The organism is Falsibacillus albus (genome assembly GCF_003668575.1).
Taxonomy (GTDB): Bacteria; Bacillota; Bacilli; order Bacillales; family DSM-25281; genus Falsibacillus; species Falsibacillus albus.
This window is the reverse complement of the sequence record NZ_RCVZ01000011.1, coordinates 115,344-173,014: the sequence shown is the minus strand read 5'-3', so window position 1 is coordinate 173,014 and position 57,671 is coordinate 115,344. Positions and strand designations below refer to the sequence as shown.

The 57,671-nt window shown below is 44.9% G+C and carries 50 protein-coding genes (1 of these 50 only partly in view); 18 read left to right on the top strand and 32 right to left on the bottom strand.

Annotated features, from left to right (window positions below):
- Positions 1-19: 19 nt before the first annotated feature.
- The 6 genes from D9X91_RS15800 to D9X91_RS15775 form a co-directional block, all read right to left on the bottom strand.
- A complete protein-coding gene (locus D9X91_RS15800; RefSeq protein WP_121681609.1) occupies positions 20-1,270 on the bottom strand; it encodes a sensor histidine kinase in 1,251 nt (416 codons plus the stop codon).
- A complete protein-coding gene (locus D9X91_RS15795; RefSeq protein ID WP_121681608.1) occupies positions 1,263-1,943 on the bottom strand; it encodes a response regulator transcription factor in 681 nt (226 codons plus the stop codon). The genes D9X91_RS15800 and D9X91_RS15795 overlap by 8 nt, the downstream gene beginning before the upstream one ends.
- 478 nt (positions 1,944-2,421) lie before the next feature.
- A complete protein-coding gene (locus tag D9X91_RS15790; RefSeq protein WP_121681607.1) occupies positions 2,422-3,843 on the bottom strand; it encodes a Na+/H+ antiporter NhaC family protein in 1,422 nt (473 codons plus the stop codon).
- 146 nt (positions 3,844-3,989) lie between these two features.
- Positions 3,990-5,678, bottom strand: a complete 1,689-nt coding sequence (locus D9X91_RS15785) for an acyl-CoA dehydrogenase family protein (RefSeq protein ID WP_121681606.1) — start codon at positions 5,676-5,678, stop codon at positions 3,990-3,992.
- Between the two features lie 97 nt (positions 5,679-5,775).
- Positions 5,776-6,147 carry a MerR family transcriptional regulator gene (locus tag D9X91_RS15780; protein WP_121681605.1) on the bottom strand — a complete coding sequence of 124 codons (372 nt, stop codon included), beginning with the start codon at positions 6,145-6,147 and terminating at the stop codon, positions 5,776-5,778.
- 234 nt (positions 6,148-6,381) lie between these two features.
- Positions 6,382-7,968, bottom strand: a complete 1,587-nt coding sequence (locus tag D9X91_RS15775) for a bifunctional metallophosphatase/5'-nucleotidase (protein ID WP_121681604.1) — start codon at positions 7,966-7,968, stop codon at positions 6,382-6,384.
- Positions 7,969-8,123: 155 nt separating this feature from the next.
- Between D9X91_RS15775 and D9X91_RS15770 the strand changes: the two genes are divergently transcribed.
- Positions 8,124-9,053, top strand: coding sequence for a phosphate/phosphite/phosphonate ABC transporter substrate-binding protein (locus tag D9X91_RS15770; protein WP_121681603.1), 930 nt, complete (start codon positions 8,124-8,126; stop codon positions 9,051-9,053).
- A 323-nt stretch (positions 9,054-9,376) separates the two neighbouring features.
- Here D9X91_RS15770 and phnE (D9X91_RS15765) read toward each other — a convergent pair whose 3' ends face one another.
- The 9 genes from phnE (D9X91_RS15765) to D9X91_RS15725 form a co-directional block, all read right to left on the bottom strand.
- The gene (gene phnE / locus D9X91_RS15765) at positions 9,377-10,174 is read right to left on the bottom strand and encodes a phosphonate ABC transporter, permease protein PhnE (protein WP_121681602.1); all 798 of its coding nucleotides are present in this window, start codon (positions 10,172-10,174) and stop codon (positions 9,377-9,379) included.
- Positions 10,171-10,950, bottom strand: a complete 780-nt coding sequence (gene phnE / locus D9X91_RS15760; RefSeq protein ID WP_121681601.1) for a phosphonate ABC transporter, permease protein PhnE — start codon at positions 10,948-10,950, stop codon at positions 10,171-10,173. Before phnE (D9X91_RS15760) ends, phnE (D9X91_RS15765) begins: the two co-directional genes overlap by 4 nt.
- Complete coding sequence (gene phnC / locus D9X91_RS15755) at positions 10,947-11,720, bottom strand: phosphonate ABC transporter ATP-binding protein (protein WP_121681600.1); 774 nt, start codon at positions 11,718-11,720, stop codon at positions 10,947-10,949. The genes phnE (D9X91_RS15760) and phnC overlap by 4 nt, the downstream gene beginning before the upstream one ends.
- 343 nt (positions 11,721-12,063) lie before the next feature.
- Positions 12,064-12,450 carry a glyoxalase superfamily protein gene (locus D9X91_RS15750; protein ID WP_407644201.1) on the bottom strand — a complete coding sequence of 129 codons (387 nt, stop codon included), beginning with the start codon at positions 12,448-12,450 and terminating at the stop codon, positions 12,064-12,066.
- Between the two features lie 127 nt (positions 12,451-12,577).
- Positions 12,578-12,769, bottom strand: coding sequence for a YwbE family protein (locus D9X91_RS15745; protein WP_121681598.1), 192 nt, complete (start codon positions 12,767-12,769; stop codon positions 12,578-12,580).
- Positions 12,770-12,771: 2 nt separating this feature from the next.
- Positions 12,772-14,043, bottom strand: coding sequence for a DEAD/DEAH box helicase (locus tag D9X91_RS15740; protein WP_121681597.1), 1,272 nt, complete (start codon positions 14,041-14,043; stop codon positions 12,772-12,774).
- Complete coding sequence (locus D9X91_RS15735; protein WP_407644200.1) at positions 14,040-14,957, bottom strand: LysR family transcriptional regulator; 918 nt, start codon at positions 14,955-14,957, stop codon at positions 14,040-14,042. The genes D9X91_RS15740 and D9X91_RS15735 overlap by 4 nt, the downstream gene beginning before the upstream one ends.
- A 233-nt stretch (positions 14,958-15,190) precedes the next feature.
- Positions 15,191-16,357 carry an iron-containing alcohol dehydrogenase gene (locus tag D9X91_RS15730; protein ID WP_121681595.1) on the bottom strand — a complete coding sequence of 389 codons (1,167 nt, stop codon included), beginning with the start codon at positions 16,355-16,357 and terminating at the stop codon, positions 15,191-15,193.
- A gap of 134 nt (positions 16,358-16,491) precedes the next feature.
- Positions 16,492-18,777 carry an ATP-dependent DNA helicase gene (locus D9X91_RS15725; protein ID WP_121681594.1) on the bottom strand — a complete coding sequence of 762 codons (2,286 nt, stop codon included), beginning with the start codon at positions 18,775-18,777 and terminating at the stop codon, positions 16,492-16,494.
- Positions 18,778-19,013: 236 nt separating this feature from the next.
- Here D9X91_RS15725 and D9X91_RS15720 point away from each other — a divergent pair, with 236 nt between their 5' ends.
- Complete coding sequence (locus D9X91_RS15720; RefSeq protein ID WP_121681593.1) at positions 19,014-19,670, top strand: TetR/AcrR family transcriptional regulator; 657 nt, start codon at positions 19,014-19,016, stop codon at positions 19,668-19,670.
- An 84-nt stretch (positions 19,671-19,754) separates the two neighbouring features.
- Entirely contained in the window at positions 19,755-22,004 is a 2,250-nt protein-coding gene (locus D9X91_RS15715) for an MMPL family transporter (protein ID WP_121681592.1), read from the top strand.
- A gap of 349 nt (positions 22,005-22,353) precedes the next feature.
- Here the strand turns inward: D9X91_RS15715 and D9X91_RS15710 are convergent, their stop codons facing one another.
- Both D9X91_RS15710 and D9X91_RS15705 read right to left on the bottom strand, forming a co-directional pair.
- Positions 22,354-23,553, bottom strand: a complete 1,200-nt coding sequence (locus tag D9X91_RS15710; protein WP_121681591.1) for a class I SAM-dependent rRNA methyltransferase — start codon at positions 23,551-23,553, stop codon at positions 22,354-22,356.
- Positions 23,550-23,819 carry a hypothetical protein gene (locus D9X91_RS15705; protein ID WP_121681590.1) on the bottom strand — a complete coding sequence of 90 codons (270 nt, stop codon included), beginning with the start codon at positions 23,817-23,819 and terminating at the stop codon, positions 23,550-23,552. Before D9X91_RS15705 ends, D9X91_RS15710 begins: the two co-directional genes overlap by 4 nt.
- A gap of 173 nt (positions 23,820-23,992) precedes the next feature.
- Between D9X91_RS15705 and D9X91_RS15700 the strand changes: the two genes are divergently transcribed.
- A complete protein-coding gene (locus tag D9X91_RS15700; RefSeq protein ID WP_121681589.1) occupies positions 23,993-24,502 on the top strand; it encodes a hypothetical protein in 510 nt (169 codons plus the stop codon).
- Between the two features lie 72 nt (positions 24,503-24,574).
- Positions 24,575-25,477, top strand: coding sequence for a DUF899 family protein (locus D9X91_RS15695; RefSeq protein ID WP_233569820.1), 903 nt, complete (start codon positions 24,575-24,577; stop codon positions 25,475-25,477).
- A gap of 301 nt (positions 25,478-25,778) precedes the next feature.
- Here D9X91_RS15695 and D9X91_RS15690 read toward each other — a convergent pair whose 3' ends face one another.
- Positions 25,779-26,465, bottom strand: coding sequence for a DUF1295 domain-containing protein (locus tag D9X91_RS15690; RefSeq protein ID WP_121681588.1), 687 nt, complete (start codon positions 26,463-26,465; stop codon positions 25,779-25,781).
- Between the two features lie 402 nt (positions 26,466-26,867).
- Entirely contained in the window at positions 26,868-28,355 is a 1,488-nt protein-coding gene (locus D9X91_RS15685) for an amino acid permease (protein WP_121681587.1), read from the bottom strand.
- Positions 28,356-28,633: 278 nt separating this feature from the next.
- Between D9X91_RS15685 and D9X91_RS15675 the strand changes: the two genes are divergently transcribed.
- Positions 28,634-30,184 (top strand): multicopper oxidase family protein, encoded by a 1,551-nt coding sequence (locus D9X91_RS15675; RefSeq protein ID WP_121681585.1) that lies wholly within the window; start codon positions 28,634-28,636, stop codon positions 30,182-30,184.
- Here D9X91_RS15675 and D9X91_RS15670 read toward each other — a convergent pair.
- Complete coding sequence (locus D9X91_RS15670; RefSeq protein WP_121681584.1) at positions 30,178-31,182, bottom strand: FUSC family protein; 1,005 nt, start codon at positions 31,180-31,182, stop codon at positions 30,178-30,180. The two genes, D9X91_RS15675 and D9X91_RS15670, sit on opposite strands and share 7 nt — an antisense overlap.
- A gap of 58 nt (positions 31,183-31,240) precedes the next feature.
- Entirely contained in the window at positions 31,241-32,074 is an 834-nt protein-coding gene (locus D9X91_RS15665; RefSeq protein WP_121681583.1) for an NAD(P)H-hydrate dehydratase, read from the bottom strand.
- A gap of 183 nt (positions 32,075-32,257) precedes the next feature.
- Between D9X91_RS15665 and D9X91_RS15660 the strand changes: the two genes are divergently transcribed.
- From D9X91_RS15660 to D9X91_RS15650, 3 genes are all read left to right on the top strand, one after another.
- On the top strand, positions 32,258-33,310 hold the full coding sequence (locus tag D9X91_RS15660) for a SepM family pheromone-processing serine protease (protein WP_121681624.1): 1,053 nt from the start codon (positions 32,258-32,260) through the stop codon (positions 33,308-33,310).
- Positions 33,311-33,386: 76 nt separating this feature from the next.
- Positions 33,387-34,244 (top strand): helix-turn-helix domain-containing protein, encoded by an 858-nt coding sequence (locus D9X91_RS15655; RefSeq protein ID WP_121681582.1) that lies wholly within the window; start codon positions 33,387-33,389, stop codon positions 34,242-34,244.
- Positions 34,245-34,289: 45 nt separating this feature from the next.
- Entirely contained in the window at positions 34,290-34,673 is a 384-nt protein-coding gene (locus D9X91_RS15650) for a VOC family protein (RefSeq protein ID WP_121681581.1), read from the top strand.
- 295 nt (positions 34,674-34,968) lie between these two features.
- Here the strand turns inward: D9X91_RS15650 and dacB are convergent, their stop codons facing one another.
- On the bottom strand, positions 34,969-37,809 hold the full coding sequence (gene dacB / locus D9X91_RS15645; protein WP_121681580.1) for a D-alanyl-D-alanine carboxypeptidase/D-alanyl-D-alanine endopeptidase: 2,841 nt from the start codon (positions 37,807-37,809) through the stop codon (positions 34,969-34,971).
- Between the two features lie 398 nt (positions 37,810-38,207).
- A complete protein-coding gene (locus tag D9X91_RS15640) occupies positions 38,208-38,795 on the bottom strand; it encodes a DUF1989 domain-containing protein (RefSeq protein WP_121681579.1) in 588 nt (195 codons plus the stop codon).
- Positions 38,796-38,957: 162 nt separating this feature from the next.
- On the opposite strand from D9X91_RS15640, the gene D9X91_RS15635 reads away from it, so the two are divergent.
- The gene (locus D9X91_RS15635; RefSeq protein WP_121681623.1) at positions 38,958-40,295 is read left to right on the top strand and encodes an amino acid permease; all 1,338 of its coding nucleotides are present in this window, start codon (positions 38,958-38,960) and stop codon (positions 40,293-40,295) included.
- On the opposite strand, the gene D9X91_RS15630 is transcribed toward D9X91_RS15635, so the two are convergent.
- Positions 40,296-41,048, bottom strand: a complete 753-nt coding sequence (locus D9X91_RS15630; protein ID WP_121681578.1) for a YqcI/YcgG family protein — start codon at positions 41,046-41,048, stop codon at positions 40,296-40,298.
- A 71-nt stretch (positions 41,049-41,119) separates the two neighbouring features.
- Positions 41,120-41,749: a LysE family transporter gene (locus D9X91_RS15625; protein WP_121681577.1), complete on the bottom strand. Its 630-nt coding sequence runs from the start codon at positions 41,747-41,749 to the stop codon at positions 41,120-41,122.
- 119 nt (positions 41,750-41,868) lie between these two features.
- Here D9X91_RS15625 and D9X91_RS15620 point away from each other — a divergent pair, with 119 nt between their 5' ends.
- Complete coding sequence (locus D9X91_RS15620; protein ID WP_121681576.1) at positions 41,869-42,219, top strand: ASCH domain-containing protein; 351 nt, start codon at positions 41,869-41,871, stop codon at positions 42,217-42,219.
- Positions 42,220-42,234: 15 nt separating this feature from the next.
- Positions 42,235-42,669, top strand: a complete 435-nt coding sequence (locus tag D9X91_RS15615) for a DUF2269 family protein (protein ID WP_121681575.1) — start codon at positions 42,235-42,237, stop codon at positions 42,667-42,669.
- Positions 42,670-42,966: 297 nt separating this feature from the next.
- Here the strand turns inward: D9X91_RS15615 and D9X91_RS15610 are convergent, their stop codons facing one another.
- Entirely contained in the window at positions 42,967-44,139 is a 1,173-nt protein-coding gene (locus tag D9X91_RS15610) for a hypothetical protein (RefSeq protein ID WP_121681574.1), read from the bottom strand.
- Between the two features lie 94 nt (positions 44,140-44,233).
- On the bottom strand, positions 44,234-45,502 hold the full coding sequence (locus tag D9X91_RS15605; RefSeq protein WP_121681622.1) for a metal-dependent hydrolase family protein: 1,269 nt from the start codon (positions 45,500-45,502) through the stop codon (positions 44,234-44,236).
- Between the two features lie 282 nt (positions 45,503-45,784).
- On the opposite strand from D9X91_RS15605, the gene D9X91_RS15600 reads away from it, so the two are divergent.
- Together D9X91_RS15600 and D9X91_RS15595 are read left to right on the top strand one after the other, a co-directional pair.
- Complete coding sequence (locus D9X91_RS15600) at positions 45,785-46,459, top strand: spore coat protein (RefSeq protein WP_407644199.1); 675 nt, start codon at positions 45,785-45,787, stop codon at positions 46,457-46,459.
- 207 nt (positions 46,460-46,666) lie between these two features.
- Positions 46,667-48,580, top strand: a complete 1,914-nt coding sequence (locus D9X91_RS15595) for an N-acetylmuramoyl-L-alanine amidase (RefSeq protein ID WP_121681573.1) — start codon at positions 46,667-46,669, stop codon at positions 48,578-48,580.
- A 437-nt stretch (positions 48,581-49,017) separates the two neighbouring features.
- Here D9X91_RS15595 and nei read toward each other — a convergent pair whose 3' ends face one another.
- Positions 49,018-49,839, bottom strand: a complete 822-nt coding sequence (gene nei / locus D9X91_RS15585; RefSeq protein WP_121681571.1) for an endonuclease VIII — start codon at positions 49,837-49,839, stop codon at positions 49,018-49,020.
- 166 nt (positions 49,840-50,005) lie between these two features.
- On the opposite strand from nei, the gene pepT reads away from it, so the two are divergent.
- The 4 genes from pepT to D9X91_RS15565 all read left to right on the top strand — a co-directional run bounded on the left by pepT (position 50,006) and on the right by D9X91_RS15565 (position 53,285).
- Complete coding sequence (gene pepT, locus D9X91_RS15580; protein ID WP_121681570.1) at positions 50,006-51,241, top strand: peptidase T; 1,236 nt, start codon at positions 50,006-50,008, stop codon at positions 51,239-51,241.
- A gap of 33 nt (positions 51,242-51,274) precedes the next feature.
- Positions 51,275-52,165, top strand: a complete 891-nt coding sequence (gene cidR / locus D9X91_RS15575; RefSeq protein ID WP_121681569.1) for a cidABC operon transcriptional activator CidR — start codon at positions 51,275-51,277, stop codon at positions 52,163-52,165.
- Between the two features lie 200 nt (positions 52,166-52,365).
- Positions 52,366-52,881 (top strand): acyl-CoA thioesterase, encoded by a 516-nt coding sequence (locus D9X91_RS15570; RefSeq protein WP_121681568.1) that lies wholly within the window; start codon positions 52,366-52,368, stop codon positions 52,879-52,881.
- 32 nt (positions 52,882-52,913) lie between these two features.
- Complete coding sequence (locus D9X91_RS15565) at positions 52,914-53,285, top strand: hypothetical protein (RefSeq protein ID WP_121681567.1); 372 nt, start codon at positions 52,914-52,916, stop codon at positions 53,283-53,285.
- A 52-nt stretch (positions 53,286-53,337) separates the two neighbouring features.
- On the opposite strand, the gene aceA is transcribed toward D9X91_RS15565, so the two are convergent.
- From aceA to thrB, 4 genes are all read right to left on the bottom strand, one after another.
- Positions 53,338-54,627, bottom strand: coding sequence for an isocitrate lyase (gene aceA, locus D9X91_RS15560; RefSeq protein ID WP_121681566.1), 1,290 nt, complete (start codon positions 54,625-54,627; stop codon positions 53,338-53,340).
- 18 nt (positions 54,628-54,645) lie between these two features.
- On the bottom strand, positions 54,646-56,235 hold the full coding sequence (gene aceB / locus D9X91_RS15555; RefSeq protein ID WP_121681620.1) for a malate synthase A: 1,590 nt from the start codon (positions 56,233-56,235) through the stop codon (positions 54,646-54,648).
- Between the two features lie 88 nt (positions 56,236-56,323).
- On the bottom strand, positions 56,324-56,461 hold the full coding sequence (gene yhfH, locus D9X91_RS15550; protein WP_121681565.1) for a protein YhfH: 138 nt from the start codon (positions 56,459-56,461) through the stop codon (positions 56,324-56,326).
- A 446-nt stretch (positions 56,462-56,907) separates the two neighbouring features.
- Positions 56,908-57,671 carry the 3' portion of a homoserine kinase gene (gene thrB / locus D9X91_RS15545; protein WP_121681564.1) on the bottom strand. It continues 160 nt past the right edge of the window, so the window shows 764 of its 924 coding nt (coding positions 161-924); the start codon falls outside the window, past its right edge; its stop codon occupies positions 56,908-56,910.

The following is a 57,671-nucleotide window of genomic DNA, read 5'->3' as shown; positions in this document are numbered from 1 at the left end:
AAATCGCAGCAGACCCATGTCATTTAGGCAGGTACACGTTGACCGTAGTCCCCACACCCAACTTGCTGTCTACTTCAATGGTCCCCCCATGAGCTTCGACGATTGCCTTTGCAATGGATAGCCCCAGCCCTGATCCTCCATGCTGAGAAGAACGAGATTGGTCGACTTGAAAAAATCGCTCAAAGACTTTATTCACATCCCTTTCGTCCATTCCTATACCATCGTCGATGACTTTTATGAGGATATGAGAAGTCGTTTGCGATAAAATCAAGTTTATTGTCCCGCCATCGTCGGTAAATTTAATGGCATTATCAAGCAAAATGTAAAGCAGCTGTTTAATTTTTAGTTGATCGCCATTTAAATTCAAGTCTGCATTTGCTTTATTTATATAAAGGATGTACCTATTTAAAGAAAGATAATCATATTCTTTTTTTATTTGTGCCATGAGAGCACCAATGTTAAAAGGATGCGTGTCCAGCTGCGTTTGGTGCTGGTCATATTTGGTCAGTGTCAGCAAGTCGTTCACGAGTTTCTTCATCAGGGATGATTCATCCTTCAAATCCTGCAATACTGTCAAGCCAAACGGAGAGAGCCTTTCTTTCTCCTCTTCTTCCAAGACCTCGACAGATGCCGAAAAGATGCTTAACGGGGTCCGCAGCTCATGGGAAGCGTCAGCAGAGAATTTTTGCTGCCTCTCTACATTTTGAATGATGGGAAGCATGGCCCGATGCGCTAATCGATCTCCGATGAAGATGGAAACGAAGAAGACAATGATAGCGATGAATGCGAGCATATAAAACCACTTTTCCATTTGTTCATGGACTGTACTCAAATCCTTTGCGACAAAAAGTTCACCTGTTTTTTTTCCGTCCACTTCGATTGGACTCGAAGCATACATATATTGTTCATCTTCTTTTTGTTTTTTCAGCTTCAAGATTTTCGGTGCTTCCTGACAACATGGCAAGTCCAAGAAAAAAGCTTTGATTTCTTTCACTGCCGATGGTGAATCTCCCTGCTCCTTGATATGGATCGCATTTTTCTGATCCTTGACCGCAACAACATAAAGACTGCGGCTGTTTCTGGGAGTATTGTTCAAATCTGTTTTGTGCTCCTGCTGTTCATATGCGAGAATATCCTTTACATCTTGCTTCTCTATATCGTATATCCTTGCCCGAAACGAGAAAAAAAGGACGATGAACACAATTATCACCGTCATGATCAACCAAAGGCTGTAGGATCTGGTCAGCTGCTTACGAAGCTTTTCAAACATGTGGATCCTCGATCATATATCCGACCCCGCGAACTGTTTTGATATATCTCTTCATATCTGATGGATCTAATTTTTTCCTCAGCAGCTTGATGAAAGTTTCAACGGTGTTATAGCTGATATCCGAATCCCAACCCCACACACGTTCCATAATGACCTCTTTTGAAAGTGCCTGATTACGATTGCGGGCTAATAATTCAATGACCTGGAACTCTCTCGGAGTCAAGGGAAGCTGATTTCCATCCTTCTTCAGCAAATGTTGATTCAGGTCGATTTCCAAATCCTCCAGCTGAATGCAATCATGTTCAAATTTTCGTGAACTCCTTCTTGAGAGTGCGCGGATCCTTGCGAAGAGTTCCTTGAACTCAAACGGTTTGACCAAATAATCATCTACCCCCGAATCGAGTCCTTTCACTAAATCATCCACTCCATCACGTGCAGTCAGCATGAGGATCGGACCTTCGTAACCATCCTTGCGCAATTTGGCGCTTATCTCCAATCCGTTCTTCCCGGGGAGCATCCAATCCAAGATCAAAAGGTCGAAATGCTCCGTATCCAAATAGGAATAGGCATCTTCCCCATTATCAACCCATTCCACGACGTATAATTCCTTTTGAAGCATCCGCGCTACGAGCTTGGCCAGCCGTTGATCATCTTCGACCAAAAGAATTTTCATATTCTCCACCTTCTAATCTTGAAGTAGCCTTTTGACCTTATTATAGCCGAACTTAGTTTAATACAATAGCAGGGTCCTCAAGGTGACGGCCTGTGTGGGGGGGGCGAAGGCGGTAGCGGAGGTGGCGGCGGAATCTGTCGGTTGATAGATATTTAGCGTTTTTGGGGTGATATCCGGTGAGAACTGATTGATATATACATAATTTGAACGATATTTGCTGCGATTTGTTGATTTTGAAACGATCATCCTGCTTCTTGGAGTAGATGTTTGACTTTTATTCTTTCTAAACTCAACGATTTCGGTCAAATCAACACTTTTATCGGTCTAAATTTGGATATATCGGTCTATTTCGTCCATTTATCGGTCTAAAAATCAATATATCGGTCCAATTCACCCTAATATCGGTCAATCGACAAAATCAGACAAAATTCACACCAGCTTCCCACGCAAAAAAAAGAGCCTTTGATTGGCTCTCTCTTCATTTGAATATAAACGAAGCGACTCCGAATAAAACTGCACTGATTCCTGCAGCGATACAGGCTGGAAGCAGCTTTTTCCTCGAATACTTAATGACGTCGATGTCCATGATCGTACAAAGCGTGACAGAGTTATCGCTCAATGGCGAAGCAAAGGCTCCGAATGTCCCGCTTGCAAATACGGCCCCGATGACAACGAGGATATTAACGCCGGCCTGATGTGCCATGGTAATGCCAAGCGGCATCAGCAGGCCCCATGTTCCCCATGAAGAGCCGATGAAATAGGAAATTAAGCCGCCAAGCAGGAAAATGACAGGTGCCACAAATGAATGCGGGATCCAGTTTTCCACATGGCTCGTTATATAATCCGAAAAGTGCAGATCCTCTGAAACGGCTGATACTCCCCAGATCAATGCCAGCAAGATAATGACTGAAATCAACTCATTTCCACCTTTTACAAAATGGGTCACGAGCTTTGAAAGCTTGATATGCTGGAAAAGGAAGAATACCAAGGTGAAGATGAATGCGATCATCAATGATTCAAGCATGACCCCCAGCGCGTCGCTGCGGATGAATGCATCAAAAAATCCCTTTGCTTTAAAATGCCCGTCCCACCAGCTTAAGAAAATGGTGAACCCGAGGAAAACGAAAAGGGGGATGATCAAATTCCAAGGTTTGATCGGTGTATCCTTTTCATAAGCGCGATGACAAGATTGCAGATCCTCTTCCCCTTGGTCATCATTAGGTGACTGGCCCTTGTTTTCGCCTACTTTATCTTCAGATTTTCGGAAAAAGCTGAAATAAATCCCGATCAAAATGATGACAAAAGAGAAAAAGTTAAAAGGAATGCTCTTCACATAGACGATATATGGTTCTTGAGTCGATCCCACTTCCTTCAAGGCATTCCCGATCGTAGTGACCATGTATCCGACAAAGGCAGTAGCAATCGGAACTAGACCGACTATAGGATTCGATGTTGCCTCAATGGCAAATCCGATATTTTCCTTCGACATTTTCAAACGTTTCCTTAATGCTTTCATGATCGGGGAAATCGTTACGATCCGGAAATCCGGATCACTGAACGTACCGATTGTGGAAATCCATGTCAGGAACATAGCACTTTTCTTGGATTTTACTTTTTTGCTGACCAAATGAACAAATCCTTTAATGCCCCCTCCAAGCTTAATCATTCCGATCAAGCCGGCAAACCCATACAAGAAGATGATGATCCGTATATTACTGGAAACGATGATATTATCGACGATATACGAGATCATCTTTTTAATTCCGCCCAAAAGCGACGGCTCGACAAGGTAACTCCCGAGCAGCAGTCCGACAAACAAGCCTGGCTGCACCTGTTTCGTCAGGATCGAAATCGGGATAACGACCAAGAAGGGCAGCAGTGATATCCATGATGCTTCCATTCCAATACACCACCTTAACTATGTACATGCGTATCCCTTATTATGGTTGGAAATGGAGCGCATTATGTATGAAACTGCCGAAAAAAGGAAGCGCAGAAATCTGTCAAAAATGAAACAGGCTGCCCTTTAGCGGCAGCCTGTTTCATTCAAGTTTGTGCGATCGATTTAGACTCATTTATTTCCCAGCAAATGATTTCCTCAAAAAACTTCACCGTTTTCATGCTTTCATCCGTATATTTTGTTATTTCCCATGTCTGTTCCAGGAAGATTTCCGCTTTATGAAGATCCCTTTGAGTCCCTACTGCCGCTTCTTTCAAGACGATGACACTTTCATAAACATTCGTCATCAGCTTTGCGATTTTTTTGGAATGGAAAGTCTGCGTTTCTTCGGGAGAGTTCATCACGTAAGCAGTCATGTCAGAAAGAGCTTCTACTTTATCATGGAGCAGGTCTTTCCACTCAACCAGGGCAGCTGGGAGCTCTGAAATTTCCTTTTTCATATGATCCATGAACAGATGGTGCACCTTGAATTTATGCATCAGGCGCAGCACTTCCAATCCCAAAATATTGGCGGTTCCTTCCCACACCGTCAACACCTGCGCATCCCTCAACAGTCTAGGTGTGACAAAGTCCTCGATAAAGCCATTTCCTCCATGCATTTCAATCGCCTCATGCGCAAAATGGATGGACTGCTCGGCTGTTTCCATTTTAAGAAGGGCAATCAGCAGCCTGTTCAATGCTGTTTCTTCAGCTGTCGCCTTGGAATCCTTCTTCATGACTTTATCGAACAATTCAACGAGGGTGAAAACGGCGCTTGTATCTACTTCCTGCTTTACGGCCAGCCTTGTGAGCGTATCCTTGACCATCGGATAATCAGCCAGCTTGCGTCCAAATGCCTCGCGGCGGAACGCATAGCTTTTCGCTTCCGAGAACGCTCTCCGCATGATTCCGATCGAAGCTATCGCATTGCAAACCCTGGATAAGTTCAACGCCTCCATCATGTAATAGATCCCATTGCACTCCTCCCCGACAAGGAAGGCTTCCGCCCCGGTGAACTCTACCTCGGCGGATGGGACCGCCCTTACCCCCAGCTTATCCTTCAATCGCCGGATGGCAATGCCATTCAGGCTCCCGTTTTCCTTTCGCCACGATACAGCAAATAGACTCAACCCCTTCGATCCGGCTGCTGCTCCTTCCGTCCGTGCAAGTACCATCGCCACTCCACACATCCCTGCATTCGAAGCAAAATATTTTTCGCCGTATAGTCGATAGTTTTCTCCATCCTTTACAGCTTTCGTTTCATTTGCACCGACATCGGATCCCCCTTGCCGTTCAGTCAGAAATGTCGCACCTTCATAAAGCTCCATTTCACCCGTTGATAAAACATGAGGGAGAAATCGGGCTTTCAGTTCGGTGCTTGCATAGTGCTCCAATAAATATGCGGTCGCCATCGTCAGCGTCACGGGACAATAAAATCCCGGCTCCGTCTGTGAAAGAAGATACCCTTGGGCATAAGAATATACATAGTCACCCTTCTCCCCGATTTCAGGAATGGATTTATGAATATATCCTACAATGCCTTTGTCATACGTTTCTTTAATGGTTTGTTTGTAGCCATCATTGACCCACACTTCGGAAATATCTTCACCAAAACGATCATATTTCACCAGCTTCGGCTGCCCCTCCCGATCCGTATGCCTCGCACGCTCATCAATTACCGTCGCGCATCTTTCGCCAAATTCGTGGAGCTCCCTTTCTGCCCACTCGCTCAATGCTGGCCGCAAAAGCTTCTTGATCAATGATTGAAAATGATGATCTTCTTCATAAAAATTCATTCCGCTCACCTCATTTTTTAGGCTCTTTTAGACACCAATGTTGATTTCCGTAGGAGTCTTTCCTTTCCGCGAGCCGGTCGTGAGACTCCGGAGGCTACTACTCGGTCTCCAACCTTTTCTTAAAATCATCCATAATGGCTTCCATCTCTTGTTTCATCAAGACCAGTTCTTCTATGCGATCATTCACCATCCTGATTTTTTCTTCGCCAAAGCGGATCGTGCGTCGCAGTTGTTTGCGGCCAGAGCGGTCTTGATCAAAAAGCAGGATCATCTCTTTGATTTCATCAAGCTGAAACCCATATTTTTTTCCACGGAGAATCAACTTCAAACGAACGAGATCCTTTCGGGAGTATAACCTTTGACCAGCTTTATTCCTGGTGGGCCTAAGCAGACCGAGCTCTTCGTAATACCTTAACGTCCTAGTTGATATTTGAAAATCATTGGCTAACTGTGAAATGGAATATTCCAAACGCCTCACCCGTTGTTAGAATTTTTTGTTATTTATATTTTACCATTGACGTTAACGTCAACTGCAAGTAAGAATAATGCCGTTTTCATTATTTGTGGTCCGAAAATAGAAATACATATCGTTTACGGCGAAATGAGCGTTAGTTGATTTCCGCTGCAGGTTGCTGACTTTCCGTAGGGAGGGAAGCAAAAAAAAAATCCAAGAGCGGATTCCCTCCAGCTCTTGGATTTTTGATCATTCATGAACAACGCGCCAGTTGTAATCCACCGTCGCTTCGATTTCTTTTCTCTCCAATATATAATTGGCGATCAACTCGGACACATCCATCGGAAGGTCGACGATGACCGGCTTATCTTTGAACATCAAATAATTTCCGCCGCCGCCGGAACGGTAGTTGTTCATAACGACATCGTATTCCCGATTCATCTCAAGCGGATCCCCTTTGTATTCCAGCTTGGTGATCCTCTCCCCAAACGGCTTGGAAATGTTGATCTCATAGTCGATGCCTTCCCACATATCATAATTATAATGTTCAGGCTTAGGATATAGGAATTTCGGGTTCACTTCAATTTCTTCACCATTATATGGGGCGAAGTAGGACGCTGATTGTTCAAGCGCTTCTTTAATGTCCTTCCCCTTTACCCGGATGACCTTGAGTGTATTCGGATAAATATAGTTAGCTACGACGTCTCTCATCGTCACATCCGACTTAAGCCCAGGGGCAAGGTTGTCAAACAGGGCTGTGCTGGAGATATCGGCATTTGTCGCTTCCATTTGGACGCGATTGAAGAATTCAATCAGAGGATGGTCTCCTGTGCGGATCTTCATCGGGTCGCGCACTTCCATATCCCCCTTTATTTTCCCGATTGGCTGATCAAGCCACTTTTGAGTTGCCTCCTCGTAGTCTTTTACCATTTCCAGAACTTGCTCATCTGCTTCCACTTCTTCTGTATAAAGCAATTGCGAGGATTTCTCTGCAACCCTCCAATTTCCGTCTTCCTTCACCATCTCGACCGACGCCTTTCCAAGCGCACGCCCCTGGCTTCCCGGCTGGACCACAAGAACGCCGTTGACCGACTCCCCGCTGATAAATCGGTGCTGATGCCCGGTCAATAGAATATCCATCCCATCAATTTCCTGGCACATTTGGTACCCTTGATTTTCAGTAGTCAAAACCTCCGTCGGTTCTCCCGTTTCCAGATCACGTTCAAAGCCGCCATGATAAGAAACAATCAATAAATCAACCTTTTCTTCATTCTTTAAAAAGTTAACCCATTTCTTTGCTGACTGCAGGCAGTCTTCAAATTCAATGCCTTCGATATGTTCTTCCTTTTCCCAATTCGGAATATAGTGAGTGGTCAGTCCCAGCACCCCGACTTTAGGGCCGTTTTCATATTCTTTTATCAGATAAGGTTTACCGAAGAACGGCTCACCGGTCTCCTTATTCAACAAATTGGCCGACAACCATGGGAAAGAGGATTCATTGATGGATTTATGCAAAAGTTCTAGACCGTAGTTGAACTCATGATTCCCAAAGACCGCAGCGTCATAACCTAAATGATTGAGGATTTGAATCATTGGATTTGGCTTCCCATCAAGATATCTGGCGAAATGATAGGTTAATGGAGTCCCTTGGATCACATCTCCATTGTCAATGACCAATGTATGCTCATGTTTATTTCTTTCTTGTTGGATCAGGGCTGCAATTTTACCCAAGCCCACAGGACTTTCAGCATTCAGCCCATAATTAATCGGAAATACGTTTCCGTGGACATCACTCGTTTCCAAGATCGCAAGTGAAAATCGTTGATTATTTGTCATGAATAACCATCCTTTTTTTGAATCTATTTTCCATTTTACTATAAGTTTCTTGTATTCTTAGAATTTATTAAATCTTTATAAAAAATTTACAAATCCTCTCAAATGTTATGGTATATTATAGAGGCAATAAAAAATATTTTCTATGGGGGAAAATTATGTTTAAAAAGCTTACTTTATTTGGTATGTCTTTAGGCCTGGCATTTGGTGTTCTTGCCGGATGTGGTTCAGACAAGACAGAAAAGAGTTCTGGATCCAACGGATATGAACCGAAAGAGTTAAACGTGCAGTTCGTTCCATCTCAAAGCGCTGAAACATTGGAAGCGAAAGCAAAACCATTAGAAAAATTATTGTCCGATAAACTGGGAATTCCTGTCCATGTAAGCGTATCGACTGACTACAACACAGTCGTTGAAGCAATGGGCTCAAAGAAAGTGGATGTTGGCTTCCTGCCTCCAACTACATATGTATTGGCTCATGACCAAAAAGTAGCGGATGTATTGCTACAAGCACAACGCTACGGTGTAAATGATGAAGATGGCACTCCAACAGATGAATTGGTAGATTACTATAAATCCATGGTATTAGTTAAAAAAGATTCAGATATCAAAACAATTGAAGATCTGAAAGGAAAGAAAGTCGGCTGGCAAAACGTCACTTCTTCTGCAGGATATGTATGGCCGGCAGTTGAAATGAAAAAAGCAGGCATCGATCCGCAGAAAGATGTACAAGGAACAACTTTAAAAGGCCATGACACTGCAGTACTTGCAGTATTGAACGGCGATGTCGACGCTGCTCCGGTTTTCCAAGATGCCCGTAATATCGTAAAGAAAGATGCTCCGGATGTATTTGACAAAACGCGCGTCCTTTTCTTCACCAAGCCGATCCCGAACGACACAATTGCCGTTCGTCCTGACTTGACAAAAGAATGGAAAGACAAAATCGCTGATGCATTCATCGCAATCGGTAAAGATGAAAAAGGCCACCAAATCATCAAGGACATCTATTCTCACGAAGGCTACGTAAGATCAAAAGACTCTAACTTCGACATCGTACGTGAATACGAAAAAGAAGTAGAAGGTCAATAATCTATTTATTTTAAAGCCCCATTGTATGTGGGGCTTTTTCTTTTGGCTTTTTTCGTTAGGCTGTTTTCGTAAAGATTGTGATAGAAATCTTCCTGCCGATTTTAATGTAAAAATAGCTATTTAGTTCGTTGATTTTAAGCTTTCCAGCTCTTTTCTCGCTATATACGCTATTTTGAAGTTGAAACTTTGCTTAAACAATCCCACTTTATTAGCTAAAGCATCAAATTACGAGAAAAGTGCCTTTAGAAAAGTTGATTTCTCAAGCGGCCAGGCAAATAAAAAAGCTTGATCCCTAATTTGGGATCAAGCTTTTGAATCTACCATTATACGATGCGTTTACGGATGCTGCCCGAGATCAAATCGATGATCGTAACCATGACAATGACCCCTAGCAGGATAATGCCTACACGGTCCCAGGAACGTCCTGCAAGTGCAAAGATCAGCGGAGTTCCGATTCCACCAGCACCAATGACACCAAGGATGGTGGCGGAACGGACATTAATTTCGAATCGATATAGGGTATACGATAAAAACTCCGGCATGACCTGAGGGATGACCGCAAACCAGATGATTTGAAGATTGTTCGCCCCGGATGCCTTCAAGGCTTCTGTCGGTCCCAAATCCATGCTTTCCACAGATTCAGAGAATAGCTTTCCTAGCATTCCGATCGAGTGTATGCCCAATGCCAATACCCCGGCAAATGATCCCGGCCCTACTGCTTTGATGAACAATAATGCCATGACAAGCTCTGGAAATGTACGGACGAAGCTTAATACAAATTTACCGGCTCCTGATACAGACTTAAATCGGTTCATGTTCTTGGCCGCCCAAAAAGCAAACGGAATACATAAGAAGGCAGAAATGAATGTACCTAATATCGCAATCGCCAATGTATCAAGAAGGCCGCGGAGAAGATCTTCCCCTTCCGGATCATAAACGTAATCCCAGTCTGGGTGGAATATTCCGCTGAAAATGGATTTCGTAATCTGTGCAGCCGTATCTTTGAATCCTTCCACCGGCATTCCCGCAAATGCCCAGACATAAACGATGAGAATCAATCCAAAGTAAATCCACTTTTTCACTCTATTCTTTTTTGGTTTTACAATCGTATCGGTGCTCATATTAATTTCTCCCGGATTTTAGTACTAATATAGTCAATCAACAATACCACGACGAGGGTAAAAATAATGATGCTGGCAACGCGATCATATTGGAAGAATCCCAACGTCCGTTCATAATAGATCCCGATACCGCCTGCACCGACCAATCCAAGGACAGCTGCAGCCCTTACATTGATTTCAAACGTATAAATAGAATAGGACAGAAACTGTGGAAGAACCTGTGGAATGACGCCAAAGAATATCCATTGAAGCTTATTCGCTCCCACTGCAGTCATCGCTTCCAGCGGACCGCGATCGATCGCCTCTATGGATTCATATGTCAGCTTGGCAATGATCCCCAAGGAGAAAATGGTCAATGCCCAAATACCAGGCAATGGCCCAAGTCCGAAAATGGCAACAAAAATGGCTGCCAGCAATAAATCTGGAACTGTTCGGATCAAGTTCAAGATAAAACGCGACGGCAAAACGATCCAGGATGATTCAAAGACATTCGATGCCGACAACAATGCAACCGGAATGGCCAGGATAGCCCCGAAAGTTGCCCCAAGCAATGCCATTCGGATGGTTTCAAGCATTGGATCAATGACATAGGAGAAGTACGACCAATCAGGCGGAAACATTTTGGCCAATAGGATCCCAATTTGAGGAAGCCCATCAAAAAGTTCGCTGAACGTAGCATCCGTACTTTTCGCACTTACCCAAAAAAGCACGATCAAGAGAATAACGGTTGTCCAAAACTTTGTACGAGCCGGCTTTTTCAATTGATCCTGGGTCATGATTTTGTCTCTCCCAGCAGCTCGTCTTCTTTGATTTCACGTCCATAAATTTGGGAGAACACATCGTCTGTCGCTTCGGCAGTCGGACCATCGAATACGACTTCTCCTGCTCTTACCCCGATGATCCTGGTTGCGTATTCCCTTGCCAGGTCAATGAAGTGAAGATTGACAATCGTTGTGATGCCGAGCTCCTGGTTGATTCGCTGCAGATCATCCATGACTTGACGGGTTGTCAATGGATCAAGGGAAGCAACCGGTTCGTCCGCCAGAATGATTTTCGCTTCCTGTGCGAGCGCACGTGCGATGGATACACGCTGCTGCTGTCCACCGGAAAGTTGGTCGGCACGTGTATAAGCCTTGTCCATGATATTGACTCGTTTTAATGCATTCAATGAAAGTTCGACATCTTTTTTCGGAAATAATCCCAATATCGTTCGCAAGGTTGAGTGGTACCCGACACGTCCGCTTAATACATTGCGAAGTACCGTTGAGCGTTTTACAAGATTGAAATTTTGAAAGATCATGCCAATATCGCGGCGGATTCTTAATAGATCTTTGCCTTTTGCTTTCGTAATCGATTTTCCATTGATGATAATTTCACCTTTTGAGATATCATGAAGCCTATTGATAGAACGCAGCATCGTCGACTTACCTGCGCCCGATAATCCTACAATAACAACAAATTCCCCCGGCTCGATCGTAAGGTTGATGTTATTCAACCCCACCGTGCCATTTGGATATACTTTAGAAACATCCTTAAATTCGATCATACCCTACCCAACTTTCCAAAATTTTTATCCATGAATATAAAAATATGATTTCTTAAAGAATAGCAATATTTTAAATTTATCAATATATTTCCAAGGGTGTCAAGATAGGGATAATTCAAAGAAAAACTACAAACCCATTGGCACCAGTGGATTCAAGCCCATTTCCACTCTAAAACTTTTTACACTCTGTTTACAAAAAATTAATAGATTTGGAAATGATGGATGATTATTGAGAGAGTTGTCTGGAAGCAGTTCAATCAAAAATAGGCCTACTCTTTGAGATAACACCTAAAATAAATAACGCATGAATCAAAAAATCATCCATGCGCTCAAATTACTATATTTAAAGGTTTTCAAAAAACACTATTCTATTTCCGAATGGGTCGCCAATACGAACCTCCCTAGTATTCCAAGGGGTCGTTTCGATCCCGGGACGGGCATATTTGAATTTCTTCGAAATAAGGTTTGCATGGAGCTGCTCCAAATTCCCGACCTCAATTCTGATAGCAGCTCCAGGACAGCAATCTCCGTAATGCTCGGAGAGGTGGATCACACAATCGTTATATGAGATTTGCAAGTATAAAGGGAGACAATCTTCAAACCGATGTTCCCAATCCACCGCAAACTCTAGAAATTCAAGATAAAATTCCTTCGCTTTTTCTTCATCAAAAATTCGCAGGATCGGCGTCGGGCTTTTCATGGTTATTTTGGACGGGCTCATCAAATACATCCCCTTTGCATGTTTAGTTGATCGGGTCTATCCGGAAAGTTTGTTGCTGATTGCAAATGGTGCATTGGTGGATTTCCGCTGCAGGATGCCCGCTTTCCGCGAGGCGGGCGGTAGCCCCTCCGAAGACTCAGAAGATCTCTTTCACCCTGCCCACTTGTCCATCGGTCAAACGGACCTTAATGCCATGCGGATGCTGAGCAGAATTGGTCAGAATGTCCTTCACGACCCCTTTTGTCGTTTTACCGGTGGCTTGATCTTTTTTTAGGACGATGGCCACTTCCAAGCCTGGGCTTATATCTTTTCGATTTTGTCCATTCATCGCTATTTCTCCCTTCTCCGTGTTCTTTTCTTCGCTGGTTTCCCTGCTTGCATTCTGTTCTGGTTATCCGTTCCTTTTCCTCTGCTGTGTCTGCGCTGTGAGCCGTTTTCAGGTTTTTGAGCCTTCTTTTTTCTTTCAGCCGGTTTGGGATCATCCGCAACGGCATCCGATTGTTCCTTCCGGATTGTCATATGGATTCCTTTTTCAATCATGGTCAGATGATCCTGATCCTTTGGAGCGACGAGGGTCACCGCAAGGCCATCTTCACCGGCCCTGCCCGTCCTCCCGATCCGGTGGATATAGCTTTCAACATCATGGGGGATATCATAATTGAATACATGGGTGACACCCTCGACATCCAATCCCCTTGCGGCCACGTCTGTTGCGACTAAATATTGAAGCTTCGCCTCCCTGAAATTTTTCATGACCCTTTCCCGTTTGGCCTGGGATAAATCACCGTGAAGTTCTTCAGAGAGGAAGCCATACGATTGCAGGGCTTCATTCAGCGTATTGGCCCGCCGCTTCGTCCGACAGAAGATGATGGCCAGAAAAGGCTGGTATTCCTTCAATAAGGCTCGCAGTGCGGCCTGCTTCCTTCGGTCTGTCGTTTCGACGACAAGCTGGTTGATTTTTTCAACTGTGATGTTTTTAGCCTTAATTTGAATGTTTTCCGGTTTCTTTGTATATTTCTTTGCCAGTGAACGGACGTCGCTATTCATCGTCGCAGAGAATAATAGGGTTTGTCGATGCGGATTCGTTTGATTCAGGATGTCCTCCACTTCAGGCAAAAATCCCATATGCAGCATTTGGTCGGCTTCATCCAGAACAAGGGTAGAAATACCCGTTAGATCGATGGTTCCCCGGCGAAGGTGATCCAATAGCCTTCCTGGTGTGGCAACGACGATATGAATGCTGCGCTTCAGCTTTTTAAGCTGCGCTTCGACATCCTGTCCTCCATAAACCGCCAGTACCTGGATATCAGGAACCGCTTGGGACAGCTTTGATAGCTCTCCCGTAATCTGAAGGGCAAGCTCCCGTGTCGGCGTCAATATCAATCCTTGAATGGACGGTTCATTATGGTTGATCTTCTCAAGCATCGGCAAAATGAATGCCAGTGTTTTGCCTGTCCCAGTCTGTGCTTGGGCTATGACATCCTTGCCTTCCAAAACATGCGGTATCGACTGCTCCTGTACTGCCGTCGCTTCCTCTATTCCTAATTGTTCCAATCGGGTGGCAAGCGCTGTGCGCATCCCTAGTTCTTTAAAAGTTGTCATTTCGTCACTACTTTCTGTTCTGATGTCCCGTTTGTATTCAATAATTCTATCAGCTGTGCCATGATCGGGGAAATCCATTTCTTTTTATGGTAGACAAGCTGTGTAAAGACTTTTATGGATTCGTGCTGAAATGGAAGCTGGCGGATCACATTTGCCTTCAGCTCTCTCTGCACGGCGATCTTCGGCAAAATCGCTATGCCCAAGTCATCCGCCACACATTGCTTGATTGCCTCCAGGCTGCTGAAGGAAATCTTCGACTTCGTCTGGACGCCTTCTGTCCTTAAAGCATTTTCAAACATGATGCGATAGGAGCAGCCTTCCTCCGTAAAAATGATGGTTTCTTCCGACAAATCCTTTAACATGACTTCCGTTCTGTTTCTGAGCGGATGATTCGGAGAAGAGACCATGACCAGCTCTTCCTCGCGAATGGGGATGGTCATTAATTCCGGAGACTCCTGCAGCTGATCCAACAGCAGGGCTGCATCGAATTTCCCTTCGATCACCCCATCCCTCAAATGCTGGCATAAACCCGATTCCAAAAGGATTTTCATATCGGGATTCGGTTCCTTCAAGCTTTTGATGTATGGCGTTAAAAAGTAAGCAGCCAATGATTCGACGGTTCCTACCTTCAGTGTTCCCCTTAGGTTAGTGCCTTTCGTCAATTGGATCTCCGCTTCTTCGACAAGGCTGACGATTTGATTCACATAGTGAAGAAGCTGCTCACCGGATTGTGTCAGACACATCCTTCGTCCAACCCGTTCAAATAAAACTGTATGATAGTGTTCTTCCAGCTTTTTAATTTGGGTCGTGACACTGGATTGTGCATAGCCTAATTCCTCACCCGTTTTCGTATAACTCCCCGACTTGGCCACTTCTTTGAATGTATAAAAGTAAGTTAAGTCCAATCCGTCCACCTCTATTAATATTAACGATCGTATCTATTATGTATTATAGATAACTTTAATCGTATTTGCGATGGCCAGGCTGTTTTCGTAAAATTTGCTGTTTTTATCAAAATGTTGTGCTGAGTTGGAGGAAGCTCGCTGCGACGCTCGGTCTCGCACCTTCCACCCCAATCAAGAGCATGGGATGTAAAGTACATCCCATAGAAAAAAGTGAACCCCGACAGCGGGATTCACCTTTTTACCTATAACGATCTATTCAATATATCCATGACGCTTTTTTCATCAAGCTTCTTATACGTACCGACTCCAGGTTTGATGAATGTTTTTTTAACGATGTCATCGAATTGGGAGTCGTCGATATCGTAGTTACGGAGCGTAGATGGGGCGCCAAGTGAGGACCAAAATTCTCGAAGCGCCTTTGCCCCTTCTTTGGCTGTTTCAATATCCGTCTTTCCATCAGGAGAAATGCCGAATACATTGACCGCCAATTGTTTGACTCTGCTTGGATCATCTAGCAGAACATGTTCAAGCCAATTAGGAAATACGATCGCGAGGCCGCCCCCATGCGGGATGTCATATACAGCAGACAGCGCATGCTCGATGCGGTGGGACGCCCAATCCCCTCCGTCCGTCCCGTTTGACAATGTGCCATTGAATGCCGTCGTGCTCAAATACATCATCGTTTCCCGGTGCTCAAAGCTTTCCAGATTTTCCAACAGCTTCGGTCCAGTGGCAATGGCTGTCCTTAATAATGATTCGATAAAGCCATCAATCATTGGCGTGTTCGGTGTGCGGTGGAAATAGTGTTCCAACGCATGGGACATACTGTCGACGATTCCATAGACCGTTTGATTTTCCGGCACGGTAAATGTATTGGCCGGGTCAAGGATTGAAAATGTAGGGAACACGTGAGGAGAGCCCCATCCGATTTTTTCTTTTGTCTCCCAGTTGGAGATGACGGAAATGGAATTCATCTCAGAGCCCGTGGCTGCCAAAGTAAGGACCGTACCGAACGGCAATGCGGACTCAACAGGGTGCTTGGCCGTAAACAAGTCCCAAGGATCACCGTCATACTTCGCTCCTGCTGCAATGCCTTTCGTGCAGTCGATGACACTGCCCCCTCCAATCGCAAGCAAAAAGTCGATTCCTTCATTTTTGCATATTTCTACCCCTTTACGAACCGTGGTCAGGCGTGGATTCGGTTCCACTCCGGCTAATTCAAACACGTTTGCTTCCGCTTTTTCAAGCTGATTCATCACGGAGTCGTAGACACCGTTGCGTTTGATGCTCCCCCCACCATAAATGACAAGGACATTCAGCCCTTTTTCACCTAATTCAGCAGGGATTTGTTCGGCTTGTCCTTTGCCAAAAAACAAGCGGGTTGGATTATGCTGTAAAAATGTTTCCATTTAAAACACCTCGATTTTGTTCATTTCTTTCTTGAGTGTATCACATCAACAATATAGATAATATTGATAGTTTTCTATGGTTGTCATCAATATTTACGATGATTGAGGTTGTATGAATCAATCAGTGCAATCCATCATTCATTCGGATATTTCCTGTAGTGCCGCCAGTGATCGGGTAAAAGCGACTGATATTTCCGCTGCAAAAAGCGGTCATCGATTAAAATGATGGTGCCGCGGTCACTTTCCGATCGAATCAGCCTGCCACCCGCCTGCAATACTTTATTCATCCCCGGAAAGACATAGGAATAATCGTAGCCGGGCTTATCGCCTGCCTCAAAGTGATCCTTGATCATTTCCCTTTCTGCACTCAGCTGCGGCAATCCGACACCGACGATGACAACCCCGTTCAACCTGTCGCCCTTTAAATCGATTCCTTCCGAAAAAATTCCTCCCAGCACAGTAAATCCGAGCAGCGTCTCCTTATTTTCATCACTGAATCGAAGGAGAAATTCTTCACGGACCGACTCCGGCATCCCTGCCTCCTGCTTGATCACTTGCGTTGTCGGGTGGAGCTCGCAATAAGCCTCATGAACAACTTCCATATAGCGATAGGATGGAAAAAACACGAGGTAATTCCCCTTCTTACTTTCCAATAGACTTTGAATGGTATGGATGATCGGAAGGACTGACGCTTCTCTGTCATGGTACCTGGTCGAAAGCGGCTGGATGAAAAGTTCGAGCTGCTCCTCATCGAATGGGGAAGGAACCTTTATCATATAATCCTCATTCGTCAAACCGAGCAGATCCTGAAAATATCGAGTCGGAGATAGTGTGGCCGAAAAGAAGATTTTTGATCGAAATCCTTTCGCCATCTTCTGTAAATTGCTTGATGGATCCAGACAGAACAGCTTCAGTGTGACGTCATTCCGGCTCGCCTCCGCATAGGTCATGTATTGTCCGTCATACAGCTTTGAAATCCGCTGGAAACTCAATGCGGAGAAATAAGCATCCAGCAGCACTTCATTCTGTCTATGCGGCAATTCCTTTTCTGCTTCTTCTATGAATGTTTCAACCAGTGGAAGGAAATCTTCGGGAAGTTCTAGTTTGATGATGCCATGCTGAACGCTGCACTTTTTCTTCAGGTCGATGAAATATTGATTGATCTCTTTTGCTGCTTGGAATATCCCATGATGGATCCCCTTGTATTCACGTTTTAATGTCAAAAAAGCGGATTTAGTGAGTTCGGCTGAAAACATGTCCCTCGCACGATCCACAAGATTATGTGCTTCATCGATCAATAGCACCGTTTTCGATTTTTGCTCCTCTAAATAGCGTTTCAATGAGACACGCGGATCAAAAACATAGTTGTAATCCCCGATGACCGCATCTACCGTATACGCAAGGTCGATGGAAAATTCAAATGGGCAAACCCGATGCTTTCTTGCATAAGCTTCAATCACCGACCTTGTCATTTGTGTTTCGTTTGCAAGAATATCAAGCATAGCCCCATTGATTCGATCATAATAGCCGTCAGCGAATTCACAATAGTCCTTTTGACAAATCGTTTCCTCTTTAAAACAAACCTTGTCCTTCGCCGTCAAAGTGATGGACTTTAAATGGAGGCCAGATTTCCCGAGGTCATGAAAAGCCTGCTCTGCAACGGTCCTGGTGATCGTTTTGGCTGTTAAATAAAATATTCGGCTCAGGACGCCTTCCCCCATTGCCTTAACAGCTGGAAAAATCGTGGACATCGTTTTCCCGATGCCTGTGGGTGCATTCGCAAGGAGATTTTTTTCATCCAGGATTGTCTTATAGACTGCACCGGCAAATTTTCTCTGCCCTTTGCGATATGAGGAATATGGAAACTCCAGCATTTGAAAGCTTTCCTGCTTCTTTTTCTCATGGTCGGACTGAAGCGCAGCAAAAGGCATATATTCTTTGGCAACTTCATGGATGAACACTTCTAATTCATCAAGCTGATAAACGCGGCGGAAATTCTTCCGATCGCCTGTATGTATTTGGTAATAGGTTAGCTGCACCTGGATCTCTTCAAGATTATTTTGCGATGCATACATATATGCGTAGCATTTTGCCTGTGCCCAATGGACAGGGAACGTTTCTTCGCTGATTTCGTCCAGATCCAAAGAGGTTGACTTGATCTCATCAATGGTCACGATTTTTTCAGAATGAAGCAGGCCGTCACATCGTCCCTCTATATGAAAATGAAGGTGTCCCATTGGGAGAACCATTTGCAAAAAGACTTCGCTTTCGTCCCCTTCTACATAATCTTTTTGGATTTTTTGATGAGCTTTTGTGCCCTCCAGAAGCGAAGATGGCGCTTTGAAGCGTTGATCGATGCTTCCTCTTTTAAACACGTATTCCACGAGTGTACGAACGGAAATCCTGATGGCCTCCATCACTGGCTTCACCTCTTTTTTTATGGTCAATTTTTAGTTGATATTTTTAACGTAATTGATAATGTATACACGGTCAAACTTGATGCAAAACAAAAAAATCAGCATTATAAATATATTGTACAAAAGTTAAACAACATGCATCATTTTCGTTGACATGGGACTTGTCCATATTATATATTTTACTTATCAATTGATAAATGAATGTGTAATGCATTCTTTAAGAAAGGAATACTGCTGTTATGACATCAACTTCTTCCAATAAACCTGAGAAAGGAGATCTTGGGGAAACGAGGAGGTCGATCATTCGGACGGCGCATGACTTGTTCATGGAATTGGGCTATCGGGCTGTATCCACCCGAAAGATCGCGGATTCCTGCGGTTTGACGCAGCCGGCTTTGTACCACCATTTTTCCAATAAAAAAGAACTGTATGTGGAAGTCATCAAAACGACCATAGAAAAGACACAAGTCGCCATCGAACGCATCTTGAAACAATATGACAACATGAGGGACCAGCTTCTGCAGTTTTCAACCTACATGATGATGAATCATCATGAGGACCTCAATCAGATGTTTCATGACATTGAACATGAGCTTGACCAGGAAACACAAGATCAAATTTATCAATGGTGGATGAAAGGATATTTATTGCCTGTAGTCGCCATCTTTGAAAAAGGCCAACAAGACGGGCAGTTGAAAAATCAAGAGGCATTCGGGGTCACCCCCATGCATGCCGCTCATTACTTGCTCAGCTTGATCAAGTCTTCCATGGAGCCCGCCAAATTCGTTCCAAGAAAGCCAAATGACCGAAAAAAAGATGCAGAAAAGAAGTCTGAAATGATTGTCGACGTCCTATTGTTCGGTTTGACATCGGATTCTTTCCGGAAAGACACTTGAATTTTTTTACAAACAATGAAAGAGACCTTTTTTCCACCCATCACTTATCACTTGATAAGGAAAAATTAAAGGAGATGAAATCAAATGAAAACGACCTGGTTTAGTAAATATGGCAAATGGATCAGCAGTACAAAAGGGAAATGGATCACTTTAGCCGCTTGGCTCATTATCCTTGCCGTTGTCAATGTCACATTGCCACAGGCTCAATCTCAGAAGGACGATCTTGCAGCGAACCTTTCTGACAGCAAACCATCCGTTCAGGCACAAAAGCTCGCCGAAAAGGAATTCCCATCTGGCGACGGCAAACCCGCCCTGTTGACCTGGTACCGATCTACTGGACTGACGGATGATGATTTAGCTAATATCCAAAAGCTTTCAAAGGAAATTTCCGATGATCCGCTGCCGAAACAGCTCAATGCAGCCCCTTTCCATAAGCTTCCACTTCCTGTGCTGAAAAAACAGGTTTCAGAAGATGGCACGACCCTTGTCTATCCGGTCCTGTTTGAGAAAAAAGCAAGTACAGAAGATGTGAAGGAAAGCCTGAAGAAACTAAAAGATAGAGTGGGGGATGTGTTTGGCGACAATCCTTTTGATACAAAGATCGACACAAAGGATTCTCTTCTGGTCCGTGCGACAGGCCCGGCAGGAATCGAAGTCGATGCGGTCGATTTATTCAGCCAAGGGGATTTGTCCCTGCTGTTGGCGACAGTGACGCTCGTTCTCGTATTCTTGCTCGTCATCTACCGATCCCCGATTCTGGCATTCGTCCCGCTTATTGCAGTCGGTGCCGCATATGGAGTGATCAGTCCGGTGCTTGGAGCGTTGGCGAAGGCCGGATTCACTACCTTTGATTCACAGGGTATATCCATCATGACCGTCCTTTTATTCGGAGCCGGAACCGATTACTGTCTATTCTTGATTGCACGTTTTCGGACGCATCTAAAAGAAGAACAAGATAAAAAACACGCATTGAAAAGGGCCTTGAGCGGATCTTCCGGCGCCATCGCGATGAGCGGATTGACCGTCGTATTTTCACTGCTGGCCCTTCTCTTGGCCCAATATGGTTCGATTCAGCGCTTTGCCGTACCATTCAGCTTGTCGATCCTGATTATGATGGTCGCAAGTTTGTCGCTTGTTCCTGCATTATTATCCATGTTAGGAAGAGCTTCGTTCTGGCCATTTGTACCGCGCACAAGGGACATGGAAGAGGAACGTGCAAGAAAGAAAGGGAAGACCCCGCCTGCTCCAAAGACAAAAGCAAGTTTCGGAGAACGCCTTGGTGGGGGGATTGTACGGAGACCATGGATGATCATTATGGCCACAGTTGTCATTTTGGGCGGATTCGCCTTTTTCTCAACTAAAATTCAATACACATACGATACCCTTTCTTCCTTTCCGAAGGATATGCCTTCCCGCGAAGGATTTGATTTAATTTCTAAGCATTTCAACTCAGGAGAGCTTGCTCCTGCGCAAGTAATCGTCGACTCGGAAGAAAAGAGCATCGATTTGAAGTCAAAGCTCGAAGCATTGCCATTTGTGGCCAAAGTATCCGATGAGAAAAAAGGAAAAAGCGATGAAAACCTGCTTGCCTATGACGTTGAATTCAGCATGAATCCTTATTCAAACGAAGCAATGGATCATATTCCCGACTTAAGGAAAACAGCTGAAAAAGCATTGAATGAATCCGGCATCAGCAATGAAGCAGATCACGTGTGGATCGGCGGGCAAACTGCCGAACAATATGACACAAGCCAAACGACGGATCGCGATGCCAATGTCATCATCCCGGTCATCATTGCCATGATCGCACTTCTGCTGCTCGCCTATTTGCGTTCGGTTGTTGCCATGCTTTATTTAATGGCAACTGTACTGCTCTCATACTTCAGTGCTCTTGGACTCGGCTGGATCGTCCTTCACTACGGTTTCGATGTATCGGCCATCCAGGGGTTGATTCCGTTGTACTCCTTTGTTTTCATTGTCGCCCTTGGAGAGGACTACAATATCTTCATGATTTCGTCCATCTGGAAAAAGAGCAAACGGATGCCGCTTGCTCAGGCAGTGACAGAGGGAGTTTCACAGTCTGGTGCAGTCATTACTTCCGCCGGCCTTATCCTGGCAGGGACATTTGCCGTATTGGCAACCTTGCCCATCCAAGTGCTCGTCCAGTTCGGAACTGTCACAGCCATCGGGGTATTACTGGACACATTTGTCGTTCGTCCATTCCTAGTCCCTGCCCTGACCGTCGTCTTTGGAAAATGGGCATTCTGGCCATCCAAACGCGGCATGCAAGCAGTGAAAGAGCAAAACCACCCCTCCAAAAACAACGCAGTCTAAATAAAGAAACACCCCTGCCCCTTTGGTGCCAGGCACCAAAGGGGCAGGGGTGTTGTGTATATATTTTTCGTGAATTTCTTATTCGATTAAGATAAAAAGTGTGTTTGTAGCCTAAGCTTGATTTTTCGAAGGTTGGAACATTGGACATACAAGCATTTTTCGGTCGGATATGGCCAGATATCGGTCTATTTTATTATTTATCGGTCTATTTGACTCATTTATCAGTCTAATTTGTGATATATCGGTCTATTCCAGTCAAATATCGGTCTATCTACAAATTCCAACAAAATTCACCAAATTCCGCAGAACACTCTTTCATCCAATTCCCAATCATACACCGAGCTCTTGCTCATCCACTCTTCTTCTCGATGAAAACAACCTTTAAATAGTCGCCTTCTTTGAATTCTGAAATCGTTTTGAAGTCCTCAGGGAGAGTGTATTCCTCTAGGATCCGGTATTTTCCGCCGGTTTCTTTAAACGCTGTATCGATAAATCCTTTGAACTTCTTCATCCCAAATGAACTGCAATTGGTGGAAGCGACGATCACCCCGCCCTTTTCCGTGATGGCAATCGTTTCTTTCAACAAATTTGTATAGTCCTTGGCAGCGCTGAACGTGAATTTCTTAGACCTCGCAAAACTTGGAGGATCCAAAATCACCATATCAAATTTCAATTCTTTTTTGACGGCATATTTAAAGTACTTGAACACGTCTTCTACGATGATGTCCTGCGCTTCATAGTCGATGCCATTGATGCTGAATTGTTCGATCGTTTTCGGCAGGCTTCTATTCGCCAGGTCGACGCTGGTCGTTTTGACTGCGCCTCCCAAAGCTGCATAAACAGAAAATGCCCCTGTATAAGAGAAGGTATTCAATACCGTCTTTCCGTCAGCGTAATGATCCCTGATCCTCTTCCGCACCTCGCGCTGGTCCAGGAATACGCCCACCATAGCACCTTCATTTAAGTACACGGCAAAGTGGACACCATTCTCCTTCACAATCAGCGGGAAGTTCGCGCGCTCACCGGCGACAAAGTCATCATCCTCCAAATACTGCCCTTTCGTATCGAACCGCTTTTTCTCATAGATCGCCTTCACTTCCATAAGCTTCTGAAGCGCATCGACGATCATTTTTTTAAATTGGTAAATTCCTTCACTGTACCAATTGATCAAATAATATCCGTCAAAATAATCGATGGTCACTCCACCGATTCCGTCCCCTTCACCATTGAATACGCGAAAGGCATTCGTCTCTTCAGATTGATAGAGATGTGCGCGCTGATTGATTGCATTTCTTATTTTCTTCTCAAAAAATCCATGGTCGATGTTTTCGTTCTCTTTTCTTGTCAGCACCCAGCCATATCCCTTATTTTGCTTGCCGTAATACGCCCTCGCAACGAATTGTCGGCGTTCATCAATCAAATCGAATAGTTCCCCTTCAGCTGTCAATTCCTGATGATTCACGATCGATTGCTTTGAAATGAGCGGAAGCCCGCTCTTGAACGCCTTCACAAATTTTGGATTTATTTTAATAGATTTCGCCGTTTTCATGATTTCACCCAATCTTTTCGATTCTGCATAAATTCTGTCCCATTATAACACTCTTGAAACATATCTTCAGGAATCGGTTGAAGTTCGTTAAGTGGAGCAATGTTGATTTCCGCTGCAGGATGCTCGCTTTCCGAGGGGCCACACACGAAGTGAGGTCGTTCGATGTTGGCACACGACGTGCCGAACTTAATCGAACATCCGCCCATCCTCTCCTCGCTCCGCTGCAGGGTCTCACCTTGCCCGCTGATCCCTCCGGTGTCTCGCACCTTCCGCTCCAATCAACGTTAAATAGACTGTAAAAAAAACAATTTTTGAAAAAAATCCAATAATTGAAAGAATAGATTGATTCCACATTATGATGAACAATCTTCTGCTAAATGTGCGATTCCTTCTAAGCAAACTTATCTATATAATAAAAGAAAAAAAGGAGTGCTATCCGATGAAAAAAGAACAAGCGGTTAAGATTTGTGATTTGATCGATGGGTGGATTGATTCGTATCAAGAGTCGGCCTTTGATGCTGCCAAACTCCCTTTCCTTGGAGAAACCATCTATGACTTCCATCAATGGGCAAACGGCAAAAAAACGCTATCCGCGTATACCATCTCTAAACCTGGCGAGGAAGCCTATCATCTTCTCTTCATTGATTGGCACAGAAAAGACAATTACTATCTTGTTATTTACGAAGGAGATAAATCGACGACAGCAGCAGAGATCCAAACGGTCGATGAGGATGGTCAATCGTTGTCCTGGAAATATAATCCACTGAAACGAGATGGAAAAAACGCAGAAAGAAAGGCGTATTTCAAGCAGACATTCGGGACGACTAATGTGGACATCCCCCTTCCTGCGAGTGCTGAAGATGTTGAAAGGTTTATCAGCCAGCTATTCCGCTTATGCCGCAACAGAAAAAAAGCCGATCGGATTGTCGAAATTTTTTCCGGGAAATAATTTTGGATGAAAAAGGGTTCCTTTCAATTTTATCGAAAGAAGTAGATAGATTGATATTGGGAGGGGTTTAGTTTGAAGACGAAAATGATCGAGAAGGAAATTGAAGAATTAGAGCAAGAATTACTTGAAAAAAAGAAGCATTTGACCGCTTTGAAACAAAGCGTCCCCAAAAAACTTGTGCAAAATTACACGTTTATCTCATCCAACGGAGAAAAAACCAGCTTGCTGGAGTGCTTCAAGGATCAAGATGAACTGATTGTCGTTCATAATATGGGCAAAGGCTGTTCCTATTGTACAATGTGGGCGGATGGCTTGAATGGAATCTATCATTATTTAGCTGATAAAGCAGCTTTTGTCCTTTCCTCACCGGATTCCCCAGACGTTCTATCAGACTTTGCAGCAGAACGAAAATGGACATTCCCAATGATCTCCACGAAAGAGTCTACGTTTAAGAAAGATATAGGCTTTGAGTCTGACGGAAAGCCCATTCCAGGAGTTTCTACTTTCACGAAAGATGAGAGGGATCATATTTACCTGCATGCCAGCGCACCGTTCGGCCCAGGCGATGATTTCTGTGCAGTATGGCCATTGTTTGATTTGCTCCCATCAGGTTCCCAAAGCTATCGTCCGAAGAAAAAAATAAATGAAAAATCCCCATACCAGCTGACAAACAACATTGCTATCGGCGTAAAAAACTATCAAGAAGCCGCAAAATTTTATGAAGAAGTAATTGGCATGGAAAAGGTACAGACCCTCGATAATGAAACGCTCTTCTCCTTTAATGGCACTTTCTTTTATATAGAGGACCAGCCGCAGCAGCAAACCTTTTTTGAGCTTGCGGTCCATGACTTTGAACAAGCAAAAGAAGAATTGCTTGAGAAGGGGTGTCAAATCACCAAGGAAATCCACGAGAAAAGCTGCATGATCGCCGACCCATTCGGAATGAAATTTCACTTATTTGAATCTGCTCAATAAGAATAGGCTGTCTGCGAGGTTTTCTCTTTGTGGACAGCTTATTTTCATGCTTATCCGATGAGCTTGTTCAGGTGGGTGCCATTTTTGCCAGCTTCTGAGATTGAGACCCGATATGACCATTTTGAGTTGATTACTGGTACCATACGTGGCGTTTGAGACCCGATTTTCATCTTTTAAACCATTTTCAGGTATCATACTTCAGCTTTGAGACACCATTTAAGCATTTTTAATGGATTTCATGACCCTTACCGCTCAAGTTCTTCGCTTTCGTCGAGCGGGTCAGAAGCCGCTCCACTACACTTTAATAAACAAACGGTATGAACTTCTTCGTTTTCTTTTGATATTCCTGAAAATCCTCTCCATATTTGTCAGCAAGGTATTTATCGAGCATCGGGATATTGTAAAAGGCGAAGAAACAAAACAAAAATGCCGGTATGATCATCGCCCACATATTCCAGGAGACAAGAGCGAATGCCAACACCCACAGGAGATCCCCGAAATAATTGACATGCATGGAATAGGCAAAAAGCCCCTCGGTATAAAGCTTTCCTTTATTCTGCACATCCTTTTTCCATCTGTCCCTTAAAACCTCAGAAAACGTATTGATAAATGCTCCTGCTGCAAATAGCAGAATAAATAAAATATCCCATCCATTGACTGGTTTTTCGGTTATCCCTCCAAGGAAAGAGAAACCGATGTAGTATAACCCAAAGGCAAACGGCAGTGTAATCGCCTCTTCCCAGGGGATCTTCCTTTTGAGTAAATAAAAAATTGTGAATTGCATGCGTAAATAGGTGACGAAAATGAAGGCCATTAATATGGTTCTTCTTCCTTCATCCCCTTTTTGCAAATTCCAGCCGAACCAATGATTCAACTCGCTGAAACCATTTAATATCAGAAGCCAGACAGCCGCGGCAAATATGAGCGTCTGAAACAGAAATACATACAATTTCTGCGGCACGGAATTCCCATTATCCCCATATAGCAAGCTTCCTTCCCCCTTTATCTCTTTCTTTCGCTCTTTTCATAAAGTTTGTTGCTATTCATTAAAGATTGTGTAAGGTGATTTCCGCTGAAGGATGCTCGCTTTCCGAGGGGTCTCACCTGGCACGCTGTTCCCTCCGGAGTCTCGCACCTTCCGCTTCAATCAACAACATATTATGAGATATTTTATAGAAAAACGGTTAAAAAACCATATTTGAGAAAAGATCTATTTCTTTACATTAATCATAGCATTTTCCCAGCCTCCATCTGGAAAATTTTCCATCGAGGTTCGTGATTCCTGTGAAAAACAAGCAACCTATTAGAAAACATCCTCACAAAAAACAAGGATCTGCACCATCCCATTTTCCGCAGGAATGGCGCAGATCCCCATCAAATTCGTTCTTAATCAATCATTCTTTTCTGCATAATCAAAATCGATTTCACATTCTTTTAGCGGCACGACTTTTGTTTTCTTCACGAACTTATAACCAAACCATAAACACAGGAACATTGGAATGCCAAGGTAGGCAGCAATGACGCTTCCCCAATCGATTGAAGAAGCAAGGAACGCCTGAAAGTTTTGTCCAAGCGTCACGATCAGGCCAACAGCTATCGCAAAAATCGGGCCAAAAGGATACCATTTTGCTCTATAAGGCAGCATGTCCAAAGAGTAGCCTTGAGCAAGGAAAGCTTTACGGAAGCGGTAGTGGCTGATCGAAATGCCAAGCCAGAAGATAAACCCGGTGATTCCCACCGAATTCATTAACCAAAGATATACTGAACCATCTCCATAAACGGATGCAAAGAAAGCGAGCATCCCGATAACCGTGGTTAAAACCATGGCCGCGACTGGCACTCCCCGTTTATTCAGTTTGGCAAAAATCCGCGGCGCCTGTCCTTTTTTCGCCATGGCGTAAAGCATCCGCGTTGAGGCATATAAGCTTGAATTGCCCGCAGATAAAACGGCTGTTAAAATGACCGCATTCATGAGTGATGCTGCAAAGGCAAGCCCTGCCCGTTTAAAGACAAGTGTGAAAGGACTGACCATGATATTATCGCTTTGTAAATCAGGATTGGTATATGGGATGATAAGTCCCACTACAAAAATAGCCAATATATAAAATAGAAGAATGCGCCAAAAAACATTTCGAATGGCTTTTGGAACATTTTTAGCGGGATTTTCACTTTCACCGGCTGCGACGCCGACAATCTCTGTTCCTTGAAACGAAAATCCGGTCGCCAAGAAAATGATGAATGTCCCTACTACGCCTCCGCTGAACGGGGCTTTTCCAACCGTGAAGTTATGAAATCCGACAGCATGTCCACCCATTACACCGATGATCATGAGCAGGCCAACCACCAGGAATACGACTATGGCTGAAACTTTAATGAATGAAAACCAATACTCCCCTTCACCATACCCCTTGACATGCAAATAGTTCAGTAAAAAGATAAGGGCCAAAAATAAGAAGCTCCATAATAAGGATGGGCTATCCGGAAACCAAAATTTCATAATCATGGTCGATGCAGTCAACTCTGCTGCAATGGTCATTGCCCAGCTGAACCAATACGTCCACCCAATTGCAAATCCGAAGGCGGGATCGACGAATTTGGTTCCATATGTACTAAATGCACCGCTTGTCGGCATAAACGCAGACAGCTCCCCTAAGCTTGTCATGACAAAGTACACCATGATGCCAACGAAGGCATAAGCAAACAGTGCGCCGCCTGGACCAGCTGTATGAATGGCCGAACCGCTTCCGAGGAATAAACCGGTCCCGATCGCACCGCCGATCGAAATCATGGTTAAATGGCGCGCTTTCAATCCCCGCTCCAGCTTTTTCTCATCTTGTCCCCTCTGCTGAGGCTCGTTATTTAATTTCTTTACTCCCATACTCCCGTCATTCCTCCCTTTGTTGTTGAAGCGCTTACATCCGTCTTCGCTTCTAATTGATTCCACGCTTTTTGATAACACTTTTTTGAATAATGCTTAACTATTTCAAGATATATTAAAATATTCCGAATAGTCAAGAGCATTAAGTTATAGCATGGATTTAGGATATTGGATGGAAATATATATTTTTTCACAATAACAAATCTCCAATGCCCCTTATACAGTCATGTTCCACTAGTTTCACAATAAACTATGAATAAGAGATTGGAGTGAATAGGATGAAGCTGACAAAATTCATGGATCCGCTCCCACTTTTGCCCGTTATGAAGCCAGCCGGGAGAACAGGGGATGGTACGTATTATGAGGTAAGGATGACGCAGTTTAAGCAATCGCTGCACAGTGAATTACAAGAGTCGCTCGTTTGGGGCTACGAAGGCTTCTTTCCTGGCCCGACCTTTGAGGTTCAAAGAGGGGAGCGCATCTTAGTAAAATGGATGAACCAATTGCCCGATCAACATCTCTTTCCGATCGATCACACTGTTCATGGGGCCGAAAGAGACAAACCGGATGTGCGCACTGTCGTCCATGTTCATGGCGGAAGGACGAAGCCGGGAAGCGACGGATACCCGGAAGCCTGGTTTACAAACGGCTACAAGGAAAAGGGAAAAGACTTCTCAAGCGAAATCTACGAATATGATAATGCACAGCGCGCCTGCACGCTGTGGTATCACGACCACGCATTGGGGATCACACGGCTGAACGTCTATGCAGGATTAGCCGGGATGTACATTATCAGGGATACCTATGAATCGTCCCTTAACTTGCCGGCGGGAGATTATGAAATTCCCTTGCTCATACAGGACAAATCCTTTAATCCTGATGGTTCCTTGTTCTACCCTGACCAGCCCCGCACTCCCGTCCCTGGCGTACAGCCCTCGATTTCTCCTGAATTTCTAGGCGATGCGATAACCGTCAATGGGAAGGTCTGGCCGTTTTTGGAGGTGGAGCCGAGGAAATACCGCTTTCGCATTTTGAACGCTTCTAATTCTCGATTCTTTGGATTAAAACTTTCAAACGGACAGAACTTTTATCAAATCGGCACAGACGGAGGTCTTCTAGAAAAACCAATAATTCTTAATCAATTCATCATATCCCCTGCTGAACGCGCCGACGTGATCATCGACTTTACCAATCAGAATGGACAATCGATCATTTTATTGAATGATGCCCCCACTCCTTTCCCGAATGGAGAAAAGAGCGATCCCGAGACTACTGGAATCGTAATGAAGTTCCTCGTTTCAAAGGAATTGAAGCAGATCGATACATCCGTCATACCTGCATACCTGAAAAAATATCGCCGTATAAATGTTCAAAAGACTGAAAGACAGAGGTTTTTAACGTTGGATGAGGAAAAAGATCAATATGGAAGACCGATTCATACGTTGGATAAAAAGAAATGGGATGCACCCATTTCGGAGAATCCTCGACTGGGTGCAACGGAAGTATGGCATTTCATCAATCTTACAAATAATTCACACCCCATGCACCTGCACCTCATCCATTTTCAGTTGCTGGGGCGCAGACCCTTTGATGTGAAGGAATATAAAAACAACGGAAAACTCATTTTTACAGGAGCATACGAACCACCACTCCCATATGAAAATGGCTGGAAGGACGTGATTCAGACGCCTCCTGACATGGTGACAAGCATCATTGCTAAATTCAAGCCGTATACAGGGCAATATGTTTGGCATTGCCATATCCTCGAGCATGAGGACTATGAGATGATGCGTCCCTATATTGTACTCCCCCGCCCATCTCCTTATTGATCACGAGGAAGGATTTTATTCATCAGGAGCTCAGTATCATGATATTGCACGATATGATACCGCTCCTTCTCCTTCACCAAAGGATATACAACTTCAAAACTAGGATAATGAACAAAAGGGTGTGTGCTTTTAAGTGTTTCAAAGTACAAACTCAATTCATGGATTTGCAGCGCCCAAATCCGTTGATCCAAGGCTCTTAAAAGCCCTGATGATGACCATTCAAGAAAGTTATCGATCGTCGCCATTAAATAGGTATACCCCTGCTGTTGATAATTGATCCTGGATCGAAATTCCTTCACGTCCACTCCATTCTTTTTCTGAAGCGGGTTGAATTTCAGACTGCTCGATGCGAGTTCAAAATCTTTCTCCGTTTGATGGAGGCTCTCAAGCAGACTGGCCATTTGCTTCTTCAAATGGGTTCCATCAGAGAGGCGGCATCCCGCTTCTATCCAATGACCGCAAAGTTCATACCCAACTGAGAGCTGATGTGAAAGGGAATCAAAGGATTTCATCGCTTTCACCGTAAAATTTGGAGGACGGAAGAACATATGGATCAATACGGCCACCACGGCGCCGATCAATGTATCGCGAATCCGGTCCAGTGCATAATGATGGGTATTATGCTCAAAAACGAAAACGAGCAGAATCGTTAAGGCTGTCTGGTGGATGACCGTTTCATCCAACTTCATCATATTGACGATGAAGCACCCGACTAGGATCAATAACCCAAGAGACCAGCCATTCATCTTAAAAAAGTCGGCAGCCAGAACGATCAATATCACACCGATGATGGTTCCTGCCATCCGATGGATGGAATAGCGGATCGCCCTGTCTATAGTCGACTGCAGACAAAGGATGACAGAGATCGGCGCCAAGTAAGGATGGATGGACCCGGCCCATTTGGCCAATTCCCATGAAACACCCGAAGCAATCGCCATTTTCCAGATGAGTGCCGTTTTATTTAAATAGCCTTTGTTTTTCTTTTCATGTTTGTTCATGGCTGCCCCTTTAATAACATAGCTGTTGGTTTCTTTAGTTTTCGATAGGGCACGGATTTTATTCTTCGTACTTCTTCCAAACTGCCGGGAGGAGGCCACTCAGTTCATGGGCTAACATTGTATGAGGCGATTGTGTTTTCACCCATTCATCTGCACATGCCCCGTGTAAAAATACAGCATTTAGCACTGCATGTTTATGATTTTCATGGCAGCACAGCATGCCAAGCATCATCCCCGTAAGCGTGTCGCCTGATCCGCCCTTTGCCAATGCACTGTTGCCCGTGGGATTCAAGTACGCATCGCCATCTGGAAAGGCAATGACCGTTTCCTTGCCTTTTAAAACGATGACTGTCCCTAACCTTCGGGACCATTCCTTTGCAGCGGATAAACGATCCTTCTCTTGTTCTTTTACGGACATACCGGTAATCCGTTCAAACTCGCCTGGATGGGGGGTCAAAATGAGGGGATGGTTTCTTGTTGGATAAGCCCTTTTCGTTAATGCACCAGCATCCAATATGAGAGAAAAATCTAGATTTATTAACTGGTCGATTCGACTTTCCAAAGGTTCACCATTTGGAAGACCCGGTCCAATGGCCGCTGCTTTATATTTCACCTCCGGCAAAGGCTCGGTGTATTCATCGAATGGATTCAGCCAGTACGTTGCCTCCGGAAGAACAGGGACGACCATTTGCATGACGGAGTTTTCTGTGCCCATGACCAATTTCCCGACCCCGCACCTCATTGCCCCTAATCCGGCGATCAGTGCGGCACCTGGCATACTTTCACTGCCCGCGATGAGCAGCCCTGTCCCGAATGTTCCTTTGTGGCTGTCACCCGCTCTTTCAGGCAGCGTCTCTTTGACCTTTTCTTTTGTCCAATACGGCTCAAACATTTTGCTTCAACTCCAAAAATAAATAATGAATATCAAGTAGCTTTTTTAATTACTTATTCCACTCTCATCATAATTTAATCTGAATCAGATAAAATAAGTGGACGAACTATTCCACCAATGGAGAATAGTGGTAAAATAATGGTGCGGGAAATGAAATCTGCGCTTCAAAATGGAGGAACCGATATGGGTCAAGAACACCAGAAAAGAAGAAGTATGAAACCATGGACGAGAAATTTACTGATTGTCCTTTTCATTTTTATCCTGTTGGCATTCATTCCGACTCCTTATTATCTGTATCAGCCAGGAACAGTAGAGGCATTATCGAAAAAAGTAACAGTGGAAAATGGGAAAAAGGATGAGAAAGGGAGCTTGTCGTTGACAACGGTTCTATCCATTAAAGCAACCAACGTATTCGTCCTTTTGTACGGACTGGTCGCCCCTGACACCCAGGTGGAAAATCAGAAAAACGTCAAAGGCGACTTAACGGACAAGGAATATAATGAACTGCTCATACATATGATGGATTCTTCACAGACCAATGCGATTTCAGCAGGTCTCAAGGCAGCTGGAGAGAATGTCACGGTCCGCCACAACGGGGTTTTCGTCCAGGCGATCATGCCTAATTCAGATGCCAAAGACGTCCTTCAAGTCGGTGATGTAATCCATACTCTGGATGGAAAGACATTGAACAAGACCCAGGATTTCATCGACTATATCAACTCAAGCAAAAAAGTGAATGATACGGTAAAACTCGGTTTTTCAAGAGATGGCAAGAACTATACAAAGTCCGTCAAGGTCGTGAAGCTTTCACCGAATAGCGATAAAGTCGGCATCGGCATTGCACCGGATGATACTGTAAAGCTGGATACTTCGAGGAAGGTGAAAATGAATGTCGCAGATATCGGCGGTCCTTCCGCTGGCCTCATGTTCTCACTCGAAATCCTCAATCAAATCCTTCCGGAGGATTTGACAAAAGGATATAAAATTGCCGGCACGGGTACGATCGATACCGATGGACACGTCGGGCAAATCGGCGGTATCCGCGATAAAATCGTCGCTGCACACAAAGCGCATGTCGACATTTTCTTCTGTCCTAAAGATCTCAAACCGGGTGACGCCAATGAAAAAGATATCATGGATGAAGCGAAAAAACGAAACTATCATATCAAAATCGTTCCAGTCGCCTCTACGACTGAAGCGGAAAATTACTTGAAGAAACTAAAGCAAAAATCATAGACAGCTAGAAAGCGGACCGGAAGAGAAGGATTTACATGCCGAGGTCCGCTTCTTTTACAATTCGGGGGAATCTTCAATGGAATCCAACTTCATTTTACATGCCAAAAGCAAAGAATTTTATTGGGAAGGCCAAGGGCAGCTTTCCATTAAAACCTTCTCGAACGGGATCGCCCATTATCGGACCAACCAAGGATTCTTCGCAGTCGAAGACTCCCGATTCCTCCTGCTGAACCCCGGCGACTATGCCATCTCGATTGAATCTGATCAGGAAGTTGAATCCTTCTGTCTGTTTTTTCAGCCGGGATTCGCAGAGGACATCCAGAGAAGCATGAACGAAAGAAATGGCCCCCTATTGGATGATCCCTTTAAACCGATCATCGATCAGTCTGGTTTTTTTGAAAAAACCTATGAAATGCCGCCTGGTTTATCCACCCTGTTAGACCAGATGAAAAGTGGATTTGCGCAGCATGAAGGGGATCACATTTGGCGGGAAGAATATTTTCAACACATCATGCAGCATCTCCTCCTATCCCAAAAGGAATCATTGGCCAAGGTTCATTCCCTGTCTGCCGAACGGACGGCAACAAAACTGGAAATCTTCCACCGCGTATCCATTGCCCATGACTACATACAAGCTTATTTTCACCTGCCAATCACATTGGAGCAAATCGGAAAGGCATCAGGGCTCTCGACAAATCATCTTCTAAGAACTTACCGCGCAATCCACGGAACCACACCCCACAAGCAGATTACCTCTTTAAGAATGGAGAGAGCTAAGAAACTATTAAAATACACGGGCAGCAGTATGATGGACATTACCCTGGACATAGGGTTGTGCAATCCAGTATCGTTCAGCAAGCTGTTTCGAAAACATACGGGCCTCTCTCCTTCCGAATATCGAAAAAAAGTGATTTTGGATAAGAATTTCTTTTAAACTTCCATTATCCTTGGATTATCAACCTTTTAAGGAGTGTTCTTAATGAACCAAACGACTGGAAGAATCAATAAAATCGGACAAATATCCATTCCTGTCCAGGACTTGAAAACTGCTGTTCCTTTTTACAGCCAAACACTCGGGCTGCCTCTCCTTTTTGAAACCGACGGAATGGCCTTTTTAGAATGCGATGGTGTCAGGCTCTTATTGAACATTCCCGAAAATGAACAATTCGACCACCCAAGCTCGATTGTTTATTTTCATGTTAATGACATCGATGAAGCTTACCGCGACATGAAGGATCAGGGTGTTGCATTCATTGATGAACCGCATCTTATCGCCAAGATGGGCAGTACGGAAACATGGATGGTCTTTTTCACTGACCCCGAAGGCAATATTCATGCATTCATGAGTGAAAAAGAATCTTAATTATCATATGTTGATTTCCGCTGCAGGCGGGGCCGAGCCGCTTTCCCCGCCGGAGTCGCCGCCCTCCGCTGAAATCACCTACTAGTAATTTTATCGATAAAATATCCTCCATTATTAAGAAACGTTTGATGTAATGGACTATGAAGAAATTGCTCATCATCAATTGGTTATAGCGGTATGGACGAACAATCTTTTAACCACAAACAATAACCTATAATAAAACAGCTAAAAAATAACAAAGGGACCGAGAGGACTTCCTCCCGATCCATTTTGTTAACAGTCTGAGACTGTTCCATTATTCCTTGGCAAGCTCTTCAGCAAATTTCTCGACGAGTTTGCTGAGCGATGCTTTGCTGTATCCATTAAGGAGCAATGAGTACGCCAACAGGTCGCCGTCTTTTGTTTTCACATAGCCTGACAGCCCTTGAATATCAAATCGATTTTCCATGATGCCGACGTTAGGTTGCGATCCTTCCCCCCCAACATTCGGAAGTGATTGATAGAGGGCATCAAACGTTGGGCGCCTCGTTTCGGCAGCCAATAATCGCACGATAGCCTCAGCCGATATTTGGGTATAACGCGACAGCCCCGATCCATCAGCCATATCAAAGTTCGATGGGATTTTCATATCTTCCATGTACTGATGCACCATTTGTATGCCGCCATCAAACGTTCCTTTTCCTTCATTCGCAGCTCCCAGAGTACGGACGATCATCTCTGCAGTGAAATTATCATTGGCATGATTCATAGAGTCAACAATTTCAGATAGGGGCGAAGATTGATACGTATGAAGAAGCTTTGCCGAAGCAGGGACTTCAGCTTTGACAACCTCAGTGCCGGGACTTAAATGGACGCCCGCTTTCGCAAGCTGCACACTCAACGCATAGCCTGCATTCAACGCAGGCTGCTCGATCGCTACATCCTTATGCCCTTTCTTGAATTCCGCAGGCAAGTTCCCGGAGATGCGGATCGTGTTTTCCCCGCGATCCCTTTCAATTGTTAATGTATTTTTCGAATGGAGCTTTCCAGTAGTCGCTTTATTGATGATCTTGATTTGAGGTACTGCCGGTGAAATGGATACATGGATTCCCTTTCCAACGGCACCAGGCTCATAACCTACTCGAATAGCCCCTCGATCGACCGACAATGCCGTAATTTGAGGTTGATAAGCTTCACTTTCATGATCCCAAGTCCACCCCGGTGCATAAACATCATCCGAGAAAAAACTGCTGTCGACAATGATATTTCCTTGAATGCGGTTTATCCCCGCCTTCTTGATATCCTCAGCCATTTGCTTGAGCGCAGGGCCTTTTCCTTCGGGGTTTGATCCATCCGTCGTGATGGTCGGATCACCGTATCCTTTGACGATCAAGTCGCCTTTAAGGGTGCCGTTTTGATGTGTTCCGTTCGTATAGAGTTCCGTTTTGAATTGATAATTTTCACCAAGCTTCTCCAATGCAGTTGCCCCTGTCAACAGCTTCACGCTGGCTCCCGGTGTCAGAAGCGCTTTCGGATTACGTTCGTACAGTACTTTGTTCTGCTTCGTCGAATAAATGACGGCTCCTTTGATGATTCCTTTATAAGCATCCTCATCCAGGATGGGATCAAATCGACCGGATAAAGGATAGGTGTTTTCAGGTATCGTTTTCTTCTCTAGTTCTGGCAGCCCGGGATAGCCTGCAACGGTTTCTGCAATCTCATCCTGCAGCCCCCTTGCATACGCGCTTTTATAGATGCCATTGCTTAAAATGGAGACGACATACATCTCGCCATCAGATGCTTTTACATATCCTACAAGGGAGTTGACCCCGCTCATGCTTCCGGTCTTTGCCTTCACATTTCCTTCGGCGGGCGTTCCCTTCATCCGGTTTTTCAATGTACCGTCCACTCCTGCTATCGGCAAAAAGGATATGAATCTATCAGCTTGGGGACTGTTGTACATCCCGCTAAGCAGCTGGGTGTAGGCATGGGGCGAAATATGATCGAGCCTGGTTAGCCCTGACCCGTCCTCCTGGATAAAATCCTCGTCCACATGAAGTTTCTTTTCAACATAATGATCAATGACTTTGATGCCGGCTGTTGTAGAACCTTGCTCTCCTTTCAGCGCCCCCAGCTGTTTAGTCAGCATTTCCGCATAAAAGTTATCGCTTTCTTTGTCCATATACGTCAACATCTCATCCAGCTCCGGCGACTGGACCACCGCTGCTTGCTTTGCATGTTTACTCGCTTTTCCTTTCATAATTTTTGAACTTGGCTGAAAGGTGACTCCTTCTTTGAGGAGTAGATCTTGAAAAACCGTCCCTGTAAATGTAGCTGGATCGACGATTGTCCTTGTGACTTTATAGCCGCTTTGGCTGTAATCCTTTCCGATGGAGCCCGAGATGACGATTTCATTTTTTGCGCGCGTCCTTGTGATGGAAAGATCCCTTCCGCTTCCTTCCACCGTTTTGGCATGATTGACGATGTGGAGATAACCTGGAGCAGGGTCGATGGATACATTGGGCTCCATCCCTATTTCTGTCGGCTGCACCGTTACATCAACCGTGTTTTCTTTCACGGATAATGCGCTCATTTGTGTATTATAGTCATATTGTTCGTCATCCCACATCCAGTTTTTACCCAGCCTTTGATCATCCAGATAGCTTTCATCGACGATGAGATTGCCATTGATTTTATGTATCCCTTGATCTGCAAGGCTTTGGGCCAACGAATCTAGTTTCTCCACGCTCAAGGTAGGATCGCCAAATCCCTTTAACACGATATTCCCGTTGAGCACCCCGCTGTGATTCACTTTTCCATCTAGAAAAACTTTTGTCGGGATTGAAAAATCTTCAGGCAGCAGCCCGACAGCCGCCGCCGTTACAAGCAGCTTAAAAACAGAGGCCGGAACAAACGTCTTTTCTTTATTAAAGGAAGCAACAGATTTATGATCTTCTAGTGAATAAACCTCATAGCCTGCTGTCATTCCTTCACTTAATGGATTCTCTTTAAGGCAAGCAACATATGACTGTAAAACCTCAGCCAGCCGGTCATCCGATTTTTGCTTTGCAGCTGAAACCGGGGCTGATACCAGCATGAACATTAACGAAAACATGATAAATATCGAGATGCGTTCTCTTTTTCCCTTATTAAACAACACACTTCCCCCCTATTTTTCGCAAATTTCCTGGATTATTGATAACCCGAGAAAAAAGCCTCATAAAATTTAACATTTCAATAAATATTTGTTATTACCTTCTGAATTTTCAGAATTGAATAGTTGGTACTAGGGTGAGAATGTCTTTGTGCCTAAGAAAAGGGTAAATTTCCTTTTTCTCTGCCGTGAGCTGAAAATCTTGTCGAAAGTTCCCGAATAATCGATATTTACGGATTTTCGCACATATCCTTTCCTGTTTCGGAGATATATTCGGATTTTCGCAGATATATGCCCAGATTTCGTAGATATCCGGGACAGGACTTAATAAAAAGAACTTATTTGTAAATTAAAAGGGTAAGCGAAAACTGCCGAATAAAAAAAGCCTGCAAACGCAGGCATCATTCCACCACGATTTTAATGGGCGTGCAAACATAACCGTTGCATGCACTCTCGCTGCAAGGGCATGCAGATGCACCGACGATCAAATCCATTTCTGCCTTGAGTTTGATGTAGTCGCCCGGCTTGGAGACAGGACGTTCCACACTCATCGTTCCATCATCCTTGACCACCGTGTTCATAAACAGATTAAACGGATAGTGCTGATCCGGTTTCGGAACGCCATATTGAGTAAAGGCATCATTTAAGTTTTCATAGCAGCTTCGATGATTTTCTTTATTATAAAGCAGCTCATACATCTCCGGCCGGCAAGCGGGGTTGAAAAAGTCATGCCGTCCGACCTTGTCTTCCACGATCGACATGATCGGCCGATATTTATTGGAATAGATGATGTCGCCGGGTTTTACCATATACGAGTGGAGGGCATCCATCGTCACACCTGGGTCGATCCTTTCAGATACATCACCCTCGCGATAGACCACAAAATCCACAACCTGCTCTCCTTCCACATCTATGACGGTGATGATTTGGCCTTTTTTCACCGTAAAAGCAAGCCCTTTTTCTGCTTCTATAAAAAATTCCTGTTTCATGTGAACCTCCTGTCAGTGCTCGATTCCTCTCTTCAAGTATGCGGTACGCAGGAAAAACTCATACATAAAAGTATTGAATTGCTTGAAGCTATAGGGGAGATTCCTTCGCAGCCAACGCTCATTTTCAAACAATTTTTTTTCGTAAAAGAAAGGAGCCGCAGCATGGTAAAACATCGAATCCATAAACAGCAACAACCTTCTTCCAGCGGGAGTTTGACGTGGTGGCAGCTTTCCTTGCTTGGAGTGGGATGTACGACAGGAACCGGATTCTTTCTGGGGATCAGCATTGCCATCGAGGAGAGCGGCTACACTGTCATACTTACGCTGGTCCTGGCTGCCCTCGGTACGTATTTTGTTTTTGATGCATTGGCAAAGCTGATCGCGCAGCAACCCTTGGATGGATCGTATCGGACTTATGCATCCCAAGCTTTCGGACATTGGGCAGGGTTCATGATCGGGTGGATCTATTGGTCTTCAGAAATCATGATTGTCGGAAGTACATTGACTGCCCTTGGGCTGTTCGCTCAGTACTGGTTCCCCCATATTTCCTTATGGCTGCTAATTGCCATTTTCGGTGTTTTGGGTCTGATCGTTGCAGGGGCAGGCGGCAAAATTTTTGAAAAAGCTGAGAGTGTCTTCGCATTAATCAAAATTGCAGCCATCGTCATGTTCATCCTTCTGGCTATTTTGACTTTCAGCGGCGCCATCGATGTAGCAAGGCCTCACTACCATATACACCCATTGTTCAAGGATGGTGTAATGGGGGGCTGGAAGAGTTTCATCTATGCTTTTTATGCTTTCGCGGGGATCGAAGTCATCGGGTTGATGGCCACCAATTTACAGAATCCAAAGGAAGCTCCTAAGTCCGGTAAATTGATGATCACTCTGTTGTCGGTTCTTTATTTTGGTTCTGTCTTCTTGGCATTGCTATTAGTCCCGCTCACTTCGTTCACGACTGACGAAAGTCCATTCATCACAGCCTTGAAGCATTTCGATTTTCCCATCATCGTCAATCTATTCAACGGGGTCTTGATCATTGCCGGCTTTTCTACAATGGTCGCATCCTTATATTGTGTGACATTGATGCTGATGAATTTATCCAAGGACGGCGATGCACCGAAATTATTCCGGCCTAGATCGGTAGGGAAGCTTTCATTCCCTGCCTTGGGCATGACGACCGCCTGCCTCGCAGCATCCATTATCATGGCGCTTGTCCTGCCGAAGCATATGTATGAATATGTAACAACTGCCGGCAGTCTGCTGCTTCTTTATACGTGGCTTTTTATTATTTTCACTGCACGGAAGCTGCTCAAGCTGAAATGGAAGGATCAATTCAAAACGCTGGCTGCTATCGGACTGATTGTCATCGCCGTTTCTGGTTCAACAATTGAAAAAACAAGCAGGACTGGTTTTTGGGTCAGCCTGCTGTTTATCATCATCATATCGTTGGTCACCATCATGGCGAGAAGATCATGGAAGGCCCCTCCCGCCTCAAAATAGTTATTTCTTACCCGCTCTCATCATATTGTGAAACGGACACTTGGAAGGGCCAGTTTCATCATCACGCAGGAAATATTGCATCCATTCATGGTTGTCTTCCTGTCCATACCATTTCAAGGCTGGATGTGGAGGAGATTCGTCGTATTTCTCAAGCCGATCACGAATGATTTTTTTCATATTCTGACCAAGCAATGTTTGATCGTTCATATGTTCAAACACCCATCGCGGCTGAAAGGCCATAAGAAAGTGAGTAAAAAAGCGGCTTTTTCGCTGTGTATGAGCCGGTGTTGCACAAAAGGCAAAGTAAGGCTCGCCATGAAAGCAAAATTCCCATGAATGGTGGGAAGGGTCCTGTGAAATTCCGTCAGGCCAACGCTTCTCGTCCATCAGGCTGACTTGAGAAAGCAATGTCCAGAAAAGATCTTCATACTCATTGATATCAAAAGTTCTTTTTATATCTTCCGGTGTTTCAAAAATCAGCACAAGCGAGGCATATTTTCCGGTTTCCCTTGAGATTTCTCCATATTGTTTCAATATTTCAGCGAGCTCAGTGCCGGCAATATCCAGTCGTGGATCAGAAATAAAGCTGAAACGAAGCTGATCCGATTGAAACCCTTGTCGTCCAGGTACGCATGGATACGTATTTTCTTCGTCAGCTATCATTTTTTTGAAAGATTGAAAGGCCTCGATCTGCCAATCCGATAAAGCAATAGTCTCATTTTCAATCTCTGTTTTGGTCAACAGTACTGCCATAAAGCATATCCACCCCTATCATAGTCACCTTATAACGTATTAATGGGGGCTATAATGGGTGAATGTCCCTGCTACATAAAAATTTGTACGTAAGCGTGAAAACCGAAATAAATTCCAAATCCGATCAAAATGAATCCTGCCGTCCTCGACATGAACATAAGCAGGCTAGGATTGATCGTATTCCTGAAGATGCTTGCCAATAGAGCCATGGCAATATCCCATAGGAAAATGCCGACAAAGATGCCCGTGCTGTGAAAAAAGACGGATAACCGCCCGTGATTCAATTCAGCCGTTTTTGCTAATACCGATCCATATATGCCGAACCAAAAAAGAATGTTCAACGGATTGGAAATCGCCATGAAAAAACCCGAAGAAAAAGCTTTCAAGGGGGATTCCTTATCTGTCTGGTGCTCTTCGAGAAGCACCCCTGCACTTTTCAGGCTTTCAACACCGGTGTAGATAAGGACAAAACAGCCAAAGCTCCACAACAATGATTTCATGAATGGAAGCGTAAAAAAGTTGGCACCGCCATAATATATAACCATCATAAAAAGCAAATCCGCCAGCATCGCTCCGAACCCAAGCAGCCATGCATGCAGGAATCCGTATTTCATTCCCTTGTCCAATTGTGCGGCATTGATCGGTCCGATCGGAGCTGATAATGAAAGGCCAAGAAAAATATAGCTGAAAAATAAACTCATCCAAACACTCCTTCATCTACAAAACGGCTTGTTTTATTGTATTATTGAGGAGATGAATTGTAGAACAAGCTGCTGTGATAAAATAAGGAATAGTCAGCTTTACATAAGGAGGCATAATCATGACAAACGAAAAAAACATAGAAGAATTACCGCCGAAAACATGTACAATTGAACGTTTGGTGACAAAGGAAGACGATGTTCAAAAGGTGATCGACGGCAAGAAGACCGCTACTCGCAGAAACGGAAGATATGCAGATGTGGGCGAGATCATGGAACTGCAAGGACATTCATTCGTTGTCGAAAAGGTTTACTCGCAGGCATTGGGGGAATTGACGGACGATCACGCCAAGCAGGAAGGTTTTCAATCTGTTGAAGAATACAAACAAACCATCCTTTCCTATCACCCCGGCATGCCTTGGCTGCCGCACATGAGAGTATGGGTGCATGAATTCCGTTCAGTCAATGGTTAATATGGTGGGAGAAAAATGATTGCACATATCTTACTTTACATTCATATTCTGAGTGTCATCATGTCCATCGGCCCCTTCTTTATCCTGATTCCGATGGTCAAAAAATTAAGGGACACGAACGGGGATGTACAGCAGGCGCATATTCAAACCTTTCGATCAGCTGTCCGTCTGGCGAAGCATGCCGGCCACGTTTTGGTGGTGAGCGGCCTCTTACTCATCCTCGCGACGCCATGGACATGGAAAGCTCCATGGATCCTTACAACTGTGGCGATCCTTATCTGTTCACTGTATTTCTTGGCACGGGCTTTTTCACCCCTGCTTAAACAATTCGGCATCCAAGAGACAGACGAAGCCGAGGTGGCCAAGAAGCTGAGCCGCTCGATCTGGATTTACATCCTGCTCCTCCTCGCCATGCTGTGGCTTATGGTAGCCAAACCCGTATTGTGGTGAAGAGAATTTATTGAAGCGAAAATCAAAGGAATCATCCGCTGATGATTCCTTTTTGATGGTCGAAACATGGCGTCAAATGTAGAGTTATCGAAATATCAGGATTTTTGAAAATATAATGGCCAATTTCGTAGATATTATCAAATTTCTGAAAGTCTTTGGATATTAGCTCTATCCATCTGTTGATTGGAGTGCAAGTAGAAGACTGCGGAGGGAAAAGCCGCTCCCGGCCGGCCCGCAGAAATCAACAGCGGCGTTTAACAGAGCCTTTTGAAAAGAATTTCACTTTTAAACTATGCCTCACAACGTATTCATCAAAATGCTGGCAATGATAATCGAAGCAGTCGTTACGGTCGTGAAGCCCCCGACAAGCATAGGCATCAAAATTTCATTGAAAATAAGGCTGCGTTCTTCTTCTTTTTCAGCGGCGCTTCTACTCACTTCCTCGCACAGGAAATAATCTCCCGGAAAGCCGAACAGCGCAGTCAAGGCAACAGCGATTCCTTTGTTATAATCCCACTTTAAAAATTTTGCTGCAGCAATTCCGCCACCGATGATTCCAATGATGCCGATGATCAGGATGATAAATACTTTTACCACCGAATGGGCAAACATCGAAGGAGTCACGTCATTCATCGAAGCGACGATGAAAAAAATCAATGCAACCATTGAAATCCCGAATGAATTGGCCTTTTCCATCATTTTCGGCTGATAGAATTTCGTATAAGCACCGACGATCCCGATCAGGAGCGCCCAAACGCTGTAGCTTACACCTGTCGCTTTTCCAAGCAGAACTGCGATCGCTCCGCCTATGAATAACTGCAGCAATAAAATGGAGTGTGTATGATACTTCTTAGGCAGGAGCGATGTTCCTTCAACCCCTGCTTCTTCCACCGTCTCCACAGCAGCTGCGACTTGTTCCATTCCTTCCCGGTCGATAGCCTCCTTCACTTTTGCTGCATACCTCCTTAAGAAAAAGGCGGCAAGCGGCATTCCGATCAGCCCTTGAACCGCAATGATCAACGCCGGAATGGCTATGACGCCCGTCATTCCAAGGGCTTTCAGTTTCCCTGAAGTAATGATGAAAGCGATGATTCCTCCCGTTATGGGTCCTGCTGAAGCGACAGCTGCTGTATAGCCGAATAGCGGAGTTACAAAGGCAAGCAGCAAGACCGTTGCCGTCAGCATCCCGACCAGTGCAATAACGATGGCCTGCCATTGACTTTTTAATACTCTAAGCGGAACGATCGTACCCATATGAATGATGAGCGGAGCGACCATCAAAGCTCCGAACGTCCCCAAAGTGGCGTTTTCGAGCAATGTTTTTGGGAAGACCCCCGTCCAAATGAGCATAAGGTACCCTAGCATGACCACCAATAGCATCGGCACCCTCGCTCTTGATACGATTGAAACCACTTCTCCAGCGGCGACTAATAAAAGCATTAACATGACTGCAATAACCGGTTCATTCATCAACTAAGACCCCCTTCAAAATCTTTTTCGCTTTACAGCATTTCCGCAATCGGATAAAAGTTGAGGCTGACTTAAAAAAGCCAGCCTTTTTTGGTTATGAAATCTGAACTGCAGCTTCTTTTGTGAGGAGATTCTTAACAATCTCCCCGTCTTTAAAGACCGCCACAATATGATCATTATTCTCCAATGATTGAATATCAGTTAACGGATTCGTTTTGGCAACCACGATGTCTGCATATTTTCCAGCTTCGACCGTTCCTAATCGATCGCCCCAACCCAGGCACTCTGCGGCAGTTTTCGTTGATGCGACAATCGCTTCCATAGGAGTCATACCGATTTCGCACATCAACCCCAATTCCCTCAGGTTTGTACCGTGCGCCATAACCCCTGCGTCGGTGCCCATCGCAATCTTGACTCCGGCGTGATAGGCCTGCCGTATGCTTTCTTTATGGATTTCAATCACTTCTCTGCTTTTTTGGACACCGTAGGATGGCATGGAGCCATCTTTCTCAGCCGATTCCAATACCGAAACCGGGGCAAGCAAGGTCGGGACCAGGTAGGTACCATGTTTCAACATCAATTCGACCGTTTCATCATCAAGGAAAATTCCATGTTCAATCGAATGGATGCCTGCACGGACCGCATTTTTAATGCCTTCTGACCCTTGGGCATGCGCCATCACCTTGAGCCCGCGGCGATATTTCGCTTCCTGCACGATAACCTCCAGTTCTTCTCGGCTGAATTGTGTAAACTCGGGATGGTCGGTCGGGCTCAACACACCGCCAGTTGCATGGACCTTTATGATGTCAGCGCCCGCACGGAGCACCTCACGAACTTTTTTCCTTACTTCTTCCACTCCGTCGCAAAGTCCATCCGGGCTGCCTGGGTAGCCATGTAAGGTTGCATCCAGCCCAGAACGCATCCATTGGTCGCCGTGGCCACCTGTAATGGTCAATGGAGTGATGCTGATCTGCATCCTCGGACCGGAAATGACACCATCTTCGACAGCCTTTTTAACACCTGCGTCGGCACCCCCGGCATCACGCACAGTGGTAATACCCGCATCGAGCGTTCTCTTCATATGCTGAATCGCTTTATAAAACTGGAAGGAGAAAGGCGTGGTCAGCTTCTCTTCCACCTTCCCAATCTCAAACATCAGATGTACATGCGTGTCGATGAATCCTGGAAGGATATACCCTTCCTCCGCATCGACCACTTCCACTTGGCCTTGTGGGACCTTCACTTCTGCTTCTGTACCCGCAGATTCAATCAGTCCGTCTTTTAGGAGGACCGCTGCATTTCGAATCGGCTCCCCTCCGTTGCCGTCGATCAATGTTCCATTTTTTATCAATTTATACGCCACGACTCCCACACTCCTCAATTTTCTATTATTGTTAAAGGATTTTACCATAGCCTGTCCATTATTTGAATATTTTTTCTGATTATTCCAAATATAAAAATTATTCATTTTCCTGATACCCTTGCGCTGGTTGATGTTTAGGGCATCGAAGCTTTTTAAAATGATTATTTCGAACTACGAAGTATTTTGCGGGTTAACAAATACATTCTAAATTTTTCAAGGCAATGTTTTTGAGAGACAGTCCATACTAAAGACGATGAAAATTTTTGTTAAGGAGATCACACTATGCAAAATCGTTTTAACCCAAACAATCAAATGGGCTCCACCAACCCTACAAGTCAATCCAGCCAGCTTCCTCCGCAAATGAACCATGGAGGGCATGAAGTCTTTGATTTACACGAAGTCATTGCCGGGATGATCAATGTCCTGGATCAATATATGATGTTCCGCTTATTTGTGAAGGATCCCGAGCTGCTTCAAATTCTCGATCATCAATACCAATTTATCCTGGATCAATACAACATAACGTGCGAATGTTTCACGAGCGGAAAAGATCCTTCCCATCCGACTCAAAGCTACAGCATGGGCCAATCCCACAACGTCACCTACGGCATTAAGCCGACGCAACCGAAGAAGCCGAACCAATCCATCATGGAAATCCAGGACAAGGGAATTTCTGGCCATATGCTTGGTTTGATCAAATCGACCGCATCATTGTTGACGATGACTTCGGTTGAGGTAACGAATCCGGTCGTCCGCCGAGTTCTTGCTGACAATGTACCGAATTTCATTGAGATGGCCTATGAGATTTTTCTTTATCAAAACAAGCATCAGTATTACCAAGTTCCACAATTGACGCAGCAAGATATGATGCAAATGACCAACAGCTACGTCCCTTTCACCGGGCGTCCGCAAATGCCCAATCCCGGGCAGATGAACCAACAGTTTCCCCGGCAATAATAGTTGAGCGCCGAATCACGCGTGATTCGGCGCCTTTTTTTGTCATCTTACGCATTTTTCATTTCCAATTACCTATAAATTCCTTTTTTTGTTGTAGTATAATGTGTTCATTTTTGTAATTTTCAAAAAATATTAAAGGAAAAACCTTCTTGCTAAAGAATTCCTGTGAAGAATGCAACCATACGATTTTTTAGGGGAGGTTATCTTTTGAAAAGAAAATGGATAAAGACGGGGCAATTCACCGCGGCCATTGCTTTAAGCGCAGCGGTATTATTCCCGGTTGGGAATGTCTCAGTGCCCAATGCTGCAACCGTACATACAGCATTTGCAAAAACAGCGGTCGATCCAGCACAATTACAGGAGGCATTTAAGAAAGCGGCAAAAGAGTTTGGTGTGCCGGAAGAAATTCTTCTTGCCGTATCCTACAATCTCACTAGATGGGAGCAGCACGACGGCAAGCCAAGCACGTCCGGCGGATATGGTGTCATGCACTTGACCCAAGTCGATCAACTGACTCAAAACGATAAAGGGCTGGACGAAGCACATTCGTTTCAGCTGAGCAGCCAGCCCGGCCAGCATACGTTGGATCAAGCGGCCAAGCTAATCAATGAAGACCCGGATGTCCTGAAGAAAGACCCTGCAGAGAATATTCGCGGCGCTGCAGCACTTCTCGCACAGTATGCGAAGGATTCACTTGGAGCAGTTCCGGCTAAAACGGAAGATTGGTACGGCGCCGTCGCCAAATTCAGTGGTTCCATGGAAGAAACGGCCGCCACAGGATTTGCCGATGAAGTCTACAGCACTATCCAAAATGGGCTGTCCAGGACGACAACCGATGGACAACGTCTGCAAATCAAACCTGAATCAGTGAAAGAAAATCATGAAACGACAAAAAATTTCCATTTCCATAAAAACAAGCAGGATCCCCGCCTTGAAGTTCCTAAAGGTGTGGATGCCCAGTTCATCCCGGCGTTTTATGAGCAACTTAGCGACAATCCTGGGAACTATACGGACTACGATGTCGCAGACCGCCCTAACTTCGGCCCTGACATCCGCTATATCGTCATCCATGACACCGAAGTGGAATACGAACCGACCATCAATTTGTTTGCCAACCCTTACGGTGCATCGGCAAACTATGTGATCCGTTCAGCCGACGGGCAGATTACACAGATGGTTCAAAACAAAGATGTCGCCTGGCATGCAGGGAACTGGTATTTCAATATGCACTCCATCGGTATCGAACATGAAGGATATGCCCTTCAAGGGGGAGATTGGTACAGTGAGCAGATGTACCGGGCTTCTGCCAAGCTGGTCAAATACTTAGCAACTAAATATCATATTCCATTGGACCGCGGCCATATTTTAAGCCACAGCGAGGTGCCGGGACTGTCGCCTTATTCTCAAAGCAGAATGCATACTGACCCGGGTCCTTTCTGGGATTGGGAGCATTATTTCGAGCTGCTAGGTGCACCGCTGAAGCCGGAACATGGTTCGAAAAAAATCGTGACATTGAAGCCGCATTTTGAAACGAATAAACAAATTGTCGACGTGGAAGATGGAAATCTGCGCGAGCATTCGACCAACTTCGTCTACTTGTATACAGAACCAAGCTTCGATGCACCTACAATCACAGATGCGGCCCTTCCTGATGCGCGGTACGATGAAGCATTGAATTGGGGAAATAAAGCCGAAGCCGGCCAAACGTATGTATTGGCGGACAGTCAAGGCGACTGGGATGCCATCTGGTATGCAGGTCAAAAAGCGTGGTTCTATAACCCGCACAACAAAAACAGCGTTGAGGGCAAAATGCTGAAGATGGTGACGCCGAAAGAAGGGATAGATTCCATTCCGGTCTACGGTGCAGCTTGGCCTGAAGAATCTGCATATCCAGAAGATGTTACGCCGAAATCCTTGTTACCGCTGCAATATTCGATTACGGCAGGACAAGTCTATGCCGCAGAGGAAAAGGTCAAAGGAGACTACTATAACGCCAAAGTCTACACCCTTTCACCTTACGGCGTCCATAAAATGGTCTACGGCAATGAAGAATATTATCGCATCCACTTCAATCACCGTTATGCTTTTGTGAAAGCATCCGATGTGGATGTTGTAAGATAAACGGATTCAACCTGCCCCTTTAACAGGGGCAGGTATTTTTGTGCACCGAGCAAAAAAATGATGTCGAAATTTGTAAAATAATCGATATTTCTGGATTTTCGCAGATAAATGAGGAGTTTTCGGAGATAAAATCAGAATTTCGAAGATATCTTCCCATTTTTCGAAGATATTTTGTTTGGTGCTCTTCACTTTTTATCTTCAAACATGCAATCCACCTTTCATTTTCCCTTTTTCAATAACAGTTGATGAAAATTATAGCTGTTCGCAGGAAATCTTCATGGTTCTGCTAACTTTTGAGCGATATCTTCACGCTTTATTCGTAAATTCTCGTGAAAATTCATAAAAGATGCTCAAGGTTGATCTCAACAGCAGGATGCTCCCTTTCCGAGTGTCTGTAGGCTCTCCTCTGCGGGGGCCCACACCCGCCGCCAACCAACTTACCTATTCTGGCATGTCGGGCAAAAATACAACCGCCTCGAGGCTGCAATCGTTTTGACGATTTCGGTTCCACACACCCTGCATGGCTGACCGCCGCGATTAAATACCCAATGGCGATATTGCGGCCTCTTTTGTCCTTTATCCTTCAATTTCATGGCTAGGTCGAAGTCGTTCGTAATGCCCCCGGTTTCATATGATTGTTTCATTAGCTGGATGACAGCTGCCGCCGTCTTCTCCAACTGTTCAGCAGAACAATCTGTCGGGCGCAAATCTGGATGGATGCCGGCGACAAACAAGATTTCACTGCGCAGATAATTTCCGATACCCGCAATGAAGCTTTGATCCAGGAGAAGCGAGGACCATTTCCGCCGATAAAATTTCTTGCTTTGAAACCTGTCCAATAACTGTTCTTCACTTACGTCTTCACTCAAAATATCCGGCCCCACCCTCGCTATGAACGGATGCATGTCTACCTCTTCATCACGCAGCACTTCGATATCAGAAGCGCTGTACAGCAGCGCAGATTTCTTTTCGTTGTGTATAGCCAGCCTCAGCTGACGATTTGTCTTCGGGTAGTTATAAGCATTTCGCACCATCCATTTCCCGTACAGCTGATTGTGGGAATAGATTGTCCAGCCATTGTCGAAGCGAATCAGCATCGCTTTGCCTTTAGTATCGACCCTTCGAACATTCGTTCCCTGCAAGGCCGGCTCATAGCCCTGCAATTCTTCAAATGCAAAGAACACCTCCAAAACAGGCAGTCCGACCAATGCCTTTTCCACGCTGTCGGCTGCGCGGCGTATTTCAGGACCTTCGGGCACAACCCACACCTCCTTATCTATAGATCATCAGTTAGTATATTGGCAGTAGTTCCCTGATTGACCCCTTTATAAACCGACATGCCGCTTCATCCCACGCTTCCAAAACGTGTTTCCTTTCTCTGCTCATGATATGATAATTTTAGTTTAGTTAGGGAGATGAATTGAAATGAAAGAAGAATTGATTAAACGATTAGCCACATATGTACAAGTGGATACACAATCAAATGAAGACAGCGATACGTGCCCTTCCACACAGGGTCAATGGACGCTGGCACGCATGCTCGTGGAGGAGCTGAAGGACATCGGCATGGAGGAAGTAACCATCGATGAGAATGGTTATGTGATGGCAACATTGCCGTCAACAACCGACAAGGATGTTCAAACGATCGGATTTTTGGCCCATTTGGATACAGCGACCGATTTTACCGGGACAAATGTTAAGCCTCAGCTCATTGAACACTACAACGGAAACGAAATCATTTTAAATGAAGAATTACATATCACGATGTCACCTGAAGATTTTCCTGAATTAAAAGGCTACAAAGGCGAAACATTGATCGTGACGGACGGCACGACTCTGTTGGGAGCGGATAACAAAGCCGGAATCACCGAAATTATGACGGCGATGGCCTATTTAGCAAAACACCCCGAAATCGAGCATGGGAAAATCAGGGTGGCCTTCACACCGGATGAGGAAATCGGCAGAGGCCCGCATAAGTTTAATGTAAAAGCCTTCAATGCTTCATTTGCCTATACAGTCGATGGCGGACCGGTCGGCGAGCTTGAATATGAAAGCTTCAATGCGGCAGCTGCGAAGATCACTTTCAAAGGAAAGAATGTCCATCCTGGCACAGCGAAAGGAAAGATGATCAACTCTGCCAAAATAGCCATGGAATTCAATCAGAAGCTTCCCGTTGAAGAAGCACCGGAATCAACAGAAGGTTACGAAGGGTTCTACCACCTGAGCTCGATCAAAGGGGATGTCGAAGAAACGAAGCTAAGCTACATCATCCGTGATTTTGACCGCGATCAGTTCAATGCCAGAAAGGAAACCATCAACAGAATCGTTTCGGAGCTCCGCGGGAAATATGGCGAGGCGGCTGTTGTATTGGAAATGAACGACCAGTACTACAACATGCGGGAGAAAATCGAACCCGTGATGGAAATCGTCGATATTGCTTATGAAGCCATGAAAAACCTGGACATCGAACCGATCATCCGTCCGATCCGCGGCGGAACGGACGGCTCTCAGCTCTCTTATATGGGGCTCCCGACTCCCAATATTTTCACAGGCGGAGAAAACTTCCATGGCCGCTATGAGTTCATTTCAGCCGACAGCATGGTCAAAGCCACAAAAGTCATCATTGAAATCAGCAAACTATTTGCAGAAAAAGCGCAATAAGGCAAATGTGTGCCCACAAAGCAGGTGAATGCAATGGACATCAAACATCTACAATATTTTATCGAGGTTACCCGATTCAATAGTTTTACAAAAGCGGCAGAGCATTTATACATCACCCAGCCGACAATCAGTAAAATGATCAAGAATCTGGAGACTGAATTGGGCGTCGACCTTTTTGAACGATCTGGAAAGAAATTGATTTTGACCGATGCCGGCACCGTGTTGTTGGAGCAGGCAAAACTTATCGAGAAAGCCTTCAACAACCTGCAGTCGGAGCTGGATAACCTTTTGGGATTGAAAAAAGGGCACGTCAGGATCGGACTCCCGCCAATCATCGACTCGAGGTTCTTCCCGAATGTGATCGGCCGCTTCCATGAGCACTATCCGGATATTACGTTTCAGCTTGTCGAAGATGGCTCAAAGAAAATCGAAGATGATGTCGAAAAGAATGATTTGGACATCGGGGTGGTCGTGCTCCCGACCAAAGAAGAGCTGTTTCACCATTTTTCATTTTTAAAAGAGGATTTGAAGCTGATCGTCCCTCCTTCCCATCCGCTGGCTGATAGGAAAGAAGTTCAATTGGAGGAATTGAGCGAGGAATCCTTCATTCTCTTTAACAAGGATTTTGTGCTCCGGGATTTGATTATTTCCTCCTGCAATTTCGTTGGCTTCAATCCAAAAATCATTTCGGAAAGCTCCCAGTGGGATTTTATCGAGGAAATGGTTGCATGCAAACTTGGCATCACGCTTTTGCCGGACAGCATCTGCAGTCATCTGAACGACAATGTACGTCCGATCAAAATCGTCAATCCATCGATATATTGGAATCTCGCCATCATTTGGCGAAAAGATCAATACCTATCTTTTGCAGCGAAGGAATGGCTGCGATTCACAAAAGAACAACTTTCAATCGAAACAAACTAATATGTGTATTCGAAGGCCGATCCAGAATCATGATTTTGGATCGGTTTCTTCATTCCTTTTTATTATTAATGTAAGCATTTTCATAGATATTATCTATGATGAAGATGAAAACTATCCATTTTACTTATGACAAAAGCGGTTTTACACTTGGGCTAAGCAAGTAACTTTCTACCGATTCCACACAGAAAGGAAGCAGCATCATGGAACCAAAAAAAGCGAAAGAAAGCCGCATAGTCAATACAGACCAAGTTTTATCTTGTGATTTAAATAATTATAATACATTGTTTGGCGGCGTTTTGATGAAGAAATTGGATGGCGCAGCAACATTATCAGCCAGAAGGCATTCACGTGTGAAGGAATGCGTGACGGCATCCACCGATTCCATCGATTTCTTATATCCGATCGAACAAACGGATTCCGTCTGCATCGAATCCTTCGTTTCTTATACCGGAAAAAGCTCTATGGAAATATTCTGCAAGGTCATTGCGGAGGACATGCTGACGGGAAAACGAAGAATTGCTGCTACAGCATTTTTGACTTTTGTCGCTCTCGGAGAAGATAAACGGCCTGTGGAAGTACCGCCTGTTCTTCCAGAAACTGAGGAAGAGAAGTTCTTATATGATACAGCCAAAGATAGAGCGGAAATCCGCAAGCTGAGAAGGACAAAGAGTAAAGAATTAGCCAGCTATATTACTGTTGAAAAGCCGTGGGAATAACGCTGACAAGTTGTATGAAAGGGGAAATACCAATGCTAGCATTATCAAGCAGAGACCAACTCCAGGAAGCTCACGATTCACTTCAAGCGCTGAAAGGGAGCGAACCGGAACTGTTCGGCCACTTCTTGCATGTCGTGAATTTGACTCGTCAATTGCAGTTTAAATATCAATATATGGGCAGCCTCATCGCGAATGAAAACCCATTGCGCTTCCACCCGAAGAATGTAGAAGATTCCGTTATGGCACTCTATCATGCGGAAATCGAAAAGTTGAAAGCAGCCGATGCAAACCACACACTGAGAGGTTTGCTGAAGGATCACGCCGAGGGCGGCTATGCCAAGATCAGCCTGCTTATCCTTGGAAATCCACCTGAATCCCTCGTCGGATTCTCCATCATTAAATGAATGAAGGCGGCCCCAAAGTGCCTGTCACTTTGGGGCCACCCTTGCTTAATGACTAATTGGCTTTCGCTGCATGGAATTGATCTGTTTCGGTCGATCCTTTAAGCGCCGTTGTCGAGGAAGTTCCACCTGAAACCACTTGGGCGACTTCATCGAAGTAGCCCGTTCCCACTTCACGCTGATGGCGGGTGGCGGTGTAGCCATATTGCTCGCTGTTGAATTCTGCTTGCTGCAGCTCAGAATACGCTGCCATTCCACGATCCTTGTATTGTCGGGCCAATTCGAACATGCTATGGTTGAGGGCATGAAAGCCGGCAAGCGTGACAAATTGAAATTTATAACCCATTTTTGCCAGTTCACGCTGGAAACCAGCAATCGTTTGATCGTCAAGCTTTGCCTTCCAGTTGAAGGATGGCGAACAATTATAGGCAAGTAATTTCCCGGGGAACTTCGCATGGATCGCTTCAGCAAATTGGCGAGCCTCCTCCAAGTTCGGCTCGGATGTTTCACACCAGATCAAGTCGGCGTACGGTGCATAGGAAAGCCCCCTTGCAATGGCCTGATCAATACCTGCTTTCGTTTGGAAAAAGCCCTCTGGCGTTCTGTTGCCGGTTATGAATGGAGCATCTGCCGGATCAACATCACTTGTGATGAGGTCGGCCGCATTGGCATCTGTCCGGGCAACAAGGATGGTCGGAACTCCCATTACATCAGCTGCAAATCGTGCAGCAATTAAATTTCTGACAGCCGTTTGTGTCGGAAGGAGCACTTTTCCTCCAAGGTGTCCGCATTTCTTCTCGGATGATAGCTGGTCCTCGAAATGGACGCCTGCAGCGCCTGCTTCAATCATGCTTTTCATCAACTCGAATACATTCAGCTGTCCGCCGAATCCAGCTTCTGCATCCGCTACGATCGGAGCGAACCAATCAACATCTTCCTTTCCCTCCATATACTGAATTTGATCCGCGCGCTGCAGTGCCTGATTAATCCGCTTCACCACCTGTGGAACGCTATTTGCCGGATACAAGCTTTGATCTGGATACATATTTCCGGATAAATTTGCATCTGCCGCCACTTGCCATCCGCTTAAGTATATGGACTTCAATCCAGCCTTCACTTGCTGCATCGCCTGATTCCCTGTCAACGCTCCAAGTGCATGAACATATTCTTCTGTATGGAGCAGATTCCAGAGCTTTTCAGCGCCTCGCTTGGCAAGTGTATGTTCAATATCGATCGATCCTCTCAGCCGTATTACATCATCTGCAGAGTACGGACGTTCAATCCCGCTCCACCGCGCATCATTTTTCCAGTTCATCTCCAATTTTCTAGCTTTCTCTTGTCTCATTCCAAAATTCCTCCTTTTTTATAATCTTTCATAAGCTGGAAGGGTCAAAAACTCAACAAACTCATCGTCTAAAATCAATCGTTCGAACAGATGGCCCGCTTCCTCGAACCGTCCTGCTTGGTATCTTTCCAATCCTATTTCCACCATGATTTTGGATAATTCATCGTCCTTTAATGCCCGGAACATTTCATGGTCGACATTTCTTCCGTCATCCAATACTCCTTTTGGGTGACGAAGCCACTGCCATACCTGTGCCCTTGAAATTTCCGCCGTCGCTGCATCTTCCATTAAATGATGGATTGGTGCAGCCCCTCTTCCTGAGAGCCAGGAAGCGATGTATTGAATCCCTACATTGATGTTTGTGCGCATTCCTTGTTCCGTGATGGACCCTTCAGGCACTTGAAGCAGCTGCTGTCCATCGATGGAGACATCCTCACGTTTTCGATGGATCTGGTTTGGGGCTGGGACAAGCTCGTTAAAAACATCCAATGCCGTCTGGATCATTCCCGGATGTGCAATCCACGTTCCGTCATGCCCATCACGCGCTTCACGTTCTTTATCAGTTCGGACCTTTGCGAATGCTTCATCATTTGCTTCTGGATCACCTTTGACAGGAATTTGCGCCGCCATGCCTCCAATTGCATGGACATGCCTTTTATGACAAGTTTGGATGGCAAGAAGCGAATATGCCCTCATATTTGGGACCGTCATCGTCACGACCGAACGATCTGGAAAAATGACTTCTTCCCGGTTTCGGAACTTCTTGATAAAGCTGAAGATATAATCCCAGCGCCCACAGTTGAGGCCAGCAGAATGCTCTTTCAGTTCAAACAGGATTTCATCCATTTCAAATGCAGCAAGGATCGTTTCAATAAGCACCGTTGCCTTGATCGTCCCCTGATTGATTCCAAGCTCTTCCTGGGCAAAAATAAAAACATCATTCCAAAGCCTTGCTTCCAGATGATTCTCCAATTTCGGCAAATAAAAATATGGACCGCTTCCCTTTTCATTAAGCGATTGGGCATTGTGGAAAAAATACAATCCAAAATCGAATAAGCTTGCTGAAACGGCCTTCCCATCCACGAGACAATGCTTCTCCTCCAAATGCCACCCCCGCGGTCTCACCTTAAGCACTGCAGGATTGTTCATCAGCTGATAGTGCTTTCCTTGATCATTCGTATAGGAAATCGTTCCGCGAATGGCATCCCTAAGGTTGATTTGCCCATCGATGCAGTTTTCCCATGTCGGGGAATTCGCATCTTCGAAATCCGCCATGAATACCTTTGCGCCTGAATTCAACGCATTGATCACCATTTTCCGATCAACAGGACCCGTAATTTCCACTCTGCGATCTTCAAGGTCGGCAGGTATGTTCTCCACAGTCCAGTCCGATTCACGTATATGCTTTGTTTCCGGCAAAAAATCTGGATTCCAGCCATCATCGATTTTCTTTTGGATTTCTCTCCTTCTTTCCAGCAGCTCACGTCTTCTTTGACCAAATTTCCGTTCCAGCCGTTCTACGAATTTAATCGCATCATCGGATATTATTTGTTCATATCCTTCCGCGATTTTTCCTGTTATTTGAATTCCTTTTTCTTCTGTCTTCATCTCCACCGATCACTTCCTCCCCTGTTTTCGCTGTGTTATAACACACCTCTTATTCACTTACCGCCTGTCAAAAAGAAGAAAGCGGCTATTATTCCGCTTTCTTGGATAAGCAGTGCTCACATTCCATGAAGTATGACTCAGCCTGCTCCTCCATATGCTGCCCGCATTCAGGGCACCTTTTCTTCGGAAGCTTCTTAAAGAATTCAACTGGACTTTGCATTGCCATCAAGATCCTCTCCTTTTTATAGTACAGATTTTATTTTGTTCTTCTGTTGTAGTACAGTATATAACAATCAAATCCATTTGTGTACACTTTTTTGAAAATTATTTTATTTTTTTATCTACGGAATCGATGAGTTAAGTTGTGGCAAGTGGTTTGAGGAGTTGCTTGAGAAGTTTACTGCAGAGAATGAGTCTTGCAAAAAGGTAAGAGAAGGCAGAAAAGTTGGCAAATTTAACTGAACAGCCGATTTGAATCTTCTCAATAAATTGAAAAACGATAAAAAAACAAGGCCCTTTTCGTAAAATTAGTTGCTATTCATCAATACTTCCGCCAGGTTGATTTCCCCTGCAGGATGCTCGCTTTCCGAGGCGCCTCACACCTGACCCGTCTATAAAAAACAACAATCTTTTAGAAAACAGCCATAAAAATAGGCATGCACCCAAACTGCTTCATAACAGTTTGGGGCATACCTCTACGGAAGCTGCACCAACAGTATCAATGGGCAATGTTTTTATCGTGGAAGGCACACCATGTTCAAGGAGAATGCTTTCCATAAATTGCGGGAGACGTCCGTCTTCGTTTTCTGTGAGGGCAATGATCGTCGGTCCTGCCCCGCTCAAAGCGACTCCCAATGCCCCGTATTCACGGGCATGGTTCAACAGTTGTTCCAAACCCGGAAGCATATGCATCCGATATGGCTGATGAATCCGGTCCTTCATGGCTTGCGACAGGACCATCGTATTTCCGGTAGCCAGCGCACTGGCAAGAAGGGCGGCATGGCTGATGGCATGGATGGTGTCTTCCCTTGAATAGCTTGAAGGAAGAAGATCCCTTGCCATGTTCGTTGATAATTCAAAGTCGGGAATGGCAGCGACCACCTTGATTCCATTCATCGGGAGCATACGGACGTAGGATACTTGCTGCTGATCCCAGGCTGCTGTGACAATGCCTCCCAGTAAGGATGCCCCCACGTTATCAGGGTGCCCTTCTACCGACGTTGCCAAGTCATAGATTTCTTTGCGGCTGAAAGGCTCACCAGCAAGCACATTCGCTGCCGTAAGCCCACCGACAAGAGCGGCCGCACTGCTTCCGAGACCCCTCGTTAAAGGAATTTCACTCTCGATATCTATTTCGAGATCAGGGAGAACATAGCCGGCTTTCTCGAAAATCAGTTTCGCAGCTTGATAGACGAGATTGCTTTTATCCGTGGGAA

Excerpts from the sequence above, each read along its gene's own strand:
- D9X91_RS15730 (WP_121681595.1), bottom strand. The coding sequence starts at position 16,357 with ATGGAAACATTTTTACAGCATAATCCAACCCGCTTGTTTTTTGGCAAA.
- aceB (WP_121681620.1), bottom strand. The coding sequence starts at position 56,235 with ATGAAGACAGAAGAAAAAGGAATTCAAATAACAGGAAAAATCGCGGAA.
- D9X91_RS15790 (WP_121681607.1), bottom strand. The coding sequence starts at position 3,843 with ATGGAAGCATCATGGATATCACTGCTGCCCTTCTTGGTCGTTATCCCG.
- D9X91_RS15710 (WP_121681591.1), bottom strand. The coding sequence starts at position 23,553 with ATGAAAACGGCGAAATCTATTAAAATAAATCCAAAATTTGTGAAGGCG.
- pepT (WP_121681570.1), top strand. The coding sequence starts at position 50,006 with ATGAAAGAAGAATTGATTAAACGATTAGCCACATATGTACAAGTGGAT.
- D9X91_RS15655 (WP_121681582.1), top strand. The coding sequence starts at position 33,387 with ATGGAATCCAACTTCATTTTACATGCCAAAAGCAAAGAATTTTATTGG.
- D9X91_RS15685 (WP_121681587.1), bottom strand. The coding sequence starts at position 28,355 with ATGGGAGTAAAGAAATTAAATAACGAGCCTCAGCAGAGGGGACAAGAT.
- D9X91_RS15660 (WP_121681624.1), top strand. The coding sequence starts at position 32,258 with ATGGGTCAAGAACACCAGAAAAGAAGAAGTATGAAACCATGGACGAGA.
- D9X91_RS15640 (WP_121681579.1), bottom strand. The coding sequence starts at position 38,795 with ATGAAACAGGAATTTTTTATAGAAGCAGAAAAAGGGCTTGCTTTTACG.
- D9X91_RS15665 (WP_121681583.1), bottom strand. The coding sequence starts at position 32,074 with ATGTTTGAGCCGTATTGGACAAAAGAAAAGGTCAAAGAGACGCTGCCT.
- cidR (WP_121681569.1), top strand. The coding sequence starts at position 51,275 with ATGGACATCAAACATCTACAATATTTTATCGAGGTTACCCGATTCAAT.
- D9X91_RS15750 (WP_407644201.1), bottom strand. The coding sequence starts at position 12,450 with ATGTATTTGATGAGCCCGTCCAAAATAACCATGAAAAGCCCGACGCCG.
- phnE (WP_121681602.1), bottom strand. The coding sequence starts at position 10,174 with ATGAGCACCGATACGATTGTAAAACCAAAAAAGAATAGAGTGAAAAAG.
- aceA (WP_121681566.1), bottom strand. The coding sequence starts at position 54,627 with ATGAGACAAGAGAAAGCTAGAAAATTGGAGATGAACTGGAAAAATGAT.
- D9X91_RS15770 (WP_121681603.1), top strand. The coding sequence starts at position 8,124 with ATGTTTAAAAAGCTTACTTTATTTGGTATGTCTTTAGGCCTGGCATTT.
- D9X91_RS15795 (WP_121681608.1), bottom strand. The coding sequence starts at position 1,943 with ATGAAAATTCTTTTGGTCGAAGATGATCAACGGCTGGCCAAGCTCGTA.
- D9X91_RS15670 (WP_121681584.1), bottom strand. The coding sequence starts at position 31,182 with ATGAACAAACATGAAAAGAAAAACAAAGGCTATTTAAATAAAACGGCA.
- D9X91_RS15715 (WP_121681592.1), top strand. The coding sequence starts at position 19,755 with ATGAAAACGACCTGGTTTAGTAAATATGGCAAATGGATCAGCAGTACA.
- D9X91_RS15635 (WP_121681623.1), top strand. The coding sequence starts at position 38,958 with ATGGTAAAACATCGAATCCATAAACAGCAACAACCTTCTTCCAGCGGG.
- D9X91_RS15570 (WP_121681568.1), top strand. The coding sequence starts at position 52,366 with ATGGAACCAAAAAAAGCGAAAGAAAGCCGCATAGTCAATACAGACCAA.
- D9X91_RS15600 (WP_407644199.1), top strand. The coding sequence starts at position 45,785 with ATGCAAAATCGTTTTAACCCAAACAATCAAATGGGCTCCACCAACCCT.
- phnE (WP_121681601.1), bottom strand. The coding sequence starts at position 10,950 with ATGACCCAGGATCAATTGAAAAAGCCGGCTCGTACAAAGTTTTGGACA.
- D9X91_RS15610 (WP_121681574.1), bottom strand. The coding sequence starts at position 44,139 with ATGAATGAACCGGTTATTGCAGTCATGTTAATGCTTTTATTAGTCGCC.
- D9X91_RS15620 (WP_121681576.1), top strand. The coding sequence starts at position 41,869 with ATGACAAACGAAAAAAACATAGAAGAATTACCGCCGAAAACATGTACA.
- D9X91_RS15775 (WP_121681604.1), bottom strand. The coding sequence starts at position 7,968 with ATGACAAATAATCAACGATTTTCACTTGCGATCTTGGAAACGAGTGAT.
- D9X91_RS15565 (WP_121681567.1), top strand. The coding sequence starts at position 52,914 with ATGCTAGCATTATCAAGCAGAGACCAACTCCAGGAAGCTCACGATTCA.
- phnC (WP_121681600.1), bottom strand. The coding sequence starts at position 11,720 with ATGATCGAATTTAAGGATGTTTCTAAAGTATATCCAAATGGCACGGTG.
- D9X91_RS15720 (WP_121681593.1), top strand. The coding sequence starts at position 19,014 with ATGACATCAACTTCTTCCAATAAACCTGAGAAAGGAGATCTTGGGGAA.
- yhfH (WP_121681565.1), bottom strand. The coding sequence starts at position 56,461 with ATGGCAATGCAAAGTCCAGTTGAATTCTTTAAGAAGCTTCCGAAGAAA.
- D9X91_RS15675 (WP_121681585.1), top strand. The coding sequence starts at position 28,634 with ATGAAGCTGACAAAATTCATGGATCCGCTCCCACTTTTGCCCGTTATG.
- D9X91_RS15650 (WP_121681581.1), top strand. The coding sequence starts at position 34,290 with ATGAACCAAACGACTGGAAGAATCAATAAAATCGGACAAATATCCATT.
- D9X91_RS15625 (WP_121681577.1), bottom strand. The coding sequence starts at position 41,749 with ATGAGTTTATTTTTCAGCTATATTTTTCTTGGCCTTTCATTATCAGCT.
- D9X91_RS15740 (WP_121681597.1), bottom strand. The coding sequence starts at position 14,043 with ATGACAACTTTTAAAGAACTAGGGATGCGCACAGCGCTTGCCACCCGA.
- D9X91_RS15745 (WP_121681598.1), bottom strand. The coding sequence starts at position 12,769 with ATGAATGGACAAAATCGAAAAGATATAAGCCCAGGCTTGGAAGTGGCC.
- D9X91_RS15800 (WP_121681609.1), bottom strand. The coding sequence starts at position 1,270 with ATGTTTGAAAAGCTTCGTAAGCAGCTGACCAGATCCTACAGCCTTTGG.
- D9X91_RS15700 (WP_121681589.1), top strand. The coding sequence starts at position 23,993 with ATGAAAAAAGAACAAGCGGTTAAGATTTGTGATTTGATCGATGGGTGG.
- D9X91_RS15785 (WP_121681606.1), bottom strand. The coding sequence starts at position 5,678 with ATGAATTTTTATGAAGAAGATCATCATTTTCAATCATTGATCAAGAAG.
- D9X91_RS15615 (WP_121681575.1), top strand. The coding sequence starts at position 42,235 with ATGATTGCACATATCTTACTTTACATTCATATTCTGAGTGTCATCATG.
- D9X91_RS15630 (WP_121681578.1), bottom strand. The coding sequence starts at position 41,048 with ATGGCAGTACTGTTGACCAAAACAGAGATTGAAAATGAGACTATTGCT.